General features: G+C 73.3%; 47 protein-coding genes and 1 pseudogene (2 of these 48 only partly in view). 18 read left to right on the top strand and 30 right to left on the bottom strand.

Annotated features, from left to right (window positions below):
- The 4 genes from HHL19_RS01245 to HHL19_RS01230 all read right to left on the bottom strand — a co-directional run.
- Positions 1–569: the beginning of an MFS transporter gene (locus HHL19_RS01245; RefSeq protein WP_169084646.1), read on the bottom strand. Its footprint begins 742 nt before the window's first position; 569 of the gene's 1,311 nt are visible here — the first part of the coding sequence; its start codon is at positions 567–569; its stop codon lies off the left edge, out of view.
- Between the two features lie 424 nt (positions 570–993).
- Positions 994–1,881: a hypothetical protein gene (locus HHL19_RS01240; RefSeq protein ID WP_169084644.1), complete on the bottom strand. Its 888-nt coding sequence runs from the start codon at positions 1,879–1,881 to the stop codon at positions 994–996.
- Positions 1,871–2,482, bottom strand: a complete 612-nt coding sequence (locus tag HHL19_RS01235; RefSeq protein WP_169084642.1) for a hypothetical protein — start codon at positions 2,480–2,482, stop codon at positions 1,871–1,873. The genes HHL19_RS01240 and HHL19_RS01235 overlap by 11 nt, the downstream gene beginning before the upstream one ends.
- Positions 2,483–2,622: 140 nt before the next feature.
- Positions 2,623–5,529: a BTAD domain-containing putative transcriptional regulator gene (locus HHL19_RS01230; RefSeq protein ID WP_169084640.1), complete on the bottom strand. Its 2,907-nt coding sequence runs from the start codon at positions 5,527–5,529 to the stop codon at positions 2,623–2,625.
- Between the two features lie 80 nt (positions 5,530–5,609).
- Here HHL19_RS01230 and HHL19_RS01225 point away from each other — a divergent pair, with 80 nt between their 5' ends.
- The 6 genes and pseudogenes from HHL19_RS01225 (at position 5,610) to HHL19_RS01200 (ending at position 10,837) form a co-directional block, all read left to right on the top strand.
- Complete coding sequence (locus HHL19_RS01225; RefSeq protein WP_169084638.1) at positions 5,610–6,194, top strand: carboxymuconolactone decarboxylase family protein; 585 nt, start codon at positions 5,610–5,612, stop codon at positions 6,192–6,194.
- 102 nt (positions 6,195–6,296) lie between these two features.
- On the top strand, positions 6,297–7,298 hold the full coding sequence (locus HHL19_RS01220) for a GNAT family N-acetyltransferase (protein ID WP_240981371.1): 1,002 nt from the start codon (positions 6,297–6,299) through the stop codon (positions 7,296–7,298).
- Between the two features lie 73 nt (positions 7,299–7,371).
- Positions 7,372–7,944, top strand: a complete 573-nt coding sequence (locus HHL19_RS01215) for a dihydrofolate reductase family protein (RefSeq protein ID WP_169084636.1) — start codon at positions 7,372–7,374, stop codon at positions 7,942–7,944.
- Positions 7,941–8,753 (top strand): VOC family protein, encoded by an 813-nt coding sequence (locus HHL19_RS01210; protein ID WP_169084634.1) that lies wholly within the window; start codon positions 7,941–7,943, stop codon positions 8,751–8,753. Before HHL19_RS01215 ends, HHL19_RS01210 begins: the two co-directional genes overlap by 4 nt.
- A gap of 119 nt (positions 8,754–8,872) precedes the next feature.
- Positions 8,873–10,066: pseudogene (locus HHL19_RS01205) on the top strand (glycosyltransferase); the annotation flags it as partial.
- Positions 10,067–10,099: 33 nt separating this feature from the next.
- Positions 10,100–10,837: a class I SAM-dependent methyltransferase gene (locus HHL19_RS01200; protein ID WP_169086184.1), complete on the top strand. Its 738-nt coding sequence runs from the start codon at positions 10,100–10,102 to the stop codon at positions 10,835–10,837.
- Between the two features lie 142 nt (positions 10,838–10,979).
- Here HHL19_RS01200 and HHL19_RS01195 read toward each other — a convergent pair whose 3' ends face one another.
- Positions 10,980–12,089 carry an ABC transporter substrate-binding protein gene (locus tag HHL19_RS01195; RefSeq protein WP_169084632.1) on the bottom strand — a complete coding sequence of 370 codons (1,110 nt, stop codon included), beginning with the start codon at positions 12,087–12,089 and terminating at the stop codon, positions 10,980–10,982.
- Between the two features lie 187 nt (positions 12,090–12,276).
- Here HHL19_RS01195 and HHL19_RS01190 point away from each other — a divergent pair, with 187 nt between their 5' ends.
- A complete protein-coding gene (locus HHL19_RS01190; RefSeq protein ID WP_169084630.1) occupies positions 12,277–13,449 on the top strand; it encodes a winged helix DNA-binding domain-containing protein in 1,173 nt (390 codons plus the stop codon).
- Here the strand turns inward: HHL19_RS01190 and HHL19_RS01185 are convergent.
- Genes HHL19_RS01185 through HHL19_RS01165 form a run of 5 tightly spaced genes read right to left on the bottom strand, consistent with a single transcriptional unit; the run spans position 13,443 to position 18,154 of the window.
- The gene (locus HHL19_RS01185; RefSeq protein WP_169084628.1) at positions 13,443–14,096 is read right to left on the bottom strand and encodes a potassium-transporting ATPase subunit C; all 654 of its coding nucleotides are present in this window, start codon (positions 14,094–14,096) and stop codon (positions 13,443–13,445) included. The genes HHL19_RS01190 and HHL19_RS01185 overlap by 7 nt on opposite strands.
- Positions 14,097–14,104: 8 nt before the next feature.
- Positions 14,105–16,213: a potassium-transporting ATPase subunit KdpB gene (kdpB, locus tag HHL19_RS01180; RefSeq protein WP_169084627.1), complete on the bottom strand. Its 2,109-nt coding sequence runs from the start codon at positions 16,211–16,213 to the stop codon at positions 14,105–14,107.
- Complete coding sequence (gene kdpA, locus HHL19_RS01175) at positions 16,210–17,874, bottom strand: potassium-transporting ATPase subunit KdpA (RefSeq protein WP_169084625.1); 1,665 nt, start codon at positions 17,872–17,874, stop codon at positions 16,210–16,212. The genes kdpB and kdpA overlap by 4 nt, the downstream gene beginning before the upstream one ends.
- Positions 17,875–17,882: 8 nt before the next feature.
- On the bottom strand, positions 17,883–17,972 hold the full coding sequence (gene kdpF / locus HHL19_RS36955) for a K(+)-transporting ATPase subunit F (protein WP_123452475.1): 90 nt from the start codon (positions 17,970–17,972) through the stop codon (positions 17,883–17,885).
- Positions 17,969–18,154: a hypothetical protein gene (locus HHL19_RS01165; RefSeq protein ID WP_169084231.1), complete on the bottom strand. Its 186-nt coding sequence runs from the start codon at positions 18,152–18,154 to the stop codon at positions 17,969–17,971. The genes kdpF and HHL19_RS01165 overlap by 4 nt, the downstream gene beginning before the upstream one ends.
- A 232-nt stretch (positions 18,155–18,386) precedes the next feature.
- Between HHL19_RS01165 and pucL the strand changes: the two genes are divergently transcribed.
- On the top strand, positions 18,387–19,307 hold the full coding sequence (gene pucL / locus HHL19_RS01160) for a factor-independent urate hydroxylase (RefSeq protein WP_169084624.1): 921 nt from the start codon (positions 18,387–18,389) through the stop codon (positions 19,305–19,307).
- Between the two features lie 10 nt (positions 19,308–19,317).
- Here the strand turns inward: pucL and crcB (HHL19_RS01155) are convergent, their stop codons facing one another.
- The 3 genes from crcB (HHL19_RS01155) to crcB (HHL19_RS01145) are packed head-to-tail and all read right to left on the bottom strand — an operon-like array spanning position 19,318 to position 20,464.
- Positions 19,318–19,671 (bottom strand): fluoride efflux transporter CrcB, encoded by a 354-nt coding sequence (gene crcB, locus HHL19_RS01155; RefSeq protein WP_169084622.1) that lies wholly within the window; start codon positions 19,669–19,671, stop codon positions 19,318–19,320.
- Positions 19,668–20,054, bottom strand: coding sequence for a DUF190 domain-containing protein (locus HHL19_RS01150; RefSeq protein WP_169084620.1), 387 nt, complete (start codon positions 20,052–20,054; stop codon positions 19,668–19,670). The genes crcB (HHL19_RS01155) and HHL19_RS01150 overlap by 4 nt, the downstream gene beginning before the upstream one ends.
- On the bottom strand, positions 20,051–20,464 hold the full coding sequence (gene crcB, locus HHL19_RS01145; RefSeq protein ID WP_169084618.1) for a fluoride efflux transporter CrcB: 414 nt from the start codon (positions 20,462–20,464) through the stop codon (positions 20,051–20,053). The genes HHL19_RS01150 and crcB (HHL19_RS01145) overlap by 4 nt, the downstream gene beginning before the upstream one ends.
- 463 nt (positions 20,465–20,927) lie before the next feature.
- Here crcB (HHL19_RS01145) and HHL19_RS01140 point away from each other — a divergent pair, with 463 nt between their 5' ends.
- The gene (locus HHL19_RS01140; protein WP_169084616.1) at positions 20,928–22,184 is read left to right on the top strand and encodes a transposase; all 1,257 of its coding nucleotides are present in this window, start codon (positions 20,928–20,930) and stop codon (positions 22,182–22,184) included.
- 194 nt (positions 22,185–22,378) lie between these two features.
- Here the strand turns inward: HHL19_RS01140 and HHL19_RS01135 are convergent, their stop codons facing one another.
- The 4 genes from HHL19_RS01135 to HHL19_RS01120 form a co-directional block, all read right to left on the bottom strand.
- On the bottom strand, positions 22,379–24,421 hold the full coding sequence (locus tag HHL19_RS01135; RefSeq protein ID WP_169084614.1) for a helix-turn-helix domain-containing protein: 2,043 nt from the start codon (positions 24,419–24,421) through the stop codon (positions 22,379–22,381).
- A gap of 158 nt (positions 24,422–24,579) precedes the next feature.
- Positions 24,580–25,659, bottom strand: coding sequence for an AfsR/SARP family transcriptional regulator (locus tag HHL19_RS38005; protein WP_346768221.1), 1,080 nt, complete (start codon positions 25,657–25,659; stop codon positions 24,580–24,582).
- 297 nt (positions 25,660–25,956) lie between these two features.
- Positions 25,957–26,424, bottom strand: a complete 468-nt coding sequence (locus HHL19_RS01125) for an anthrone oxygenase family protein (RefSeq protein ID WP_169084612.1) — start codon at positions 26,422–26,424, stop codon at positions 25,957–25,959.
- 155 nt (positions 26,425–26,579) lie between these two features.
- Positions 26,580–28,310 (bottom strand): von Willebrand factor type A domain-containing protein, encoded by a 1,731-nt coding sequence (locus tag HHL19_RS01120; protein WP_169084610.1) that lies wholly within the window; start codon positions 28,308–28,310, stop codon positions 26,580–26,582.
- A gap of 267 nt (positions 28,311–28,577) precedes the next feature.
- Between HHL19_RS01120 and HHL19_RS01115 the strand changes: the two genes are divergently transcribed.
- Positions 28,578–29,294, top strand: a complete 717-nt coding sequence (locus HHL19_RS01115; RefSeq protein WP_169084608.1) for a DNA-binding response regulator — start codon at positions 28,578–28,580, stop codon at positions 29,292–29,294.
- A gap of 31 nt (positions 29,295–29,325) precedes the next feature.
- Here the strand turns inward: HHL19_RS01115 and HHL19_RS01110 are convergent, their stop codons facing one another.
- Complete coding sequence (locus tag HHL19_RS01110; protein WP_169084606.1) at positions 29,326–30,231, bottom strand: ABC transporter permease; 906 nt, start codon at positions 30,229–30,231, stop codon at positions 29,326–29,328.
- Positions 30,228–32,870, bottom strand: coding sequence for an alpha/beta fold hydrolase (locus tag HHL19_RS01105; RefSeq protein ID WP_169084604.1), 2,643 nt, complete (start codon positions 32,868–32,870; stop codon positions 30,228–30,230). Before HHL19_RS01105 ends, HHL19_RS01110 begins: the two co-directional genes overlap by 4 nt.
- 218 nt (positions 32,871–33,088) lie before the next feature.
- Between HHL19_RS01105 and HHL19_RS01100 the strand changes: the two genes are divergently transcribed.
- A complete protein-coding gene (locus HHL19_RS01100; protein WP_169084602.1) occupies positions 33,089–33,265 on the top strand; it encodes a hypothetical protein in 177 nt (58 codons plus the stop codon).
- Between the two features lie 119 nt (positions 33,266–33,384).
- Here HHL19_RS01100 and mmsA read toward each other — a convergent pair whose 3' ends face one another.
- From mmsA to HHL19_RS01080, 4 genes are read right to left on the bottom strand one after another with little or no spacing between them, the layout of a single operon-like run.
- Positions 33,385–34,887, bottom strand: coding sequence for a CoA-acylating methylmalonate-semialdehyde dehydrogenase (gene mmsA / locus HHL19_RS01095; RefSeq protein WP_169084600.1), 1,503 nt, complete (start codon positions 34,885–34,887; stop codon positions 33,385–33,387).
- A gap of 22 nt (positions 34,888–34,909) precedes the next feature.
- On the bottom strand, positions 34,910–36,766 hold the full coding sequence (gene iolD / locus HHL19_RS01090; protein WP_169084598.1) for a 3D-(3,5/4)-trihydroxycyclohexane-1,2-dione acylhydrolase (decyclizing): 1,857 nt from the start codon (positions 36,764–36,766) through the stop codon (positions 34,910–34,912).
- The gene (gene iolB / locus HHL19_RS01085) at positions 36,763–37,617 is read right to left on the bottom strand and encodes a 5-deoxy-glucuronate isomerase (RefSeq protein ID WP_169084596.1); all 855 of its coding nucleotides are present in this window, start codon (positions 37,615–37,617) and stop codon (positions 36,763–36,765) included. The genes iolD and iolB overlap by 4 nt, the downstream gene beginning before the upstream one ends.
- Before the next feature lie 52 nt (positions 37,618–37,669).
- Positions 37,670–38,683: a PfkB family carbohydrate kinase gene (locus HHL19_RS01080; RefSeq protein ID WP_169086182.1), complete on the bottom strand. Its 1,014-nt coding sequence runs from the start codon at positions 38,681–38,683 to the stop codon at positions 37,670–37,672.
- A gap of 178 nt (positions 38,684–38,861) precedes the next feature.
- Between HHL19_RS01080 and HHL19_RS01075 the strand changes: the two genes are divergently transcribed.
- A complete protein-coding gene (locus HHL19_RS01075; protein ID WP_169084594.1) occupies positions 38,862–39,779 on the top strand; it encodes a sugar phosphate isomerase/epimerase in 918 nt (305 codons plus the stop codon).
- A gap of 251 nt (positions 39,780–40,030) precedes the next feature.
- Entirely contained in the window at positions 40,031–40,228 is a 198-nt protein-coding gene (locus HHL19_RS01070) for a MerR family transcriptional regulator (protein WP_169084593.1), read from the top strand.
- 95 nt (positions 40,229–40,323) lie between these two features.
- Here the strand turns inward: HHL19_RS01070 and HHL19_RS01065 are convergent, their stop codons facing one another.
- A complete protein-coding gene (locus tag HHL19_RS01065; RefSeq protein ID WP_169084591.1) occupies positions 40,324–42,600 on the bottom strand; it encodes an MMPL family transporter in 2,277 nt (758 codons plus the stop codon).
- Positions 42,601–42,765: 165 nt separating this feature from the next.
- Between HHL19_RS01065 and HHL19_RS01060 the strand changes: the two genes are divergently transcribed.
- Entirely contained in the window at positions 42,766–43,458 is a 693-nt protein-coding gene (locus HHL19_RS01060; RefSeq protein ID WP_169084589.1) for a TetR/AcrR family transcriptional regulator, read from the top strand.
- Here HHL19_RS01060 and HHL19_RS01055 read toward each other — a convergent pair.
- Entirely contained in the window at positions 43,433–44,671 is a 1,239-nt protein-coding gene (locus tag HHL19_RS01055) for a cation:proton antiporter (RefSeq protein WP_169084587.1), read from the bottom strand. The two genes, HHL19_RS01060 and HHL19_RS01055, sit on opposite strands and share 26 nt — an antisense overlap.
- 64 nt (positions 44,672–44,735) lie before the next feature.
- Between HHL19_RS01055 and HHL19_RS01050 the strand changes: the two genes are divergently transcribed.
- From HHL19_RS01050 to HHL19_RS01040, 3 genes are all read left to right on the top strand, one after another.
- Positions 44,736–45,713, top strand: a complete 978-nt coding sequence (locus HHL19_RS01050) for a PrsW family intramembrane metalloprotease (protein ID WP_169084585.1) — start codon at positions 44,736–44,738, stop codon at positions 45,711–45,713.
- Positions 45,714–45,761: 48 nt separating this feature from the next.
- Complete coding sequence (locus HHL19_RS01045; protein ID WP_169084583.1) at positions 45,762–45,986, top strand: cation transporter; 225 nt, start codon at positions 45,762–45,764, stop codon at positions 45,984–45,986.
- 78 nt (positions 45,987–46,064) lie between these two features.
- Positions 46,065–48,272 (top strand): heavy metal translocating P-type ATPase, encoded by a 2,208-nt coding sequence (locus HHL19_RS01040; RefSeq protein WP_169084581.1) that lies wholly within the window; start codon positions 46,065–46,067, stop codon positions 48,270–48,272.
- Positions 48,273–48,652: 380 nt separating this feature from the next.
- On the opposite strand, the gene HHL19_RS01035 is transcribed toward HHL19_RS01040, so the two are convergent.
- Positions 48,653–49,942 carry a citrate synthase gene (locus HHL19_RS01035; protein WP_169084579.1) on the bottom strand — a complete coding sequence of 430 codons (1,290 nt, stop codon included), beginning with the start codon at positions 49,940–49,942 and terminating at the stop codon, positions 48,653–48,655.
- Positions 49,943–50,120: 178 nt separating this feature from the next.
- Positions 50,121–52,352, bottom strand: a complete 2,232-nt coding sequence (locus HHL19_RS01030) for an ATP-dependent RecD-like DNA helicase (RefSeq protein ID WP_169084569.1) — start codon at positions 52,350–52,352, stop codon at positions 50,121–50,123.
- Between the two features lie 100 nt (positions 52,353–52,452).
- Between HHL19_RS01030 and HHL19_RS01025 the strand changes: the two genes are divergently transcribed.
- Positions 52,453–52,965: a DUF937 domain-containing protein gene (locus tag HHL19_RS01025; protein ID WP_169084567.1), complete on the top strand. Its 513-nt coding sequence runs from the start codon at positions 52,453–52,455 to the stop codon at positions 52,963–52,965.
- Here HHL19_RS01025 and HHL19_RS01020 read toward each other — a convergent pair.
- The 3 genes in view from HHL19_RS01020 to HHL19_RS01010 are tightly spaced (each overlapping or abutting the next) and all read right to left on the bottom strand, a layout consistent with a single transcriptional unit that may run on beyond the window.
- The gene (locus HHL19_RS01020) at positions 52,955–53,758 is read right to left on the bottom strand and encodes a sugar phosphate isomerase/epimerase family protein (protein ID WP_346768220.1); all 804 of its coding nucleotides are present in this window, start codon (positions 53,756–53,758) and stop codon (positions 52,955–52,957) included. The two genes, HHL19_RS01025 and HHL19_RS01020, sit on opposite strands and share 11 nt — an antisense overlap.
- A complete protein-coding gene (locus HHL19_RS01015; RefSeq protein ID WP_169084565.1) occupies positions 53,755–54,921 on the bottom strand; it encodes a dihydrodipicolinate synthase family protein in 1,167 nt (388 codons plus the stop codon). Before HHL19_RS01015 ends, HHL19_RS01020 begins: the two co-directional genes overlap by 4 nt.
- A protein-coding gene (locus HHL19_RS01010) for a Gfo/Idh/MocA family oxidoreductase (protein ID WP_169084563.1) crosses the window boundary here: on the bottom strand, positions 54,918–56,060 show its 3' portion. The gene runs 9 nt beyond the window's last position; the window shows 1,143 of its 1,152 coding nt (coding positions 10–1,152); its start codon lies beyond the right edge, outside the window; it ends in the stop codon at positions 54,918–54,920. Before HHL19_RS01010 ends, HHL19_RS01015 begins: the two co-directional genes overlap by 4 nt.

The raw sequence follows: 56,060 nt of genomic DNA, 5'->3' as shown, positions 1-56,060 counted from the left end.
AGGAAGGTGAGGCTGTCGAGCAGCATCAGCACGTCGGCCGAGGTGACCTGCAGCAGGAACCCGCCGGCGGCGGGGCCGAGGACCGAGGCGGACGTCCAGGCGCTGGCGAAGGCCGCGTTCACCTTGCTGCGGCGGTCTCCGTACACGCGGGGGATGGTGACGAAGGTGGCCGTGCGGGCGAACAGGTCGATGGTGTTCATCGCGTACGCGATGAGGCCGATCAGCCAGACGGCGGCGACGGACGCGCCGGCGGCGAGCGGGATCGTCAGGACGAGGCCGGCCTGGAGGAGGTAGGCCCACAGCATCATCGCGCGGGGCGACCGGCGGTCGGCGAGCACGCCGACGAGGGGGCCGGGGAACGCCTTGGGCAGCTGGGTGGCGAGGGCCACGCCGCCCATCGCGGCGAAGGAATGCGTCCGGTCGAGGACGAGAAGCGGAAGGACGATGTTGAAGACGCCGTTCCCGAAGGCGTTGACCCACATTCCGGCGAAATGGCGGCGGAATCTGGAGTCGCGCCAGATGGATTTCACACCGGACGGTTCCGCGTCCTTCTTTTCCGTATGCACCATGGGCCGTTCCGCCTCCGGACGAACTTCGGGACTGGACTGCGCTGCCGCGGGCCGGGAAACGGGGTCGCTCCCGGCCCGCGAGGCGACGACTGCTAGTTGAAGGCGCGGCCGGAGACGGCGCGGGCGGCGACGACCTTGATGATCTTCAGCATGATGACTCCCTGAGTGATTTCGAGGTTTCCCGGGATTTCCTCCCGGTGTCGCCTCCGTTTGTTGGCGACGAGTTGATGATGTCCTGTGGCGGGAGCCCACGGAAGGTCTTCCGATTGGCATCAATTGCACCCGGCAGGAAGCTGCCCCGAGCCGAAATCGGATACCACTGGAAAAGCCGTTCCGGAAACGCGAAAGCCCCCCGGGCGGAAGGCTCGGGGGGCCGGCGGAGGACGCGTACGGCAGCCTGTCGGCGCGCTGTCGAGGGCTCCGTTCAGCGCTTCCGGAAGGGACGCAGGAGGCGTGCCGTGTGCCGTTCGGCGCCCGGGTCGAGGACGAACAGCGGCAGGGCGTGGACGGCGTGGTGCCAGAAGGAGATGCCCATCGTCGCCTTGATGGAGGCGTGGAAGGCGAGGGAGGACAGCCCCACGGCACGGGGGCGCTTGCGCAGCGCGATCTGCGCGGCGGGGAAGAGCAGTTCGAAGGCGAGCGTGGCGGCGCTGGCGGCGGCCGCCACCGTCATCGGCCGCCGGCTGAGCCACTTGCCGGCGCGGGTGCCCAGCTCGGCCCAGCTGCCGCGCAGGGTACGGCCGTCGGCCCAGGCGGGCCCGCTCAGCAGCAGCTTGGAGAGCCCCGACTGGAAGTAGAGGCAGCCGTAGTACAGCCGCAGGGCGAGCAGCACGGCGGTGGCGACGTCGGACGACGGTCCCCCGCCGTCCGTGCCGTCGTCCGTCCCGCCGCCCGTACCGTCGCCCGTCCCCTCTCCGACGGCTTCGGCGAGGCTGCCGCGCGAGTCGGTCAGGGAGAGCAGGAGCAGGTAGACGTTGAGGTTGGAGTTGTAGTTCCACGCCCGCTGGTCGAACTGCGCCACGTGTCGCTGCACGGCGGCGAACGAGGCGTTGGCCGCGAACGTGAGGGCCTTGCTCTCGGCGCCGAGCGTCCAGGCGGCCGTCGACACGAACGCGAGCCGCCGCAGCGCCTCGTACTGCTCGGCGCTCAGCCGCCCGGAGGCCGGGCCGTCCTCGCCCTCCGCCTTCCGGCTCCACTCGTCGACGAGGGCGTCGCCGGGCGGGAGGTGCCAGAGCGTGTTCAGAATCGCCAGGCCGGTGGTGAGCCGGGCCAGTGCGAGGCGCTGACGCGCCCCGGTGATCTCAGGCAGCATGCCCCGCCTCCTCCTTGCTCTCATGCTCGGTCTCCTCGACGAGGGGCTCGACGAACCGCCACAGCGGTGCCTCCGCCCGATCGGCCACGACGCCTTCGGGGTCGTACCGGTGGACGAGCTCGGCCGACGTCACCTCCGTCCGGTCGTAGGGGGAGCAGGTCCGGAAGTCGACCTCGACGAAGTACAGCTCCATCGCGACGAACCGCCGCCCGGGACCCGCCGAGAACGACGCCTTCACCTCGTCCCAGGCCCGCCACCCGCGCCGGTTCAGCCGCTCCAGCGCCTGCCGGCAGAACCGGTCGCGGACCTCGACGTCGTCCTGCGCGTGGAAGACCCGTTCCAGGACGGACACCACCCGGAAGAACTCCAGCGGCAGCAGCGACCACGGATCGGTGGGCCCGACGGCCTCGCCGTCGTCCGTGAAGAGCCGGACGCGCATCTGCAGCGCCTGGTCACGCTTGTGGTACGCGAACATGTTGAAGGTGCAGAACGGCCACCGGTTGGTGTTGAGGACCGTGTGCACCACCTGGCCGGCGAGATAGACGGACGTCCCCGCGAGGATCGCCCGACTCAGCAGCTTGGCCCGGGGTACTGGGGACACGTGCGCTCTCTTTCGACGGGACGCGTACGCCGCCCATGCCGGCGCACACTGCGGTCACCGCCGAGTCTCGGCACCCGCCCGCCCGGGCGGAACCCGCACCCGCCGGCAGGAACCGCCCCTGGCACCGTCCTGCCCCGAGTTCAGGGTTCGGGGGTGCTCGGTGTCGGGGGGAGGTCGGCGAGGAAGGTGCGGACCTCTTCGGCTTCGGGGACCGCGAGGGCGGTGTAGAGGTCGAGGGCCTGGCGGGCGTGGTCGTGGGCGAGGTCGGTGCGGCCGAGGTCGCGGTGGACGTGGGCGAGGCCGTTGTGGGCGCGGGCCTGTTCGGGGAGGTAGCTGAACTCCCGGGCGAGGGTCAGCGCGGAGTCGAACTCGGTCACGGCCCGGGCGAGGTCGCCCAGGGAGCGGGAGGCTTCCGCGAGGGCGTTGAGGGACTCGGCCTCGTCGCCGGGGAAGTCGAAGCGGCGGCTCAGGTCGAGGGCTTCGCCGTGGTGGCGCCGGGCCTCGTCGTAGCGGGCCTGCTGCTGGCACAGCAGGCCGATGTTGTTCAGCACGACGGTCTCGCCGATGCGGGATCCCGTCTCGCGGTACACGTGCAGCGCCTTCCGGTGGTGCTCGTGGGCGTCCTCGTATCGTCCCTGGCGTTCGTGGACGATGCCGAGGTCGGTCAGGCATCTCGCCTCGCCGCCGCGGTCGCCGAGCTCCTGGAAGAGCGCGAGGGCCTGCGCGCAGTGTTCGTGGGCCCGGTCGTAGGCGCGCCGCCGCGTGGCGACGGTGCCGAGGGCGGCCAGCGCGCTGGCCGCGACGCCCTGGTCGCCGGTCTCGCGCGCGAGGTCCAGGGCGTTCCGGAAGTGCTCGGCCGCCTGCTCGTAGGCGCCGTGCCACCAGAAGTACACCTGGCCCCGGTCGATGAGCGTGCGGGCTTCGGCGGCCGTGTCGCCGCAGAGGCGGGCGGCGCGCAGTGCCAGGCCGTTGAGGGCCAGCGCGTCGGCCTGGTGGCCGTGGCCCAGCAGGTAGCGGTGCAGGGTGGCGGCCAGTCGGCCGGTGTGGGAGTGCCAGTCGTGGTCGGCCGCGTACTGACCGGTCGCCATGAGGTTCGCGCGTTCGCCGTCCAGCCAGGTGATCGCCTCGGCCTCGTCCTGCGGGGGCCGGGCCGGTTCGTCCGGCGCGGGGATGCGCGGCCTGCGGTTCCTGCCCTCGGGGTAGAGGTGGTCGACGGCCGTGCTCGCGGTGTGGAGATAGTGGTGGAACAGCCGGCCGAGGGCCTCGCTCCGGGCGTCGGAGGGCTCCTCGGCGGCGGCGGTGGCGAGGGCGTGCTCGCGGAGCAGGTCGTGGAAGGTGTAGCGGCCGAGCTGGTGCTGGGTCAGGACGTGGGCGTCCAGGAGGTCTTCGAGGAGGGTCTCGGCCTCGTCGAGCGGGAGGCCGGTCAGCGCGGCGGCCGCCTCCGGGCCGATGTCACGGCCCGGCTGAAGTCCCAGAAGCCGGAACATGCGCTGCTGATCGGGCGTGAGCTGCTGGTAGGAGAGCGTGAAGGCCGCGGCCACCCCTCGTTCCGAGGTGGCCAGTTCGGCCAGTCTGCGGCGCTGGTCGCGGAGCCGGCCGGCCAGGTGGGCGACGGTCCACCGGGGGCGGTGGTGCAGCCGGGCGGCGGCGATGCGGACGGCCAGCGGCAGGAATCCGCACAGCTGGAGGACGTCGAGGACGGCCAGGGGTTCGGCGGCGGCCCGTTCGCCGACGATCGCCGCGAACAGCTCGACGGCGTCGGCGGCGGGCAGCACGTCCATGGACAGGGCGTGCGCCCCGTCCAGGTCGGTCAGCCGCCGCCGGCTCGTGACCAGGAGGAGGGCGGGAGAGGAGGAGCCCGGCAGCAACGGGCGTATCTGGTCGATGCCGAGGGCGTTGTCGAGGACGGCCAGCACGCGACGGCCGGAGAGCTCGGACCGCCACAGCGCGGCGCGCTCGGCGACCGACGCCGGAATCTGCTGCGCCGGCACGCCGAGCTGGCCGAGGAGGACCTCCAGCGCGGCGCCGGAGTCCAGCGGCAGCTGACCGGCGGTGTGGGCCTGGAGGTCCACGAAGAGCTGCCCGTCGGGGAAGTGCGCGGCGAGGCGGTGCCCCACGTGGACCGCGAGCGCCGTCTTGCCGACCCCGGCCATCCCGTCGATCGCCGAGATCGTCACGACTCCGCCGTCGTTCCCCGCCCACTTGCGGGTCAGCCCGTCGAGCTCGCCCTCGCGTCCGGTGAAGTCCGGGACGTCGAACGGCAGGAAGTTGCTCCCCTGCGGCTTCGCCGGCGCGGCGTCCGGCGGCCGCAGGTCGGCGGCGTCCCGCAGGATGTCCTGTTCGAGCTTGCCGAACGCGTGGCCCGGGTCGAGTCCCTGCTCCTCGGCCAGGTTCGACCGGAAGGTTCTCGCCACGTCCAGCGCGTCGGCCTGCCGTCCGGCACGGTGCAGGGCGAGCATCAGGTGGCAGCACAGCCGCTCCCGCAGCGGGTGGGCCGCCAGATGGGCGGAGAGCTCGTCGATGACGTCCTCGTGACGGCCCAGGGACAGTTCGACCTCGGCCAGGCGCTCGACGGCGGTGAGCCGCTGCCCGTCGAGGCGTCCTCTGGCGCCCTGCACGTAGTGGGCGGTGATGCCGGCCAGCGGTTCTCCCCGCCACAGCGCCAGCGCGGCGCGCATCCGGTCCGCCGTCTCCCCCGGGTCGCCGGAGCCCGCCGACGCCTTGGCGACCAGGCCGGTGAACTCGTCCAGGTCGAGTTGTCCCGGCCCGGGTGTGATCACGTATCCGGCCGGCCGTGTGACCAGCATCCGGTCGTTCCCCGAAGCGCGCAGCATCCGTCGGATCGCGGCGATCGTGGTCTGGATCTGCGCGCGGGCGGAGTCCGGCGGCAGCGGCCCCCACATCGCGTCGATCAGGCGATCCGTGCTGACCGCCACCCCGGCGTGCAGCAGCAGATAGGCGAGCACCGCGCGATGGCGGGGTGCCAGGCCGGGCGCGTCCGAGCCGGGAGCCACGGCCTCCACCGGACCGAGGATCGTGAACCGCATGCCGTCCTTCGAGGAGTCGTCCGTGCGCGCATCGAAGACGCATCGGGAATGTATCAAGATCGACCGGCAGGGTACTCGGCATGCCCCTCCACACCGTAGAACCGGAGATCGCGACCGGTGAAGCCGCCGCCCTGTTCACCGCCACGCACCGAGCCCTGGGAGTCGTCCCCAACCTGGCCAGGGTGATGGCCAACAGCCTGCCGGTGCTGAAGGGGTACGTGGACGTCGTCACCGCCCTGGACACGGAGGCGACCCTGCCGGCCGCCGTGCGCGAGAGCATCGCGTTGCTGGTGGCGCAGGAGAACGGGTCCGACTACTGCCTGTCGGTGCACTCGTTCCGCGGGACCAGGACGGCCGGGCTGAGTGCGCGGCAGGCCACCCGCGCACGCCGGGGCGAGGCCGACGACCCCTGGGTCGCCGCCGTCCTGGACCTGGCCGCCGTGCTGGTCCGTGAGCGCGGAACCGTCACCGACGAGCAGCTGGCCGCGGCCCGGCGCGCCGGCCTGTGCGACGGGCAGGTCGTCGAGGTCGTCGCCCATGTCGCTCTGAGCGTCTTCACCAACTACCTCGCCATGGCCGGCCGCGTCGCCGTCGACTGGCCGCTCGTGCGCCACACCGACCGGGAGAACGCGCACGCGAGCCACGGTCGGAGCCACGGCGCCTGAACAACGGCGCAGCGTCTGAACAACGGCGCAGCGCCTGAATCGGGGCGCGCAGCCCCCTTCACACCTCCCTGAAGTGCTTCATCGATCACGAAAGTCACCACTTTGCCCACAGCAGTGCACATCCACCCGCTCCAGACCGTTTCGCCCTCCGAAGCCGCCGCGTGGCATCAGGTCGTCGCCGCCTCGATGGCCCACGACCTGCCGGACGTACCGCCGCCCGGCCCGGAGCAGATCCACGCCCAGCTCACCGGACCCGCCCTGGGCAGTCGCCGGCTCACCTGGCTCGCCACCGGTGCGGACGGCATCCCGGTCGGCGTCGCCGGCCTGCGGCTGTTCACCTCCGGAGGGCAGGAGCACCTGGCCGAACTGGAACTCCACCTCGACCCCGCCCACCGCCGCCTGGGCTTCGGCACCCTCCTGCTGTCGGCAGCGGTGGCGGCCTGCCGCGCCGAGAACCGGCGCAGCCTGATCACCACGGCCGCGGCCGGCGGTCCGGGCGAGGCGTTCGGCGAGCGTCACGGCTTCCGCAGGGCGCTCACCCTGGATCACCTCCTCCTGCGCCTCGACGGGACGGGCGGGGCCGACCTCCTGCGGACGGCCGATGCCGAGCACCCCGGCTACCGGCTGACCGGCTGGACCGGAACCGTTCCCGACGACCTCGCCGACGCCTTCGCCGCGGCCAAGAACGCGATGAACGACATGCCCGTGGGAGACCTGGACTACGGCAGCGTGGCGTGGGACGCCGACCGGGTCCGCGCCATGGGCCGGGTGGTCGCCGATCGCGGGGACACCCTGCTGACCGTCGCCGCCGTCCACGACGACGGCACCATGGCCGGCTACACCGAGATCCTGCTCCCCCAGGGCACGGGTCCGCGCGCCCAGCAGTACGACACGGCGGTCGTGCCCGCCCACCGCGGCCACGGCCTCGGGCTATGGGTCAAGGCCGCCATGGTGCGGCGGCTGCGCGCCGAGCACCCCGGCGTCGTCGAGATCGAGACGGACAACGCCGACGACAACGTCCACATGCTGGCCGTCAACCACCGGCTGGGGTTCCGCTCCTACCGGCGCACGCACGAGTTCCAGCTCGACGTGCCCGCCGCCTGATCCCCGTACACCCCGTACACCCCGTACACCCCGTACACGCCCTCCATCGAAGAATCGAAGAAGCGAGAAGCGCTTGCGCAAGCTGACCTACTACATATCCGCCACCCTCGACGGCTTCATCGCGGGGCCCGAGGGCCAGTACGACTTCCTCCCCTTCGAGGGGGAGGAGGCCGCCGCGATCCTGGCGGACTTTCCCGAGACCATGCCCACCCCCGCGCGTGAGCCGTTCGGCGTCGCCGACCGGGCCGCCCGGCGCTTCGACACGGTCATCATGGGCCGCGCGACCTACGACCCGGGGCTCAAGGCCGGACTCACCAGCCCGTACGCCCACCTGGATCAGTACGTCGTCTCCCGCACGCTCGTCAGCCCCGATCCGGCGGTGACCGTCGTGGACGACCCCGTCGCGCTCGTCCGCGAGCTCAAGGAACAGGACGGCCTGGACATCTGGCTGTGCGGCGGCGGCAAGCTGGCGGCCGTCCTCCGGGACGAGATCGACGAGCTGATCATCAAGCGCCACCCCATCTTCCTCGGATCCGGCATCCCCCTGTTCGACGGCCCGTTCTCTCCGACGCGCTTCGCCCCGGTCGGCACGCGGTCCTTCGACTCCGGCTTCACCCTCACCCACTTCGCGAAGGTGCAGGCATGAACGTCTCCTCCTCCACGCTCTCCCTGACCGTCGCCGACGTGGACGCCTCCCGCCGGTTCCTCCACGCCTACCTCGGCTACGAGGTGACGAGGGCCGACGACGGGTTCGCGTCCCTGACGCGCGGGGACGCCGCCGTCGACGTCGTCCTGCTCCGCGCGGGTACGGAGATCCTCCCGCCCGAGCAGCGCGACCGGCGGGCGGCCGGTCTGATCCTGGCGCTCACCGTGACCGACCTCGCGGCGGAGGAGACCCGGCTGCGCGCGGCGGGCGCCCCCATCACCATGCCGCTGCGCGAGGAGCCGTGGGGCGAGCGGCTGTTCCAGATGACCGACCCGAACGGTGTCGTCGTCCAGCTCGTCGAATGGGCGGCCGACGCCCATCCTGTCGACGCCGATCCGGCCGCCACCGATCCCGTCGACGACGACGTGAGCGCCGCCATGCGGGTGATCTCACCCTCCGCGGACCACGTCACCGTCTCCCCGAACGCGACCATGACCGGCCTGGCGGCTCCCAGCCGCGGCAGCGCCGCGCTCAGCACCTGGACCGTCACGATGAACGCCGGCGCCACCGGCCCCGAGCACTCCGTCGACCGTGAACAGGTCTGGACGGTCACCGCGGGAGCCCTGGAGGTGACCTGCGACGGCCGGAGCGAGAAGGTCACGGCCGGCCAGACCCTGATCCTGCCGCCGAACCTCCTCCGCCGGGTCCACGCCCCGGAACAGGCCGCGGCCCACGTCTCCATGCCCGCCGGCGGAGTCGCCTCCGTCCCCGGTACCGACGGCACGCGGGAACTGCCCTGGGCCCGCTGACCCGCACCACCCGCACGACGTCCCGGCCCCGAGGGGGCCCACGGCGGGACTCGGAGGACCCGAATCCCGCCGCACCATCGCCGGCCACGGCCGGCACCCACAGGAATGAGATGCACGGAATGCGCGTGTTGTTGATGGCCTACGGATCGCGCGGCGACATCGCACCGCTGGCGGGTCTGGCGCTTCAGCTGCGGAAGCTCGGCGCGGAGGTACGCGTGTGCGCGCCGCCGGACGAGGAGTTCGCGGACCTGCTGGCCGGTGTCGGCGCGGAGCTGGTGCCCTTCGGGCGGGACGTGCGCGCGCTGCGTACGGGAGCGCCGCCGTCGGACGCGGCCGCGTTCGCCGCCGAGCTGGTCGCCGCGCACTTCGACACGGTCGGCGAGGCGGCCGAGGGCTGCGACGTGCTGGTCGCGAGCGGTCTGATGCCGGCCGGTGCCCGCTCGGTGGCCGAGAAGCTGGGCATCCGCTACGTGTACGCGGGCTTCCATCCGTTCGAGATGCCGTCCGCGCACTACCGTCCGTCGGCGCGGCCGGGCCCGCCCGCCCCGCCCGGAACGACCGACATCCAGGCCCTGTGGGACCTGGACGCCCAGAAGGTCGACGCCCTCTAGCGCGAGCCCCTCAACGCCCACCGCGAGGCGCTCGGCCTCGCACCGGTGGACAACGTCCGCGACCACGTCTTCGGCGAGCGGCCGTGGCTGGCGGTGGACCCCGTCCTGGGCCCGTGGGAGCGGCTGACGAACCTCGACGTCGTGCAGACCGGCGCGTGGATCCTGCCCGACGAACGCCCCCTGCCCGCCGACCTGGAGGCCTTCCTGGACGCCGGTACGCCTCCGGTGTACGTCGGCTTCGGGAGCATGCCCATGGGCACGGCCACCGACATCGCCCGGACGACCGTCGAGGCGGCCCGCGCTCAGGGCCGACGCGTCCTCGTCTCCCGCGGCTGGGCCGGCCTGGGGCCGGTCGACGACGCGGACGACTGCTTCGCCGTCGGCGACGTCAACCACCAGGCCCTGTTCCGCCGTGTCGCCGCCGTCGTCCACCACGGCGGCGCGGGCACGACGACCACCGCCGCCCGAGCCGGTGCGCCCCAGGTGGTGGTACCCCAGTTCGTGGACCAGCCGCACTGGGCCGCCCGCGTGGCCGACCTGGGCATCGGCGCGGCGCACGACGGCCCGACCCCGACCTTCGACTCGCTGTCGGCCGCGCTCGGGACGGCCCTGGCCCCCGAGACGGAGGCACGGGCGAAGGCCGTCGCCTCCACGATCCGCACCGACGGGACAGCGGTGGCGGCGAAGCTGCTCCTCGACACGGCGGACGCCCTCGGCACGGCACCCGCCGCGCCGATGAGCCGCGAACGGATCTCCGCGATCGCCCATGCCGGCCACCCGATCAAGGCTCCGCTCGACGACGACGCGGTCGGCCTGCTCCTCGAACGCGGCCTCCCGCGCGGCGACGAGCGGGTGCTCGACCTCGGGTGCGGCACGGCGGAATGGCTGCTGCGCGCCCTGGCGAAGCGCCCCCGCCTGCACGCCGAGGGCGTCGACGTCTCCGACGTCTCCCTGGCGCGGGCCCGCCGGGCGGCGAACGGGCTCGGGGTCGGCGAGCGGCTGGTCCTCCACCACCGGGAAGCCGCGGGGTTCGTCTCCGCGCAGCGGTTCGACCTGGTCGTCAGCGTCGGCGCGACCCATGCCTTCGGCGGCCTGCTCCCCACCCTCGCGGCGGCCCGCGAGCACCTGGCCCCCGGCGGCCGTGTCCTGATCGGCGAGTCGTTCTGGGACCGCGCCCCCTCGCCGGAGGCCGTCGAGATGTTCGGTGATCTCGACGACCTGGCGACCACGGTGGACCGCGTCGTCGCCGAGGGATGGACCCCCGTCCACGGCCATGTCAGCACCCGCGCCGAGCTGGACGCCTACGAGTGGGCCTGCTGGGGCTCGCTGGCCGCATGGGCTCTGGACCACCCCGCCGATCCGGCCGCCGCACAGGTGCTGGAGACGGCCGACGCTCAGCGCTCGCGGTGGCTGCACGGGTACCGGGACAGCTTCGGCTTCCTCAGCCTGGTCCTGCGGCGAACGGCGGATTGACCGGCCCGCAGGGGTCAGGCGGGGCGGCGGCGGTGAGGAGGGCGGTGGTGCGTTCGTCGCCTTCCCGGCGCTGCGGCGCGGAGAGCTTGCCCGGCAGCGCCGGGGTGGCTCAGCACCGCGATCACCACGGCCTCCGACTCGCCTACCGCACGCGGAGAGTACGGAAGCGGGTGGGATCCGCCGGGTCGCGGTCGGCCACCTGGACCGGGCCCGCCCACTGCCAGACGGGGGCGGACGGGGACGGGCGGGTGAAGCGGATCTCGCCCCGGGTGCCCTCCACGACCACCCGCGGCCAGGCCCCGGCCACCGCCGCGCGGTCCGTGCCGTGGACGCGGAGGGCGTCGGCGAGGACGGTGACCGTGTCGTACCCCTCGAAGGCCACGAAGGACGGCGCGGCGCCGAGGCGGGCGCGGAGGGCCGCCTCCACCCGTGCGCCGAGGGGGGTCGGCCGGGCGGGGAGGTAGCGGAGGAAGGGGACCCCGCCGGCCTCCTCGCCGAGCAGCTCCGCCCACTCGGCGAACTCCGGCTGGCCGGCCGGCGCGCCGATCAGGACGCCCGCGAGGCGCGGGTCGCGGCGGGCTGCCCCGCGGACCGCCCGGACCAGCTCGACCGCCGGGCCCGGGAAGCCGGTGAGGAGGAGCAGCGCCGTCGCGCCCTCAGCGGCCAGCGCGTCGGCGAGCGCCGCCGGCTCCAGGGCGCGCGCGTCGAACTCCGTGACGGTGCCGCCGCGCGGGGCCAGGTGCTCGCGGAGGATCCGGGTGCCCGCCGCCCAGTAGGCGCCCGGCTCGGTCGCGACCGCGAGGCGGGTGTGGCCCTCGGCGAGGAGGAACTCGGCGTAGAGCCGCCAGCCTTGGGACTGTACGGGGGCCAGGCGCGCCACCCGCTCCGCCGGCTCGTCGGTCAGCGCGTCGATCACCGCGGACGAGCACAGGTACGGCACGCCGAGGGCCTCGGCGCGGGCGGCCGCGGCCCGCGCCACCACGCTGTGGTACTCCCCCGCCAGGGCGACCGCCCCGAGGGCCGCCAGCTCGTCCACGGCCGCCTCGGCCCGGCGCGGGTCGGCCGCGGTGTCCCTGACCAGGAGCTCCAGGGGCCGCCCGCCGACACCTCCGGCCGCGGTGATCCCTCCCGTGGCGGTGATCTCGTCCGCGGCCAGTTCGAGGCCGGCCAGCAGGTGCCGGCCCGCCTCCGTCCAGCCGGGGCGGCTCAGCGGGGCGAGGACGCCTATCCGGAGGGGGGCTGGGGTGCTCATGGGCGGGGCTCCTGTGGGTGGTCGGTGGTGCGGTGCGTACGGTGCCGTGCGGTGCGTGCGGTTCCCTCCTCATTGTTCGCACGGGGCCGTTCACGCGGAGCCGCTTTTTTCGCGCGGGGGGGGCGGGACCTCGGACGACGACCGTGACGCACCGGGATTGTCGGTGCCACCCGCCACAATCGGAGCCATGACCGCGACCGTGCCGCCGGCCCTCACCGCCCGCTCCCTCAACCGGGCCACGCTCGCCCGTCAGTTGCTGCTCGCGCGGGAACCGGTGTCCGTGGAGGAGGCGGTCCGGCGGGTGGTGGCGCTCCAGGCGCAGCAGCCGGGCTCGCCGTACGTGGCGCTGTGGAACAGGGTGGCGGGCTTCGACCCGGCCGCCCTGGACGCGGCCGTCGAGGGCTTCCGGCTGGTCCGCTCGACGCTGATGCGGATCACCCTGCACCTCGTGCGTGCCGACGACTACCGCCCCTTCCGGGCGGCGGTGGAGCCGACGCTGCGCGGCAGCCGGCTGCGCGACCGGCGGTTCACCGACACCGGGCTCACCCCGGAGGGCGCCGACGCGCTGCTGCCGGAGCTCCTCGCGTACGCCGCCCGTTCCCGCACCGGGGAGGAACTACGGCGGCGCGCCGAGGAGTTGTGGGGCGGCGGGAGCCTCACCCCGGCGGCGGGGCGGATGCTGCGGCAGTACGCGCCGCTCTGGCACGTGCCGAGCGGCCCGCCGTGGCAGTACGCCACCTCCCCCGGTTTCGTGGCGGCGACGCCCGGGTCGCTCACGGCCGGCCCGGAGGCCGCCGCCGAGGGGCTGAAGGCACTGGCCCGCCGCTATCTCGCGGGCTTCGGCCCGGCGTCGGCGGCGGATCTGGGCCAGTTCGGCCTGGTGCAGCGCGGCCGGGCCCGCGCGGCGCTCGACGCGCTCGTCGCGGAGGGCGCGGCGGAGGTCCTGGCGGGCCCGGACGGGGCGGTCCTGTACGACCTGCCGGGGGCGGCCCGCCCGGACGGCGCCGTGCCCGCCCCGCCGCGCCTGATGGCGATGTGGGACAGCACGCTGCTCGCGTACGCGGACCGGAGCCGGATCGTCCCCGCCGCGTACCGGAAGCACGTCATACGGATCAACGGCGACGTGCTGCCGACGCTCCTGGTCGACGGGTACGTGGCGGGCGCCTGGCGGCCGGTCGAGGGCGGGATCGAGGCGGCGGCCCTCCACCCGCTCGCGCCCGCCGACTGGGACGGGCTCGCGGCCGAGGCGGCGTCCCTGGGGGCGCTGCTCGCCGACCGCGATCCGCGGGTGTACGGGCGGTACGACCACTGGTGGGCGAAGGGCCTGCCGGCGGTCGAGACCCGCGTCCTGCCCTACTGACCGCCGGCCGTCAGCGCCTTGAGGGCGATGTTGAGTTCGAGGACGTTGACGCGGGGTTCGCCGATGAAGCCGAGGATCCGGTCGTCGGTGTGGTCGGCGACCAGTTTCCCGACCGTCGCGACGTCGAGCTTGTTGCGTTCGGCGACGCGGTGGACCTGGAGCTTCGCGTACTCCGGGGAGATGTGCGGGTCCAGGCCGGAGCCGGAGGAGGTGACCGCGTCGGCGGGCACGTCCGAGGGCTTCACCGTGTAGCCGTTCACCGAGTTGTCCTTGATCACGGCCGCCTTCGCGTCCGTGACCCACTGGATCAGGTCCGCGTTGTCACCCGATCGGTTGGTGGCCCCGGACAGGATGATCGAGTACTGGGTGTTGACGGAGTTGACGCCCAGGCCGTTCGAGGGACGGGGCTGGAACCAGCGCAGGTCGGGGGCTTCCCCGTCGAGGTAGGTCTGCCCGATGAGCGCGGAGCCGACGACCCTCCCGCTCGCGTCCTCGGTCTCGGAGCCGTTCGCCTTGCCGGGGAAGGCGAGTTGGGCGATGCCGGTGACGGCGAGCGGGTAGAGGACGCCGCAGACGAGGGTGAGGGCGAGGAGGGCGCGCAGGCCCGCCCAGAGCACACGCCCGGTGTTGCTGACGGAGTTGTTCATGACGGCGATCAACCGATTCCGGGGATGAGGAGGGCGAGGAGGAGGTCGATGAGCTTGATGCCGACGAAGGGGGCGATCAGGCCGCCGAGCCCGTAGACCGCGAGGTTGCGGCGGAGCATCGAGTCGGCGCTGCTCGGCCGGTAGCGCACGCCCTTCAGGGCGAGCGGCACCAGGGCGACGATGATCAGCGCGTTGAAGACGACGGCGGAGAGGATCGCGGACTCGGGCGAGGCCAGGCCCATGATGTTGAGCTTGTCGAGCGAGGGGTGGGCCACGGCGAACATGGCCGGGATGATCGCGAAGTACTTCGCGACGTCGTTGGCGATGGAGAAGGTCGTCAACGCGCCCCGGGTGATGAGGAGCTGCTTGCCGATCTCGACGATCTCGATGAGCTTGGTCGGGTTCGAGTCGAGGTCGACCATGTTGCCGGCCTCCTTCGCCGCCGACGTGCCCGTGTTCATCGCCACGCCCACGTCCGCCTGCGCCAGCGCGGGCGCGTCGTTCGTGCCGTCGCCGGTCATCGCGACCAGCTTGCCGCCGGCCTGCTCCCGCTTGATGAGGGCCATCTTGTCCTCGGGGGTGGCCTCGGCGAGGAAGTCGTCGACACCCGCCTCCTCGGCGATCGCCTGCGCGGTCAGCGGGTTGTCACCCGTGATCATGATCGTCTTGATGCCCATGCGACGCAGCTCGTCGAACCGCTCCCGCATGCCCTCCTTGACGATGTCCTTCAGGTGGATCACGCCCAGGACGCGCGCGCCCTCGTCGTCCTGAACAGCCACCAGCAGCGGCGTGCCACCAGCCTGGGAAATCCGGTCCGTGAGCGCCTGCGCGTCCTCGGCGACGGTGCCACCCTGCTCCTCCACCCACGCGACGACCGAACCGGTCGCGCCCTTGCGCACCTTCCGGCCGTCGACGTCCACGCCGGACATGCGCGTCTGGGCGGTGAACTGGATCCACTCGGCGTGGGCCAGCTCGCCCTGGTGACGCTCGCGCAGCCCGTACTTCTCCTTGGCGAGGACCACGATGGAACGGCCCTCGGGCGTCTCGTCGGCCAGCGAGGAGAGCTGGGCGGCGTCAGCGACCTCGGCCTCCGTCGTGCCGCGTACGGGGACGAACTCGGCGGCCTGCCGGTTGCCCAGGGTGATCGTTCCCGTCTTGTCGAGCAACAGGGTGCTCACGTCGCCGGCGGCCTCGACCGCCCGCCCCGACATGGCGAGGACGTTGCGCTGCACCAGCCGGTCCATGCCGGCGATGCCGATCGCGGAGAGCAGCGCGCCGATCGTCGTCGGGATCAGGCAGACCAGAAGAGCCGTCAGGACGATGAGCGAGGTCTGCTCGTCGGCGCCCGCGTAGATCGCGAACGGCTTCAGGGTGACGACGGCGAGCAGGAAGACGATGGTGAGGGACGCCAGCAGGATGTTGAGGGCGATCTCGTTCGGGGTCTTCTGCCGCGCCGCGCCCTCGACCAGGTTGATCATGCGGTCGATGAAGGTCTCGCCGGGCTTCGTCGTGATCTTGACGACGATCCGGTCCGACAGCACCTTCGTGCCGCCGGTGACGGCCGAGCGGTCGCCGCCGGACTCGCGGATGACCGGGGCGGACTCGCCGGTGATGGCGGACTCGTCCACGGACGCGACGCCCTCGACGACGTCACCGTCGCCGGGGATGACGTCGCCGGCCTCGCAGACGACGAGGTCGCCGATCTTCAGCTCGGTACCGGGGACGCGCTCCTCGTTCTCGCCGATGATCCGGCGGGCGACGGTGTCGGTCTTGGCCTTGCGCAGGGTGTCGGCCTGCGCCTTGCCCCGGCCCTCGGCGACCGCCTCCGCGAGGTTGGCGAAGACCGTGGTCAGCCACAGCCAGGCGGTGATCGCCCAGCCGAACCAGTCCCCGGGGTGCATCACGGCGAGGACGGTGGTGACGACCGAGCCGACGAGCACCACGAACATGACCGGCGACTTCACCATCACGCGCGGGTCGAGCTTCCTGACCGCGTCCGGGAAGGAGGCGAGGAGCTGGCGGGGTTCGAAGAGCCCGCCGCCGACGCGTCCGGTCTCGGCGGTCGCTCCGGAGGGTGCCCCGGTCCTCGGGGGCCGGGTGGGGGTGAGGGTGCTCATGCTGCGAGTCCTTCGGCGAGCGGTCCCAGGGCGAGGGCCGGGAAGTAGGTGAGGCCGGTGATGATCGCGATCGTGCCGACCAGCAGGCCCGTGAACAGCGGTTTCTCGGTCCGCAGCGTGCCCGCTGTCTCCGGTACGGGCTGCTGCCCGGCCAGCGAGCCGGCCAGCGCGAGGACGAACACCATCGGCAGGAAGCGGCCCAGCAGGATCGCGATGCCGATGGTCGAGTTGAACCACTGGGTGTCGGCGTTCAGGCCCGCGAACGCCGAACCGTTGTTGTTGGCGCCGGAGGTGAACGCGTACAGGATCTCGGAGAAGCCGTGCGCGCCGGAGTTCGTCATCGAGTGCGACGGCGTGTCCAGGACGAACGACGCCGCGGTGAAGCACAGGACCAGCGCGGGGGTGACCAGGATGTAGCAGGCCGCGAACTTGATCTCGCGGGTGCCGATCTTCTTGCCCAGGTACTCCGGGGTCCGCCCGACCATCAGACCGGCGAGGAACACCGCGATGACCGCCATGATCAGCATGCCGTAGAGGCCGGAGCCGACGCCGCCGGGCGCGATCTCGCCCAGTTGCATGCCGAGCATGGTGATGCCGCCGCCGAAGCCCGTGTACGAGGAGTGGAAGGAGTTCACCGCGCCCGTCGACGTCAGCGTCGTGGCGACCGCGAAGAGCGAGGAGCCGGCGACCCCGAAACGGGTCTCCTTGCCCTCCATCGCCCCGCCCGCGATCTCGAACGCCGGGCCCCGGCCCGCGAACTCGGTCCACATCATCAGCGCCGTGAACCCGATCCAGATCGCGGCCATCGTGCCGAGGATCGCGTACCCCTGCTTCACCGAACCGACCATGCGGCCGAAGGTCCGGGTCAGGGCGAAGGGGATGACGAGGATCAGGTAGATCTCGAAGAGGTTCGACAGCCCGTCGGGGTTCTCGAAGGGGTGGGAGGAGTTGGCGTTGAAGTAGCCGCCGCCGTTCGTGCCCAGCTCCTTGATGACCTCCTGCGAGGCCACCGCGCCGCCGTTCCACTGCTGCGTGCCGCCGGTGAACCGGCCGACCTCGTGGATCCCGGAGAAGTTCTGGATCACCCCGCACGCGACGAGCACCAGCGCCCCCACGACCGCCATCGGCAGCAGGATCCGGACGACACCGCGCACCAGGTCGGCCCAGAAGTTCCCCAGCTCACCGGTGCGGGACCGGGCGAAGCCGCGCACCAGCGCGACCGCGACGGCCATGCCGACGGCCGCCGACACGAAGTTCTGCACCGCCAGGCCGCCGGTCTGCACGACGTGGCCCATGGCCTGCTCGCCGGAGTACGACTGCCAGTTGGTGTTCGCCACGAACGACGCGGCCGTGTTGAACGCCTGGTCCGGGTCGATCGACACGAAGCCCAGCGAGCCGGGCAGCGCGCCCTGCACCCGCTGGAGCGCGTACAGGAACAGCAGGCTCACCAGGGAGAAGGCGAGGACCCCGCGCAGATACGCCGGCCAGCGCATCTCCACCGACGGGTCGGCGCCGATCGCCCGGTAGACCCACCGCTCGAACCGCAGATGCTTCTCCGAGGAGTACACGCGCGCCATGTGGTCGCCGAGCGGTCTGTACGACAGACCGAGGGCGGCCACCAGCGCCAGGAGCTGGAGGACTCCAGCGAGGACAGGACTCATCTCGGGACTCAGAACCTCTCCGGCTTGACGAGGGCGAGGACGAGATAGCCCAGGAGGGCGGCGGCCACGAGGAGACCGACGACGTTCTCGGCACTCACAGCTTCGCCACCCCCTTGGCGATGAGCGCCACCAGCGCGAAGACCGCGAGCGCGGTGACGACGAAGGCCAGATCGGCCATCGTGACTCCCTGGAGAAGGAAGAGGGGATTCTCGGACAGGACGAGAAAACCTCCTTCCCGGGCCCCCACCGCCTTCGTTGACGTGCCTCTGACGCCGCGCACGCCCGTCTTGACGCTTCCCCTACGACCCGGCCCGTCCGGGGCTCCCCCATTGCCAGTGACCTTCGGGCCGCCTATCTTCGAGCCACACCTACGGACCGGGATGCTCGTCAGTCCCGGGGCGGTCCGCCGTTCACGGGCCGGACGGCGGGGAGCGCACGACCGCGGGACGCGGCGCGCTGGACGCCGGGCGTACGGGATACCCGTATCCGCGTACCCGCAGGAGCTGAACCGCATGAGCAAGCACGTCCTGGCCCAGAACCAGTACGGCAAGGCCGAGAACCGCGTCGTCCGCATCTCCCGCAAGGGCGGCGAGGACGGCGCCTGGCACGAGATCCGCGACCTGAACGTGTCGGTGGCGCTGCGCGGCGAGTACCGCGACGTCCACCTGACCGGCGACAACGGCAACTGCCTGCCGACCGACACCACCAAGAACACGGTCTACGCCTTCGCCAAGGAGCACGGCATCGCCTCCCCCGAGGCGTTCGCGATCCTCCTCGCCAAGCACTTCGTGACCTCCCAGGAGGTGATCCGCGAGGCGCAGATCCGCGTCGAGGAGTACGCCTGGGAGCGGATCCCGGTCCCCACCCGCAAGGAGCAGCACTCCTTCGTCCGCAAGGGCCAGGAGGTGCGCACCGCGCAGGTCACGTACAGCGAGGCCACCGGCCTCCAGGTGCTGTCCGGTCTGAAGGACCTGACCGTGATGAACTCGACCAACTCGGAGTTCCACGGCTTCATCAAGGACGAGTACACGACGCTCCAGGAGGCGTACGACCGGATCCTGGCCACCAAGGTCACCGCCCGCTGGGCGAACTCGGCCACAGCCGCGGCGGACCCGGAGCACGACTGGGACCGCTCGTACGCCAAGGCCCGCCGGCACATGCTGGAGGCGTTCGCGGAGACGTACAGCCACTCGCTCCAGCAGACCCTGCACGCGATGGCCTGCCGGGTCCTGGACCACGTGCCCACCGTCAACGAGGTGCGGCTGAACCTGCCGAACAAGCACCACTTCCTGGTGGACCTGGAGCCCTTCGGCCTGAAGAACGACAACGAGGTGTACTTCGCGGCGGACCGCATGTACGGCCTCATCGAGGGCACCGTCCACCGCGACGGCGTGCAGCCGGTGATCGCCACCTCCGACTGGATCACCGCCTGACCGGCAGCCGCTAGAGCAGCCCGGCCGCCCCGGTTCCCAGCCATACGGCTCCGAGCCCGGCGATCGGGCTGCCCGCCGCGTTCAGGACCGCGTACCCCTTCGCCCCGCCCTCGTACAGCTTCAGCGTCTCGTACGAGAAGGTCGAGTACGTGGTGAGGGCGCCGCACAGGCCGGTGCCGAGCAGCAGCTGCGCCTGCGCCGAGGCGACGCCGGTGAGCAGGCCGAGGACGAACGAGCCCACGACGTTGACGGTGAAGGTCCCCCAGGGGAAGACCGAGTCGTGGCGGGCCTGCACGGCCCGGTCCGTGAGGTAGCGCAGCGGCGCGCCCACGCCGGCGCCGAGGGCGACGAGCAGCCAGTTCACTCCGCCGGCGTCCCTTCCGGGCCGTCGGCGGGGTCCGTCCGGCGCACCGTCTCGCAGGCGTCGAGGACCACCAGACCGCCGCCCGTCACCAGCTCGTCGAGCTGCGGCAGGAAGGCGCGGATCCGCTCCTCCTCGTCCACGATCACCACCGCCACCGGCAGGTCCTCGCTGAGCGAGAGGATGCGGGCGGTGTGGACGCGGCCGGCGCCGCCGAAGCCCTCGACGCCCCGGAAGACGGAGGCGCCGGCCAGTCCGGCGGCGTGGGCGCGGTGCACGATCTCGCTGGAGAGCGGACGGTGGTGCCAGGTGTCGTTCTCGCCGACGACGACCGTCAGCCGCAGCGCCGGCCTCGTTCCGTGCGGTGTCGTCCCGGGCGGTGTCATGCCGGCTCCCTCCGCACCCACAGGGCCCGGCCCGCGGCGACGCCGGCGACGACGGCGGCGAGCGCGGTGACCAGCGTCCCGCCCAGATAGAGGACACCCTCGGCGGGGCCGCCCGCGGCGAACAGGCCCCGGGTGTCGAGCGCGTACGTCGAGAAGGTGGTGAAGCCGCCGCAGAACCCGGTGCCGAGGAAGGGCCTCAGGAGCGGGTGCGGCGCCGACGGGGCCTCGGTGGCGAAGACCATCAGGAGGCCGATCACGGCGCAGCCGAGCGCGTTGACCAGGAAGATCGTCCAGGGGAACGTGCCGGGCGCGGTCGGCCAGGCGAGCGTCGCGGCATAACGGGCGGACGCGCCGAGCACACCGCCGGCGGCGACCACCGCGACGACCGGCGCCTGCTCCCGGATACCCATACCCCCAGGTTAAGGGTGGTGCGAGGCGCACGGGCCGCGGTACCGGCCTGGGGCATTAACCGGGTCCTGCCCGTGCCGCCTCGCTCTGCGATGGTCCGGCGACGGAGCGCGACGGGTCAAAGCGGGTCCGGCGAGTCTGTCAGCTCCTCGGGGAGGGCCCGCGGACCGGTGACGGCGGGGCGGGCGCGGCCCCGCGCCGGGGGGTGTGGTCCGGCCACCACCCCCGGTGCCCGAGGTGGGTGCGGGGGCCCTCGGAGCGCGTTCCGGGCTCGGTTCGAGGGTGGTTCGAGGCCCCCGCGGAAGCGGTCGAAGCGCAGGTCAGGGGTGGGGCGGTGGTCCGGCCACCATCAAGAGGCCGATTCGGGTGCCGGGTCCACCTCGTCGGGACGGGGGTGGAGGCGAGACCGTGAAGGGGCAGCGGGAGGCAGCTGCGCAACCCTCGGGCAGGACGGGCAGGAGTGTCGTGAGTACATCCGTCGCAATCAAGCGCGGGACGGCCGCCGTGGCCGTCCCGTCGACCGTTCCGCGTCCCCGGGTCCGCGCCGTTCCCCGGGCCGCCGCGCCGCGTCCCGGCTCGGACGTCTACACCGAGCTGACCACCGCGCTCTTCTCCGGCTTCGCCCGCCGCGACCAGCGGCTGAAGGCCGAGCAGTACCTGCACGGACTGCTCACCGCGCAGGGCCGCAAGTCGATCCGGAACATCGCCGCGCAGATCGGCGGCCCCGCCGCCGAGCAGAGCCTGCACCACTTCATCTCCAGCTCCACCTGGGACTGGCAGCCGATGCGCGCCTCGCTCGGGCGGTTCCTGGAGCGCGGCGGGCATCCGCAGGCGTGGGTGGTGCGGCCGATGCCGATCCCGAAGGCCGGCGAGCACTCGGTGGGCGTGGACCGGCGGTTCGACCCGGAGCGCGGGCAGGTCTTCCAGGGCCAGCAGGCCTTCGGCGTGTGGTTCGCCGGGGAGGAGCTGAGCGCTCCGGTCAACTGGCGGCTGTTCCTGCCGGATCCGTGGGTGAAGGACCGGACGCGGCGCGACCGCGCGGAGGTCCCCGAGGAGGCCGGCGAGGAGACGCTTGAGGAGTGCGCGGTCTCCGCCGCCCTGGAGACGGCGCACTGGACCGACATCACCCGCAAGCCGGTGCTCCTCGACATCCGGGGCGGCGCGGGGCGGGCGGCGCTGACGCGGCTCGCCGCGGCCGGGGTGCCGGTGGTGGCGCGGATCGGGGCCGGTTCGCGGCTCGCGATCGCGGACCGCTCGCTGCCGGGCTTCGGCGCGGGCCCGCTGCCGGCGGCGCAGATACTGGAGTCCCTGAAGGGACTGCGGCGACCGGTGAGCTGGGTGGACACGGTGGGCGGCGCGCGGACCTCGCGGACCTCCCTCGCGACGGCCGTCCGGGTCGCGCTGCCCTCCCCCGGCGGGGAGCGGATGCGGCCGCTGATGCTGCTCGGCGAGTGGGACGACCCGCGCCGGGGCCCGGCCCGGGTGTGGATCAGCGACCTGACGCAGGCGACGGTCGGTTCGCTGCTGCGGCTGACGAAGCTGGCGCACCGGGTGGAGCGGGACTTCGCCGCGGTCGGCGAGGCGGCGGGGCTGCGGGACTTCGTGGGCCGTTCGTACCGCGGCTGGCACCGGCACATCACGCTGGCCTCGGCCGCGCACACGGCGACGGTGCTCGGCTCGACGTGGGACACGGCGTGCGACGCCCCGCGCCGCGCCGGCTGACCCGCTCCGGGACCTCTTGCGGCCGGACGGTCCCGTCCGGCCGTCCGCCCGAGCCCGCCCCAACGGGCCACCGGGGCCGAAGGGTGCCCGTCCGCACGGCGCGGGCGGGCGCCCACGCGCGCGTGGCGGGTGCGGTGCGGGGTCCGTGGTCGGTGGAGCCGTGGCCGGTCGGGACGCGGTCGGTCGGGACGCGGTCAGTCGAGCGGGCCCGCCGGGAGGCGTGCCGGGGACGTGGCGGCTCTGCGGCGGCCCAGCACCTCGCGGGTGCGCTGCAGGCGCAGGGCGAGCTGGACCTCCAGGACCTGGCCGGGCTTCTGCCAGGCGGGGCCGAGGAGTTCGCCGATGCGCTCCAGACGCCGGGAGACGGTGTTGGGGTGGACGTGCAGGGCCTCGGCCGCGTTGGTGGGACTGCCGCCGGAGGCGAAGTACGCCTCCAGGGTGCGGGTGAGGTCGGTGAGCCGCTCGGCGTCGTAGTCGAGGACGGGCCCGATCGCGTTCTCCACGAAGCCGTCGACGTCGTGGTCGTCGGAGAGCAGCATCCCGAGGAAGCCGAGGTCGGAGACGGCCGCGGCGGAGCCCGTACCGCCGAGGGCGCTCATCGCGTCCAGGCAGCGCAGCGCCTCCGCGTACAGCGGGCCGACCGCGTCGGGGCTGCCGCCGGGTCCGGCGGCGGCGACGGAGACGGGGTGGCCGAGGAGCGGGGTGAGCTCCTCGGAGACGGCGGAGGCGGCGGCGGAGGCGTCCACTCCGGGGAGCAGCAGGACGACACAGCCGCCCTGCACGGTCTTGAGCCCGGAGAGCCGGTACGCGTACGAGGACGCCCAGACCACGGCCCGGCCCTGCTCGCCGCCCTCGGGGCGGGCGACCACGAGGACGTGAGGTTTGCGCAGGTCCACGCCGAGTCGCCGGGCGCGCCTGGCGCTCTGCTGCGGGGCGTGCGGCGGGTCGGCGATGAGGTCGTCGAGGAGTTCGTCGCGGACGGGGCCCTCGGCGACGGCGGTGGAGCGCTGCATCAGGAGGAGCAGGGCGACGGACTGGGCGACGAGTTCGAGGAGTCGTTCGTCCTCGTCGGTGAGGCCGCCCTCGACGCGGACGACCAGGCCGCCGAGGTCCTCGGAGCCGGCGATGACGGGGGCGACCCAGACGGAGTCGGCGGCGAGGACGGGACGGCGCAGCGCGTGGGCGTCGAGGGAGGCCTTGGCGACGGCCTCCTCGTCGAGTCCGGGGAAGTCGCCGCAGGCGGCGAGGCGCCGGCCGCCGGGGTCGCGGACCATCACGGTGGCGTCGAGGGCGTCGCCCGCTGCCTTGGCGACGTGCGGGAGGTCGCCGCCGGCGAGGACCAGGTTCATGATCCGGCCGTGGGCCTCGGAGACGTGCCGCATCCGGGCGAGGCTGGTGCGCACGCGCGCGCTGTCCCGTTCCAGTTCGAGGAGTTCGGCGCGGGTGCGGTCGAGGAGTCCGGCCTTCTCGACGGCGAGGGCGGCGAGGGCGCCGAGGAGGGCGATCTCCTGCGGGGTGTGCTCGCGGACGCGGCGGTCGGCGCCGAAGAGGGCGCCGATGACGGAGTCCCCGCTGCGCAGCGGCACGGCGAGGATGGCGCGGAGGCCTTCGGCGCGGACGGCCTCGTCGCCGGGGTCGACGACCTCGGCGTCGTCGAGGGCGGCGGCCGGGTCGGGGGCCTCGCCGCTGGTGAACCGCTCGTCGGCGGGGTAGTCGGGGGTCCAGATGGGTTCGCCGGTGCGCTGGACGACGCCGCCGAGGCAGTTCCCCGCGCCGATGCGCAGGCCGACGCTGAGGCCGGGTCCGGTGGTCTCGCCGGTGTCCCCGCCGGTGCGGGAGCCTTCGGTGACGCGGATGTAGCAGGCGCCCTGGGGGCCGCGGAGGGTCACGTACGCCATGTCGAGGCCGAGGAGCCGGCGGGCGCGGCGGGTGACGATGCGGAGCAGGCCGTCCAGGTCGTAGCTGAGTGTCAGATCGCGGGCGGTGTCGGTGAGGACGGCGAGGGAGGCGCCGCTGCGGGCGGCGCGGGCCCGGTCGGTGGCGCGTTCGTCGTGGAGGGAGCGGGCGAGGGCGACGGCCCGCTCCAGGCGGCCGAGTCCGGCGCCGTCGAGTCCGGCGAGGCGGGCCTCGTCGACGAGGGCCTCGAACCGGTCGGGCGCGCCCTGTCCGGCGAGCAGTTCCAGGACGGCGAGCAGCGCGTCGGCGCCCGCGCTCTGGTCCGCGCCCCGCTTGTCCATCTCCCCCACCCCCGTCGTCGAACCTAAATCGGGCACCTCGGAGAAAACCCGTCCTCGCGGCCGAAACTAATTCGGTCCCGGAAGCGGGTCAACGGTGACGTGCGGCACTTCATTCCCGGGGCTCCGCCGTCCCCTCCGGAGGCGGAACCGACGGCGCGTCAGACAGCCATGGCGACGCCCGTGGTGACGGTGCCGGCGCGGACGGGCTTGGGCTGGCCGGGGACGCGCGGCACGGCGGGGCCGTACCAGGTGACGGCGGGCGTCTCCTCGGCGGCGGCGGAGGACGTGACGGCGGAGGACGTGACGGCGGAGGACGTGGCGGCGGAGGACGTGGCGGCGGCAGTGGCGGCGGTACGCGCGGGCGCGGGCACGACGGCGTACCCGAAGAGCCCCTCGGAGGTGCCGTTGAGCGCGGTGCGGGTGCCGGTCGCGGCGGGCGCGCGCGTGTGGCGGACGGCGAGGGCGGAGTGCTGCAGCCGGCGGAGGCGGGCGGAGGGCTCCATGCCGGTCTCCCGGTGGAGGACCGTGCGCAGCCGCTCGTAGACGGCGAGGGCCTCCTCGTGGCGGCCGCAGCGGAGCAGGGCGACCATGAGGTGGGCGTGGAGCGGTTCGTTGGTGGCGTAGCGGGCGGCGAGACCGGGGAGTTCGGAGAGGATCGCCTCGTGCCGGCCGAGGCCGAGCTGGGCCTCCACCCACTGGTCGAGGACGCTGAGGCGGGCGGACTCCAGGCGCTCTATCTCGCGGCGGAGGCAGGGGCCCGCGGCCACGCCCGCGTAGGGCTCGCCGTGCCAGAGGGCGAGGGCCTCGCCGAGCCGCAGCGAGGCGCGGGCCAGGTCGCCGGCGTCCATGGCGCGGTAGCCGGCGCCGGCCGCGCGCTCGAACTGGCCGATGTCGTGGACGCCGACGCCGGTGTCGAGGCGGTAGCCGCCGGGGAGCGAGACGAGGACGGCGTCGGCGGTGCGCCGCTCGGTCCAGCCGGCCGCGCCGGTGTCCTCCGCGGACTCGTGGAGGGCGCGGGCGATGAGCGCGCGGAGCTCCGCGATGTGGGTGGCGATCTCGGTGCGGGCGCCGCGCGGGGCGCCGGACGGCCACAGCTCCTCGGTGAGGACGGTGACGGGCACGACCTGGCCGGCGAAGGCGGTGAGCAGGGCGAGGATCTGGCGTGGAGCGGCCGCTGTCGGAGTGATCGGTACCCCGCCCTCGCGGACCGACAGTCCCCCCAGGATGTGGATGTCCACTATGCCCCCTCGGTGTCTGCGCAAGCGGATCCTGAGGTTGATTAAAAAAAGACCCCCCTGGTCATGTCAATAAGAAACCGGAAGGTATGAAATCCAGGTCCCTGAATTGGGAGACCTTCGCCCGGTTTGGTGGGGAATAAGGACGTCGTGTTCACGCCAGGGGCCGAAAGTCGATGCGTGCCAGCAGCATGTTTCGGACTCGGGGGTTTGGTTTAGCAGGGACCCTGCGGATGCCGGGAGGGTGATCTTCGATGAGATCGCGCCATCCGGGACGGCATCCCGACCCGACGGTCTGTTTCAGCCGACCGCCGCGGCGGTGAGCAGACCGAAGGAGACGAGGATCAGGGCCGTACGGATCCGGTGGTAGCCGTTCCAGCGCCCCTCGAAGGCGGCGCGGCTCGCCGACGGGTCCTCGCCGGGCCCCTCGGCCGCGGCGAGCGCGTTGTTGAGCGGGACGTTCCCGACGACGGTGACCAGGTGGTTGAGGACCGCGCAGACGAAGCCCGTGAGGACCAGCCAGCGCTGCGCCTCGGTCCGCCCCTCCACCGGCACCAGGTAGGCGGCGACCGGGAGGACCGCGACGGCGGCGAAGACGGTCAGGAAGACGGCCCTGGGCACCGCCTCGTTCACACGGCGCATGGCGGTGACGAACGCGGCGTCCGTGAGGCGGCCCAGGGCGGGCATGATCCCGGTGAGGAAGACGAGGAGGAACCCGGCGTAGAGGCCGGTGCTTCCGACGGCGAGGGCGAGCAGCAGGGTGGCCATGGGCTCATGATGCCGCGCCCGCGGCGGAGCCGCCCGTTCCCCTCGGGCGGCTTCCGCGGGTACGGCTCCGGCCTCGCCGCGCATACGACTCCGGCCCCTGCCACGCGCGCGTGGCAGGGGCCGGACCCATGGGGCGTACGGCTCGGGCGTACGGCTCAGGCGTACGGGTCTCCGGAGCGGAACTCGCCCTCCTGGGAGGGGCGTTCACCCATCAGCCGGTCGGCCTGGCGCACCGCCTCGGCCAGCTCGCCGACCACCGCGGAACCGGAGCGCCCCCGGATGGCGTCGGCGTACCCGGCGAGCTCGCCGAGGCGCGGGGCGCCCGGCAGCCGGCCGCCGCCGCGCAGCTCCTCCGCGAAATAGGCGGAGATCGCCGAGAGTTGCAGACTGTCGTGACCCCCCTGCCAGAGCCCGGCGCGCAGCGCGCCCGCCTCGACCGTGCCCGAACGCTCCTGCGGGGAGCGGGAGTCGGGGTCGAGCCAGCGGACGGTGGCGGTGGCGATCCGGCCGCTCGCGCCGGGCCTGGTCTTCACCACGTACAGGGCGGTGACCGTGTGCCCGGCGCCGACCTCGCCGCCGTCGACCCGGTCGTTCCGGAAGTCCTCGTCGGCGACCTCGCGGTTCTCGTAGCCGATCAGCCGGAAGCGCTCCACGGTCCCCCGGTCGAAGGCGACCTGCGCCTTGGCGTCCCGGGCGCGCAGCTCGACCTGGGCGGGCAGCTGGTCGACGAAGACCTTCCGCGCCTGCTCCTGGGTGGAGACGTACGTGGTCTGGCCGTCGCCCTTGTCGGCGAGCCGTTCCATCAGCTCGTCGCCGTAGTCGCTGCCGACCCCCACCCCGAAGAGGGTGATGCCCTTCTCCCGGCGCTGCTCGTCGATGCGGCCGAGGAGGGCGTCGGCCGCGGTCTCCCCGGTGTTGGCGAGGGCGTCGGAGAGCAGCACCACCCGGTTGGTGGCGCCCTTGCGGTGCCCCTCGGCGGCCACGTCGTAGCCGGTGCGCAGGCCGGCCTCCAGGTTGGTGGAGGAGCGGACGGCGAGGGAGTCGACGGCCTCGCGGACCCGGCCGCGGGCGTCGCCGAGGCGGGTCATCGGCAGCAGGGTCTCCGCCTCGTCGCTGAAGGCGACCAGGGCGAGGGAGTCGTCGTCGCGGAGCTCGTCGGCGGCCAGCCGCAGGGCGTGCTGGGCGAGGTCGAGCCGGCCCGGCTCGTTCATCGAGCCGGAGACGTCGACGACGAAGGTGAGGGCGGCGGGCGGGCGTTCGCCGGCCCGGTCGGCGCCCCGGGTGGCGAGGCCGACCCGGACGAGCGACCAGCCCTCCTCGCCGGTGGCGGCGCCGTCGACGGTGACGCTGAAGCCGTCGTCGGCGGGGCGCGGGTAGTCGGGGCGGAAGCTGTTGACGAACTCCTCGGGCCGGACGGTGGCGGGGTCGGGCAGCCGGCCCTCGGCGAGCGAACGGCGCGCATAGCCGTACGAGGCGGTGTCGACGTCGAGGGCGAAGGTGGAGAGGTAGTCGGGGTCGGGGCTCGGGGCCCGCTGCTCACCCTCGGGCGCGCCCGAGGGGCGCTGGTCGCCGCCCCTGTCCGCCTGGCCGTCGGCCGGGGCCGGCGGGGCGGCGGTGCCGCCGCCGTTGGGGAGCGCGGGTGCGGCCTTCCGGTGGTCGCTGGACTCGCGCGCCGAGTCGCCCGCCTCGCCGGCGCAGCCGCCGGCGAGGAGCGCGGCGGCGAGCGCCCCGGCGAGGGCGGCGGTCCTGACGGTGCGCCTGGCGGAGCTTCCGGCGGAGCTCCTGACGGTGCTTCCGTCGACACTTCCGGCGGTGCTTCCGACGGTGCTTCCGACGGTGCTTCCGGCGGTGCTTCCGGCGGTGCTTCTCCGGTGCGGACGTTTCATGGTCGACTCCCCGTTTCTGTACGGAAGTTGCGCCGGGCGACCGGCACCGCCGGGCGGGGCGGGTCGGGCTTCGGGCCTCTGTGACTGTGACGAACGGGAGGCGCGGGCGGACCCCGCGAAGGAGTTGCGGATGGATCTCGATGTGGCAACGGAACGCGGAACGGGGGCCAGTGGCATGGAGACGCCAGGTTTGTCCACAGGGGTTGTCACCGTGCGCAGTCGCATGAGTACATGGAGTGGACATCGATCGGGCGGGGGTGGTCAGCGGTGGCAGAGAGCGCGGGCTCCGTGATGCTCGCCCGTTCGGCGATGAACCGGGCCGCGACCGAGGGGCAGCGGCCGGCGGGGCGCCCGGTCCGGGGTGCGCGGCGCATCAGCGCGGCGCTCGCCGGGCTGGCGGCCTCGACCCGGCACGAGCTGCTGACCTTCGACGACCCGGTGGCCTCGGCGTCGCGTGCGATCCCCGAGCCGTTCCTGGAGCTCGCGGGAGCGTGCATGCGCGCGGCGGCGGAGCGGGCCGGGGAGGTGCGGCGGATCGTGCCCCGGCACGCGCTGCCCCGGCTGGAGGACGGGCCGCGGATACCGGGGCGGGCGCGGTTCGCCGACGCGATCCCGTTCAAACTGATCGTGGTGGACCGGACGGTGGCGGCGGTCCCGCTCGATCTGGAGCTGCTGTACAACGGCCTGTTGCTGATCCGGGACCCGGTGGTGGTGCAGGCCCTGGTGCGGGCCCATCACGCCTGCTGGACGGCGGCGGAGGAGCTGGTCCGGCTGCCGCCGCCCCGGCAGGCGGGCGGGCCGCCGGAGCTGCTGCGGCCGGTCCTGGAGGCGCTGGTCTCGGGGCTGACGGACGAGGCGGCCGCGGCGCGGCTCGGCATGTCGGCGCGGACGTACAGCCGGCGGGTGGGCGAGCTGATGGCCGCCCTGGGGACGACGAGCCGCTTCCGCGCGGGCGCGGAAGCGGCTCGGAGGGGGTGGTTGTGAGACCTGGTACGACGGTGCGGCCCGTCGGGCCCTAGGACACGATGTCCTTGCGGGCGAAGCCTCGGAAGGCGAGCGCGAAGAGGACCAGGGCGTAGGTGACGGAGATCGCCGCACCCTGGGCCATGCCGCCCCACTCCAGGTGGGGCTGGAGTGCGTCGATCCAGGCGAACTGCCAGTGCGCCGGCAGGAAGTCGCGCCAGTCGCCGAGCGCCGTGACCGCGTCCAGGACGTTGCCGACGATGGTCAGGCCGACGGCTCCGCCGACCGCGCCGAGCGGGGCGTCGGTGCGGGTGGAGAGCCAGAAGGCAAGGCCCGCGGTGACCAGTTGGGAGACGAGGACGAAGGAGGTGGCGATCAGCAGCCGCAGGACGGACTCCCCCGCCGGGAGCGAGCCGCCGGTGGGGAGCTGGAGCGGACCCCAGCCGTAGGCGACCGTGCCGACGGCGAGGGCGAGCAGCGGCAGCAGGAAGAGCGCGGCGGTGCTGTAGCCGAGTGCCACCGCCAGCTTGGCGGCGAGCAGCCGGGACCGCGGCACGGGCGCGGCGAGCAGATAGCGGAGGGAGGACCAGCCGGCCTCGGAGGCGACGGTGTCGCCGCAGAAGAGCGCCACGGGGATGACGAGGAGGAAACCGGCCGAGACGAAGAGGCAGGTCGCCGCGAAGTTGGCGCCCGAGGCGGTGGCCGTGTCGATGAGGGTGATCCGGCCGCCCCGGTCGTCGGCGTCGGGACCGCCGATGGCGAAGGCCGCGATCAGGACGAGCGGCAGGGCGGCGAGCACCCCCGCCATCACCAGGGTGCGGCGGCGCTTCCACTGGCGCAGGGCCTCGACCCGGAGCGGCAGGGTGCGCCCGGGACGGTAACCGGGGGCGAGGGCCTCAGGAGCCTCGGGGGCTTCGGGGGCTTCGGGGGCCTCTGGGCCGGGGGCCGTCGCGGTCATGCGGATCCTCCGATCAGGGTCAGGAAGGCGTCCTCCAGGCGTCGGTGCGGGCCGACCCCGGTCAGCGGGACGTCCAGACGGACGAGTTCGCCGATGAGCGCGGTCGCGTCGGCGGGGCCGTCGGCCGTGGACAGGCCGACGAGGAGGCCGCCTTCGGTGCGGATCGCCGTGCCGACGCCGGGCAGGGCGGCGACCTTCTCGACGAGGGCGTCGGCGACCGGCTCGCCGAGGGTGACGAGGAGGGTGTCGCCCGCCCCGGTGATCTCGGCGACCGGGCCGGCCTGCACCAGCTGTCCGCGGTCCATGACGACGAGATGGGTGCAGGACTGCTCGACCTCCGCGAGGAGGTGGCTGGAGACGATGACGGTGCGGCCGCCCGCCGCGTACCGGATCATCACCTCCCGCATCTCGCGGATCTGCGGCGGGTCGAGGCCGTTGGTGGGTTCGTCGAGGATGAGGAGGTCGGGCAGGCCGAGCATGGCCTGGGCGATGGCGAGGCGCTGCCGCATGCCCTGCGAGTAGGTGCGGACGGCCCGTTCGAGGGCGCCGCCGAGGTCGGCGATGCGGAGGGCCTCGTCGAGGTGGGCGTCCCCGGCGGGGCGGCCGGTGGCCTTCCAGTACAGCTCCAGGTTCTCCCGGCCGGTGAGGTGCGGCAGGAAGCCGGCGCCCTCGACGAAGGAGCCGACCCGGGAGAGGACCGGGGCGCCGGGCCTGATGGCCTGGCCGAAGACGCGGATCTCGCCCTCGTCGGGGGTGATCAGGCCCATGAGCATGCGCAGGGTGGTGGTCTTGCCCGCGCCGTTGGGGCCGAGCAGGCCGAGGACCTGGCCCTGTTCGACCTGGAAGGAGAGGTCGCGGACGGAGTACCGGTCGCCGCCCTTGTACTTCTTCGACAGGCCGGTGATCCGGAGGGGTACGGCGGCCAGGCCGGGGTCCGGCGCCGGGCCGGCGGTGCGGCGGCGGGCGGTCAGGAGGAGGACGGCGGCGACGGCCAGGCCGGCGAGCGGCAGGCCCCACACCCACCAGGGCAGCCCGGCGGCCTGGGTGGTGACCGCCGGCGCGGTGGGCACGGTGAGCGGGCCCTCGGCGGCGACGGTGTAGCCGGCGGTGGCGACCGGGGAGGCGTAGCCGAGGTCGGTGGCCGAGACGACCAGGCGGAGCCGGTGGCCGGCCTCCACCTCGTGGTCGATCGCGGGCAGGGTGAGGGTGACGGAGCGGCCCTTTCCGGCGTCCTCGACGCGGAGCGGGGCGACGAGCTGGGCGGGCAGCACCTGCCGGCGCCCGTCGGGCCCGACGTCGTACACCTTGGCGAAGAGGACGGCGGAGCCGTCGGGGGCCGTGGAGGTGACCCGGACCCGGGCGGTCGGGGTGCCGGTGATCCGCAGCGGCCCGGTCACCGGGGCCGTGTCGAAGCGGGCGTGCTGGCCGGGGAAGTCGAGGGCGAGGCCGACGCCGAGGGAGGAGGAGAGTCCGCCGAGGCCGCCGCCGAGGCCGGGCACGGCGGAGACTGCGGGCGGGGCGCCGCCGGCCGGGTTGGCGAAGCGCTGGGCCGGGCCGGTGAGGGCGAGTTCACGGGTGCCTTCGCGCAGGCCCGGGTAGTGGTCGGCGGTGGCGGCGCGGAGGGTGGCGCGGCCGTCGGTGGAGTCGACGCCGCCGGTGCGGCTGACGCGGAAGGCGGGGCCGGTGTCGACGGAGGCGTCCTTCTTCAGCCAGCGGTCGAACCAGGCGCCGATCCGGTCCTCGACGCGCCCGGTCTCGCGGTCGCCGCCGTCGTGGCCGCCGGCGGCCCAGTCGACGGCGACGGGGGCGCCGTTGGCGGCGAGGGCGCGGGCCATGGCGTCGGACTGGTCGAGGGTGAAGAGGGAGTCGGTCTGGCCCTGGACGATGAGGGTGGGGACCTTGATCCGGTCGCCGACGGCGGAGGGGCTGCGGGCCTCCAGGAGGGCGCGGGCCTCGGCGTCGGGCCGGCCGGAGACGGCGACGCGTTCCTTCAGGGCGCAGATCTCGGGGGCGAAGCGGCCGCAGGCGTCGCCCCGGGTGTCGGCGCCCATCGAGAAGAGGATCCCGGACCACAGCTTCTTGTAGACGCCGCCGGGGAAGAGGGCGTCGGCGAGGTTCCAGTAGGTGATCTGGGGGGCGAGGGCGTCGACGCGGGGGTCGTGCCCGGCGGCGAGGAGGGAGATCGCGCCGCCGTAGGAGGCTCCGGTGACGCCGACGCGCGGGTCGCCCGCCTTGTCGAGCAGGACCTCGGGGCGGGCGGCGAGCCAGTCGACGAGTCCCCGCACGTCCGCGACCTCGTGCGCGGGGTCGTTGAGGCCGATCTTCCCGCCGGAGGCGCCGAAGCCGCGCGCGGACCAGGTGAGGACGGCGTACCCGTCGCGGGCGAGCCGTTCGGCCTGGGCCCGGACGTCGTCCTTGGAGCCGCCGAAGCCGTGCGCGAGCAGCACGGCGGGGCGGCGGCCGGAGCCGGAGCCGGTGAAGTACGAGGTGTCGATCCGCACCCCGTCGAGGGTGAGGGCCCGGTCCTCGCGCTGGACGGGCGGGGGTTCGTCCAGGGCGGCGGCGGTCCAGGTGCCGGCGCCCGCGAGGACGGCGAGGACGGCGGTGACCGCGGCCCACCGGGGAAGTCGGAGTCGCATGGCCCCGAGCGTATGCGGGCCGGCTGTGCGCGGACGGCGCCCCGGGGCGGAGATCGGCGGCCTCCTGGAGGCGTACGCGGTGCGACCTTGTACAGCGGGCGCGGTACGTCCGGGGAGGCGTCCGGCAGCGGAGACCCACCCGATCGCGTCTCCCGGCGTGCGGTGGGCCGGGAGGTGCCGAAGAGTCGTGGCGAACGCCCCCACTCGAAGGAGAGAACATGCTTCGGCGCATCTCGATCGCTCTGGCCGGTCTGCTCGCTGTCGGCTTCATCGCCGCCTCCCCCGCGGCGGCCCACGCCGGTGACGTGCACGGCTGCTGGTTCAGCGCCGTCGACGCCACGGCGGGCAGTGTCCACGTGTCGGACTTCGACGCCACCTGCTGGCACGTGGGCTGACCCGCGGTCCGGTCGACCGCTCCGGGCGGGCTCCCCTTCGGGGGTGCCCGCCCGGCCGCATGGGCGACGGCCCCCGGGCGCGGTGTGCGCGCCCGGGGGCCGTCGTACGACCCGTCGGGTCAGTGGTTGCGCGGGAAGCCGAGGTCGACGCCGGCGGGGGCGTCGGCCGGGTCGGGCCAGCGGGTGGTGACGACCTTGCCGCGGGTGTAGAAGTGCACGCCGTCGTTGCCGTAGATGTGGTGGTCGCCGAAGAGCGAGTCCTTCCAGCCGCCGAAGGAGTGGTAGCCGACCGGCACCGGGATCGGCACGTTGACGCCGACCATGCCGGCCTCGACCTCCAGCTGGAAGCGGCGGGCGGCGCCGCCGTCGCGGGTGAAGATCGCGGTGCCGTTGCCGAACGGCGAGGCGTTGATGAGGGCGAGGCCCTCCTCGTACGTCTCGGCGCGCAGCACGCAGAGGACCGGGCCGAAGATCTCGTCCTGGTAGGCCTTGGCGGTGGTCGGCACGTGGTCGAGGAGGGAGAGGCCGATCCAGTGGCCGTCCTCGTAGCCCTCGACCGTGTAGCCGGTGCCGTCGAGGACGACCTGGCAGCCCTCGGCCTCGGCACCGTGCACGTAGGAGGCGACCTTGTCGCGGTGGACGGCCGTGATGAGCGGGCCCATCTCGGAGGTCGGGTCGGTGCCGGGGCCGATCTTGATCTTCTCGGCGCGCTCGCGGATCTTCTCGACGAGCTCGTCGCCGACGGCGCCGACGGCGACGACCGCGGAGATCGCCATGCAGCGCTCGCCGGCGGAGCCGTACGCGGCGGAGACGGCGGCGTCGGCGGCGGCGTCGAGGTCGGCGTCCGGGAGGACCAGCATGTGGTTCTTGGCGCCGCCGAGCGCCTGGACGCGCTTGCCGTTGGCGGAGGCCGTGGTGTGGATGTGGCGGGCGATCGGGGTGGAGCCGACGAAGGAGACCGCGGCGACGTCCGGGTGCTCCAGGAGGCGGTCGACGGCCACCTTGTCGCCGTGCAGGACGTTGAAGACGCCGTCCGGGAGGCCGGCCTCGGCGAGCAGCTCGGCGATCTTGAGGGAGGCGGAGGGGTCCTTCTCGCTCGGCTTGAGGACGAAGGTGTTGCCGGTCGCGATGGCGATCGGGAACATCCACATCGGCACCATGGCCGGGAAGTTGAAGGGCGTGATGCCGGCGACGACGCCGACCGGCTGGCGGATCGAGGCGACGTCGACCCGGTTGGAGACCTGGGTGGACAGCTCGCCCTTGAGCTGGGTGGTGATGCCGCAGGCCAGGTCGACGATCTCCAGGCCGCGGGCGACCTCGCCGAGGGCGTCGGAGTGGACCTTGCCGTGCTCGGCGACGATCAGCTCGGCGATGGCGTCGCGGTTGGCGTCGAGCAGGGCGCGGAACTTGAAGAGGATCGTGGTGCGCTGGGCCAGCGAGGAGGTGCCCCAGGTGGCGAAGGCGTCCTTCGCGGCGGCGACCGCCGCGTCGACCTCCTCCACCGAGGCGAGGGCGACCCGGGTGGTGACGGCGCCGGTGGCCGGGTCGGTCACCGGGCCCCAGTTGCCCGACGTGCCCTCGACGGTCTTGCCACCGATCCAGTGGTGGACGCTCTTCGTCATGACGTGTTACTCCTTCAGAGCTTCAGAGATGGCGGCGTCGGGCGGTGACGTGCCGGTCGTACTCCTCACGGGCCTTGACCGCCGACGGGCGGGTCGAGATCTCGGCCACGGGCACATCCCACCACGCCTGGGCCGGGGGCGGGCCCGACACACTGTCTGCCGTTTCGGTCTCGATGTAGACACATGTGGGATCCGTGGTGGCCCGGGCGTCCGCGAGGGCTTCCCGCAGGTCACGGATGGTGCGGGGGCGTAGGACCCGCAGTCCGAGGGAGGCCGCGTTGGCCCCGAGGTCGACGGGGAGCGGGGGGCCGGTGAAGCCTCCGTCCTCGGCGCGGTGGCGGTAGTCGGTGCCGTACCGCTCCGCGCCGACCGCCTCGGAGAGGCCGCCGATGGAGGCGTACCCGTGGTTCTGGAGGATCACCAGCTTCAGCGGGAGCCGTTCCTGCACGGCGGTGACGATCTCGGTGGGATTCATCAGATACGTACCGTCCCCGACGAGCGCCCAGACGGGCCGGCCGGGGGCGGCGAGCAGGACGCCGATCGCGGCGGGGATCTCGTAGCCCATGCAGGAGTAGCCGTACTCGACGTGGTACTGGTCGCGGGAGCGGGTCCGCCACAGCTGGTGGAGGTCGCCGGGGAGCGAGCCGGCGGCGTTGATCAGGATGTCGGTGGCGTCGACCAGGGTGTCGAGGACGCCGAGGACCTGGGTCTGGGTGGGGCGGGCGGTGTCGTCGGGGGCGGCGTGGGCGGCGGTGACGCGGGCTTCCCAGGCCGCCTTGGCGGCGGCCCAGGTCACCGGCCGGGCCGGGTGGTCGCCGAGGGTCTCGGTGAGGGCGGTGAGGCCTTCGCGGGCGTCGGCGACGAGCGGCAGGAGGGCGGCCTGCTTGTGGGCGTCGAAGCCGGTGACGTTGAGGTTGAGGAAGCGGGCGTCCGGGGCGAAGAGGGTGCCGGAGGCGGTGGTGAAGTCGGTGTAGCGGGTGCCGACGCCGATGACCAGGTCGGCGGCGCGGGCCAGGCCGTTGGCGGTGGCGGTGCCGGTGTGGCCGAGACCGCCGACCTCGCACGGGTGGTCGTGCGGGAGCACGCCCTTGCCGGCCTGGGTGGTGGCGACGGGGAGCCCCGCCCGCTCGGCGAAGGCCCGCAGGGCGTCCTCGGCGGCGCTGTGGCGGACCCCGCCGCCGGCGACGAGCAGCGGGCGGGCGGCCTCCCGCACCGCCCGCGCGGCGGCGTCGAGTTCGGCCCGGTCGGGGCGGGCCCTGCGGATCCGCCAGGTCCGCTCGGCGAAGAACTCCTCGGGCCAGTCGTACGCCTCCGCCTGCACGTCCTGCGGGAGGGCGAGGGTGACGGCGCCGGTGGCGGCCGGGTCGGCGAGGACCCGCATCGCCTCCAGGGCGGCCGGGATCAGGGCCTCGGGGCGGACGATCCGGTCGAAGGAGCGGGAGACGGGCCGCAGGCAGTCGTTGACGGAGACGTCGCCGGCGCCCGGCACCTGGAGCTGCTGGAGGACGGGGTCGGCGGGGCGGGTGGCGAAGGTGTCGCCGGGCAGGAGCAGGACCGGGAGGTGGTTGATCGTGGCGAGGGCGGCGCCGGTGACGAGGTTGGTGGCGCCGGGGCCGATGGAGGTGGTGACGGCGTGCGCGGAGAGCCGGTTCCGCTGGCGGGCGTAGCCGACGGCGGCGTGCACCATGGCCTGTTCGCTGCGGCCCTGGTGGAAGGGCATGCCGTCTTCCTCGATCAGGGCCTGGCCGATCCCGGCGACGTTGCCGTGGCCGAAGATGCCCCAGGTGGCGGCGATCAGCCGGTGCCGTTCGCCGTCGCGTTCGGTGTACTGGGCGGCGAGGAAGCGGACGAGGGCCTGGGCGACGGTGGAGCGCGTCACTTGTATCCCTCCGTGTGGTCGGGGTGGAAGCTGATCCGCCACTCCCGTTCGGTTCCGGGTCCGGCCATGACGTTGAGGTAGTAGAGGTCGTGGCCGGGCTGGGCGATCGAGGGGCCGTGCCAGCCGTCGGGGACGAGGACGGCGTCGCCGTGCCGGACCTCGGCGAGGAGGTCGGCGCCGCCGGGCCGGGAGGGCGAGATCCGCTGGTAGGCGTAGCCGCGCGGGTCCTCGATCTCGTAGTAGTAGATCTCCTCCAGGACGGATTCGGCCCCGGGGCGGTGCTCGTCGTGCTTGTGCGGCGGGTAGGAGGACCAGTGGCCGCCGGGGGTGATCACCTCGACGGCGATCAGCCGGTCGCAGGGGAAGGCGTCGGCCGCGGCGAAGTTCCGCACCCGGCGGGCGCGGTCGCCGGTTCCGCGGTCCTCGACGGGGACCTCCGGCGCGGGGCCGTAGCGGGCGGGGAGTCGTCGCTCGCAGTTCGCTCCTGCCAAAGCGAAGCGGCCTCCCGCGCCGGAGGAGATCTGGGCGTGGGCGTCGCGCGGTACATAGACGAAGTCGGACACGGAGGCGAACACGCTTTCCCGGCCCCCGAGTTCGAAAATCTCCCCGTCGACGCGCACGGTACAGGCCCCGGCGAGGGGAAGCACCACCCATTCGGCATCGGCGCTGTCGAAGGTGTGTTCCGTCCCGGGCGGCAGGTCGAGGATCCGGAGCGCGGAACGGCTCCATCCGGCGGTCCCCGGCTCGATGTCGAGGGCGTACGGCCCCCGGGCGGCGACCCCCGCGGGGAGGTGGAGGCGGTGCGGGCGGGGCGGCCGGGGCGGGTGGCTCGGGCTGTCGGAGCTTGTCATGTGCGGGTGTCCTCGGTGCGGAGGAGACGGGTGCGGGGGTCGTGCGGAGCGGTCACCGGTGGGGGCCTCCCGGCGGGAGGGTGCCCGAGCCCGCGGCGAGGGCGCGGTCGATCTCGGCGGCGTCCGGCATCGCGGGGGCGCAGCCGAGGCGGCCGGCGACGACGGAGCCCGCGGCGGCGGCCCGGCGCAGGGTCTCCGCCAGCGGCAGGCCGGCGAGGAGGCCGTCGACGAGGGCGCCGCCGAAGGCGTCCCCGGCGCCGAGGCCGTTGACGACCTCGACCGGCAGCGGCGGGACGGCGGCGCGCCGCCCGTCGGCGGCGACGGCGAGGACGCCCTCGGGCCCCCGCTTGACGACGGCGAGCCGGACGGCACCGAGGCCGGCGGGGGCCGCGGGGGCTTCCGGGGCTCCGGGGGCTTCTGGGGCGAGGAGGCGGAGGAGGGCGTGGGCGGCGGCCTCCGGGTCGCTCTCCCCGGTGGCGACCTCGCACTCCTCGGCGTTGCCGACGGCGACGGTGGCGTGGCGCAGGGCCTCGGTGTAGTGGGGGCGGGCGGTGGCCGGGTCGGGCCAGAAGGCGGGGCGCCAGTCGAGGTCGAGGACGGTGGGGGCGCGGCCGCCGGAGCGGGCCCGCAGGGCGGTGAGGGTGGCGGAGCGGCTGGGTTCCTCGCTGAGGCCGGTGCCGGTGGTCCACAGGACGCGCGCGGCGCGGATCGCGTCGAGGTCCAGCTCGTGGGGGTGGATCTCCAGGTCGGGGGCCTTGGGGCGGCGGTAGAAGGTGAGCGGGAAGTCGTCGGGCGGGAAGAGGGCGCAGAAGGTGACGGGGGTGGGGAGCTCGGGGACCTCGGTGACCCAGTGGCCGTCCACCCCGTACTCCTTCAGCTCGCGCCGGAGGTAGCTGCCGAAGGCGTCGGCGCCGGTGCGGCTGACGAGGGCGGTGCGGCGGCCGAGGCGGGCGGCGGCGACCGCCACGTTGGCCGGGGAGCCGCCGAGGAAGCGCCGGAAGGTCTCGACCCGGTCGAGTCCGACGCCGCTCTGGAGCGGATACAGGTCGACGCCGAGCCGCCCCATGGTGATCAGGTCGTACGGCTCCGACTCCACCCGTGCCACCTCTCGACTCCGGCGTCCGTTTCCAGGTCTAACCGTCCGCCCGGAGGCGTGTCAACGACATGTCCGGACATTCGGTCCTCCTTCGGCAGGTCGGGCGGCTGTCTTGACGCTGGTCCGGGGCGCGGTCAAGGTGGCTGGCATGACGAAGCCGTCGCCGTCGCCGTCGCCCTCCCGCATCCGGATCGGATCCGCCCCGGACTCCTGGGGGGTGTGGTTCCCCGACGATCCCCGTCAGGTCCCGTGGCAGCGGTTCCTCGACGAGGTGGCGGGGGCCGGCTACGAGTGGATCGAGCTGGGGCCGTACGGCTATCTGCCCACCGATCCGGCGCTGCTCGCCGAGGAGACCTCCCGGCGCGGGCTGCGGGTGTCGGCGGGCACGGTCTTCACCGGGCTGCACCACGGACCCGCGGTGTGGGAGCGGACCTGGGCGCACGTCGCGGAGAACGCGGCCCTGGCGCAGGCCATGGGCGCCGGGCATCTGGTGGTGATCCCCTCCTTCTGGCGGGACGACAGAACCGGCGAGGTCCTGGAGGACCGGGTGCTGACGCCGGAGCAGTGGCGGCAGCTGACCTCGCTGACCGAGCGGCTCGGCCGGGAGGTGCGGGAGCGGTACGGGCTGCGGATCGTGGTCCATCCGCATGCCGACACCCATCTCGACGACGAGGAGAGCGTGACCCGCTTCCTCGACGCCACAGATCCGGAGGCGGTGGCGCTCTGCCTGGACACCGGGCACTACGCGTACGCGGGCGGGGACAGCGTCAAGCTGATCGAGACCTATGGGGAGCGCATCGGCTACCTCCATCTGAAGCAGGTGGATCCGGCGGTGCTCGCGGAGGTGCGGTCCGAGGAGCTGCCGTTCGGCCCGGCGGTGGCGCGGGGCGTGATGTGCGAGCCGCCGGCCGGGGTGCCGGCCCTGGAGCCGGTCCTGGCGGCCGCGGCGGCGCTGGGCAGGGAGCTCTTCGCCATCGTGGAGCAGGACATGTACCCGTGCGAGCCGGACGCCCCCTACCCGATCGCCCTGCGCACCCGCGGCTACCTCCGCTCCTGCGGGGTGTGACCGGGGGCGCCCGCACGCGGACGCGCCGCTGTGACCATGCGTCACTTCTGTCACGACTTTCGCTCCTCTGTCACAGGTGTCTCCGTTACGCGGGCTCCGTGTCACAGACGCTCCACAGCCGCGGCGGTCCCGTCCGCAAGGGGCGTACACCGGGCACAGGATCGGTGATCGCCGACGCCACCGCCCGCAGCGCCCCCGAACGGCACCCCCCGCCACCGCTGCGCGGCACGGGGCGTGAGGGAGGTACAGGCATGACGGACAGAAGCCTCTGGTCGTACAAGGACATCGCCGCGCACATCCGGGTCCAGCCCGACACCGTCCGCTCCTACCGGAAGCACGGGCTGCTGCCGCCGCCGGACCACGTCGAGGCCGGCAAGCCCTTCTGGTACGCGGACACCGTCCGGAAGTGGGTCGCGAGCCGTCCCGGCAACCGGGCGCGCCGCGACTGATCCCGTCCGTCCGGCCCGTGCGCGGCGCCGTCCTCCGGAGGAGTCCGGGGGTCGGCGCCGCGCCGTGTTCCGGCCGGTCTCAGCCCCGGGCGGTCTCAGCCCCGGGCGCCGACGGTCTCGGGTATCGCCTCCCGGTCGCCGTCCGCGCTCCCGGGTCCGGGTGCCGTCTCGGACTCGCTGATGCCGAAGCGGTCGTGGAAGCGGCGCAGCGGTCCGGGCGCCCACCAGGTGAGGCGGCCGGTCAGCTTCATGACCGAGGGGACGAGGAGGCTGCGGACCACCATGGCGTCCATGACGACGGCGAGGGCGACGCCGAGGCCGAGCATCTTGGTATTGGTGACCCGTGAGGTGCCGATGGCGACCATGACGACGGCGAGGATGACGGCGGCGGCGGTGATGAGCCCGCCGGTGCGGGCGAGGCCGAAGCGGACGGCGCCCTCGTGGTCGCCGGTGGTGTCGTACTCCTCCTTGATGCGGGAGAGCAGGAAGACGCCGTAGTCCATGGAGAGGCCGAAGGCGACGCAGAACATGAGGACCGGGAGGGTGGTCTCGATGTCGCCGGTGGCGGTGAAGCCGAGGAGGCCGGAGAGGTGCCCGTCCTGGAAGACCCAGACGACGGCGCCGAACATCGCGGTGAGGCTGAGGGCGTTGAGGACCACGGCCTGGACCGGGATCAGGACGCTGCCGGTGAGCAGGAAGACCAGCAGCAGGGTGACGAGGACGATGATGCCGGCGGCCCAGGGCAGCCGCTCGCCGATGGCGTCCTTGGAGTCGACGAGGACGGCGGCCTGTCCGGTGACGGAGGTGGCGAAGGGGGCTTCCTCGGCGCGCAGGGCGCCGACCGCCCGCTGGGCCTGCTCGCCGACGGCGGTCCCTTCGGGGACGACGCTGTAGTAGGCGCGGGCGCCGGTGCCGGAGCCGGAGACGACGGGGCCGTCGACGCGGACGATGCCGTCGAGTCCGGCGATCCGCTCCCGGTAGGCGGCGTGCTCGGCGGGGGTGGCGGGGCCTTCGACGAGGACGGTGAGGGCGCCGCCGGGCTCGCCGGGGAAGCCGGCGCGCAGCTCTTCCTGGACGATCCGGGAGGTGGCGGTGGCGGGCAGCTGGCGGTCGTCGGCGGTGCCGAACCTCACGCCGAGGAAGGGCAGTCCGAGGAGGACGAGACCGGCGGTGGTGAGGACGGCGAAGGCGGGGGCCCGGCGCATCACCAGGCCGGCCGCCCGGGACCAGCCGGTGCGCTCCGCGGCCTCCTCGGCGGGGGCGCGGCGGCGCCGGAACAGCCGGCGCAGGTCGAGGGCGTCGACCCGGTGGCCGAGGAGCACCAGGGCGGCCGGGAGCAGGGTGAGGGCGGCGGTCGCGGCGAGCAGGACGACGGCGATGCCCGCGTAGGCGAAGGAGCGCAGGAAGTACTGCGGGAAGACGAGCATGGCGGCGAGCGAGACGGCGACGGTGAGGGCGGAGAAGAGTACGGTCCTGCCGGCGGTGCGCAGGGTGGTGCGGACGGCGGCGGACGGCTCGGCTCCGGCGGCGAGCTCCTCGCGGTAGCGCCGGACGACGAAGAGCGCGTAGTCGATGGCGAGGCCGAGGCCGAGCGCGGTCGTGAGGTTCTGCGCGAAGACGGAGACGTCGGTGAACTCGGTGATGCCGCGCAGCACCGCGTTCGTCCCGAGGATGGCGACGATGCCGACGCCGAGGGGCAGCAGGGCGGCGACGGCGCTGCCGAAGACCATGACGAGCAGGATCAGGGTGAGCGGCAGGGCGATCAGCTCGGCCCGCAGCAGGTCCTCCTGGATGATCGTCTGCATCTCGTGGCGGACGGCGAGGCCGCCGCCGAGGGTGACCTCGACAGGTCCGTGGGTGCCGCGGTACTCCGGGGCGATCCGGTCGAGGACCTTCCCCGCGGCCGTCTCCTCGCCGGCGATCCGGGCGGCGACGACGGCCTGCGTGCCGTCCTCGGAACGGAGGGCGGGCGAGCCGGTGGTCCAGTAGGAGCCGACGCCCTCGATGCCCGGCTCGGCGGCGAGCCGCTCGGTGAGCCGGCGGGCCTCGGCGGCCACCGCGGGATCGTCGACCCCGGCCTTCCCGGCGTCGACGAGGAGCAGCAGATTGGGCTGGGAGCCGGGGAACGCGCGCTCCAGCTCCTCGGTGGCGTACGTGGACTCGGCGGCCGGGTCCTCCCAGCCGCCGCTGCCCATCCGGTCGGCGACGCCGCCGCCGGCGAGGACCGCGAGGGCGGTGAGGACCAGGGCGACGAGCAGGGTGAGCCGGGGCCGCGCGGTCACGAACCGCGTCCATCCCCCGCCCCGGACGGGGCTTCCGCCTCCGGCCGGGCCGGCACCCCCCGCGGAAGGCGCTTTCTTGACTTCGGGCATGACGCGGTGTCCCCTTCACCGTGGCCCTCGTGCTCGCTTCCCGGCAGGTCACGAGGGCCCTCCATTGCCATAGACTGGCAAACACGAGTGATCGCTCGCGTATTTCAAGAATGCGAGCGACCTCTCGTGTTTGTCAATGCGTATCGAGGAGGACTGGGGACAGCCATGCCCGAGGACCCGAAGCCGCGCCGCCGACAGGCCCGCGGCGAACGCCGCATCTCCCAGCTGCTCCAGGCCGCCGCCGACGTGTTCTGCGCCAGCGGCTACACGGCCGCCAGCACCAACGCGATCGCCCGCGAGGCCAAGGTCTCACCCGGCACGCTCTACCAGTACTTCCCGAACAAGGAAGCGATCGCCGTCGAGCTGGGCGGCCGGCTCATCCAGCAGATGCGCGCCGCCCACGGCCAGGTCTTCACCCCGGCCAACATGGCGCTGCCGCTGCCGGAGCTGGTCGACGCGGTACTCGACCCGATGATCGAGTTCAACTGCCTCAACCCGGCCTTCCTCGCCCTGATGCACGGCTCCGACATCCCGGGCCGGATCGCCGAGGAGCACGACGAGCTGCACGCCTCGCTGCTCTCCCAGGTCCGCGAGACGATCGGCGCGCGGGCCGTCCCGCCGCTCGCCGCCGCCGACCTCGACCGGGTCGCCGACATGGCCTTCGCCGTCTTCAAGGGCGGACTCGCGCTGATCGTCGCCGCCCCCGAGGGCCCGGTGCGGGACGCGGCGATCGGTGAGCTGAAGAAGGTGCTGGTCCGCTACCTCGCCCCGGTCTTCGACGAGACGCCGACCGACGCGGCGGTCACCACCGCGCCGACCACCACGCCGCCTCTCACCACGCCTCCGACGCCCCGCTGACCGACTCCCCCTCCCCCTCCTCCCCGTCCCCCTCCTGCGGCTCCCGGTCCCGGCCCGCCCGCACCTTCAGCGCGAGCAGCGGGAAGGCCAGGACGGAGACCATCCCGGCGCCCACCAGCGCCGCCGCCTCGCCCGCCGACAGCGCCTTGTCGTCCAGGCCGATGGTGGTGATGGCGACGACGAGCGGCAGCGCGGTGGAGCCGTACAGGACCAGCGCGCCCCGGTCCTTCCGGTCGAGGTCGCGCGGGGCGAGGAACCACATCGGGCCGCCGCGCACCACCAGGAAGAGCAGCAGGAAGACCGGCAGGAGGAGCAGCGCCCGGCCGCCGGAGAGCAGCGAGTCCAGGTCGAACTCGATACCGGTGACGACGAAGAAGACGGGCACCAGGAAGCCGAAGCCGACCCCCTCGACCTTCCCCAGGATCTCCGGTCCGGCCTCGGGCGCGGCCCCGGTGAGCACGAGCCGGGTGATGAGCCCGGCGGCGAAGGCGCCGAGCAGGACGTCGAGGCCGAGCGCCGTCGACGCCCCGAGCATCAGCGCGAGCAGCAGGAAGACGAAGCGGACCGCGAACTGCCCGCTGGTGTGCAGGGTCTTGGCGATGACGTTGGCGAACCACGGCGGGCGGGGCCGCAGCGCCCAGTAGACGGCGGCCGCGGTGAGCGCGGCGAAGACCGCGAGCAGCGCGGTCGACTGGGCCGCCGTCCGCCCGCTGAGCAGCAGCGCCATGGCGATGATCGGCCCGAACTCGCCGACCGCGCCGAAGGCCATGACGACCGAGCCGAAGCGGCCGCGCAGCCCGCCGGAGTCCCGCAGCACGGGCAGGACGGTGCCGAGCGCGGTGCTGGTGAGGGCGACGCCGATGAAGACACCGGTGGAGTAGCCGCCGCCGAGCAGGACGCCGGCGGCGAGGCCGAGGGCGAGCGCGGCGAGCCACGCCCACGCCGAGCGCCTGAGGGTGTCCCCGCGGACCTTGCCGAACTCGATCTCGTACCCGGCCAGGAAGATCAGCATGGCGAGGCCGAGCTCCGAGAGGCCGTCGATCAGCGCGTCCGAGTGGGCCCAGTCGAGGACGTCGGGGCCGATGACGATGCCGAGGAGGATCTCGAAGACGGCGAGCGGCACGGGGACGCGGCGCCCCACCCAGTACGCCAGGAGCGGCGCCAGGACGGCGATCACCATGATCAGGACGAGTGTGGTCCCCGAATGCGACATATCGGGTATCTACCATAAGCTCCGGTCAGATGCCCCGTCGGCGGAGGGACTTGGAGGCCCGCGGATGTACGAGCACCGGCCCACACCCCAGCCCCACCACCAGCCCCATCAGCCCCACCAGCCCCCTCCCCCGCCGCCACCCGCCCCGCCCGAGCCCGCCGGGCCGCGCCCCGGCCTGTGGAAGCGGTGCCTGTGGGGCGGCCTGACCCTGTGGGCGCTGACGGCCGTGGTCACGTACGCCACCGCCAACACCACCCTGCTGCCCACCCTGATCCTCCTCGGCAGCTTCCTGGTCCCGGGCGTCTTCGTGCTGTGGGCGTACGAGCGGCACGGCCGCGACCTCGGGCTCCCGGTGATCCTCGGCTGCTTCGTCACCGGCGGCATCCTCGGCGTGCTCGGCGCCTCGGTCATGGAGTACTACCTGCTCCACCCGTCCCTGTGGATGTTCCTCGGGGTGGGCCTGATCGAGGAGGCGGTGAAGCTCGCCGCCCTGATGTTCGTGGTCCGCCACCGGCCGTGGCTGCGCGGCCGGCGTGCCGGCCTGGTCCTCGGCGGGACGGTCGGCTTCGGCTTCGCCGCCTTCGAGAGCGCGGGGTACGCCTTCAACGCCGCCGTCACCATGGACGGCATCGACCTGCGCTCCCTCCTGGAGACGGAGGTCCTCCGCGGGCTGCTCGCCCCCTTCGGGCACGGCCTGTGGACGGCCATCGCCGGCGCGGTGCTCCTCTCCTTCCGCCGCCCCGACGGCCGCTTCCGCCTCGCCGGGCCGGTGATCGGCACCTACCTGGGCGTGGCGGCGCTGCACGCGCTCTGGGACTCGATGCACGGGATCGCGCTCTGGCTGGTGCTCCAGCTGACCACCACGGACCTGGACCGCTCGCTCTTCGCCCAGGGGTACCTCCCGGAGCCCACCTCCGAACAGGAACACCTCTTCACCCTCTTCTCGGTGGGCGGTCTGGTGCTGGTGACACTGGTGGGGCTGGCGTGGCTGCGCTCGCTCGCGCGACCCACACCCGAGAGGACTGGATTTTATACCCCCTAGGGGTATAGCATCGTCACCGTAAGGCCCCGAACCGAAGAGGAGAACGTCATGGCCGCCGAGACGCAGACCGAACTGACCACCGTCTACCAGGTCAAGGGCATGACCTGCGGCCACTGCGAGGGCGCCGTCTCCGGCGAGATCTCCGCGATCCCCGGCGTCTCCTCCGTCACCGCCGTCGCCAAGACCGGCGAGGTCACCGTGGTCTCCGCCGCCCCGCTCGACCGCGAGGCCGTCGCCGCCGCCGTCGACGAGGCCGGCTACGAGCTGGTCTGACCCGGGCGCCGCACCGGTGTCGGAGCGGGGTCGTACCGTTGGCGGTACGGCCCCGCTCCTCCCTTTTTGGAACCGCACATGCCCGGCACCACCGTCACCGAGCTGACCATCGGCGGAATGACCTGCGCCTCCTGCGCGGCCCGCGTCGAGAAGAAGCTCAACCGCATGGACGGCGTCACCGCGACCGTCAACTACGCCACCGAGAAGGCCCGCGTCGAGCACGCGCCCGAGGTGGGCGTCGACGCGCTCATCGCCACCGTGGTGAAGACCGGCTACACCGCCGAGGAACCCGCGCCTCCGGAGCCCGAGACCCCCGAGGAGGAGGGCGCCGCCGACCCCGAGCTCGCCGCGCTCCGCCGGCGCCTCGTCGTCTCCGCCGTCCTCGCCTTCCCCGTCGTCCTGCTCGCCATGGTCCCCGCCCTCCAGTTCGACAACTGGCAGTGGCTCTCCCTCGCCCTCGCCTCCCCCGTCGTCCTCTGGGGCGGCCTCCCCTTCCACCGGGCCGCCTGGACCAACCTCCGGCACGGCGCCGCCACCATGGACACCCTCGTCTCGGTCGGCACCCTCGCCGCCTACGGCTGGTCCCTGTGGGCGCTCTTCCTCGGCGACGCCGGCATGCCCGGCATGCGCCACGGCTTCGACCTCACCGCCGACCGCTCCGACGGCTCCTCCGCGATCTACCTGGAGGTGGCCGCGGGGGTCGTCACCTTCATCCTGCTCGGCCGCTACCTGGAGGCCCGCGCCAAGCGGAAGGCCGGCGCCGCCCTGCGGGCCCTCATGGAACTCGGCGCCAAGGACGTCGCCGTCCTCAGAGAGGGCGGGGAGGTACGGGTGCCGGTGGCCGACCTGCGGACCGGAGAGCTCTTCGTCGTACGCCCCGGGGAGAGGATCGCCACCGACGGCACCGTCACCGAGGGCTCCTCCGCCGTCGACACCTCCCTGCTCACCGGCGAGTCCCTGCCCGCCGACGTCACCGCGGGCTCCGACGTCACCGGCGGCTGCGTCAACGTCTCCGGGCGGCTCGTCGTCCGGGCCGGCCGGGTCGGCGCCGAGACGCGGCTCGCCCGGATGGCGAAGCTCGTCGAGGAGGCGCAGAGCGGCAAGGCCGAGGCGCAGCGGCTCGCCGACCGGATCTCCGCCGTCTTCGTCCCCGCCGTCCTGCTGATCGCCCTCGCCACCCTCGGCTTCTGGCTCGGCTCCGGGGCCGGCGCGACCGCCGCGTTCACCGCCGCCGTCGCCGTCCTGATCATCGCCTGCCCCTGCGCCCTCGGCCTCGCCACCCCGACCGCGCTGCTCGTCGGCACCGGCCGGGGCGCCCAGCTCGGCATCCTCATCAAGGGGCCCGAGGTCCTGGAGTCCACCCGCCGGGTCGACACCGTGGTCCTCGACAAGACCGGCACGGTCACCACCGGCCGGATGACCCTCACCGGCGTCCACCCGGCCGCCGGGACCGACGAGCGGGAGCTGCTGCGGCTCGCCGGGGCCCTGGAGCACTCCTCCGAGCACCCCGTGGCCCGGGCCGTCGCCGCCGGCGCCGCCGAGCGCCTCGGGATCCCCGTCGGCGAGCTGCCGGTCCCCAAGGGCTTCGAGAACGTGCCGGGGCTCGGCGTCCGCGGCTCCGTCGACGGGGCCCTCGTCCTCGCCGGGCGGGCCGCGCTGCTCGCCGCCGAGGACGTGGCCGTGCCGGACGGCGTGGCCACCGGGGCCGTACTCGTCGCCCGGGACGGGGTCTTCTGCGGCTCCCTCGCCGTCGCCGACGCGGTCAAGGACACCAGCGCCGAGGCCGTCGCCCGGCTCCGCGGCCTCGGGCTGCGGCCGGTGCTGCTCACCGGCGACCACCGGGCCGTCGCGGAGGCCGTGGCCGCCGAGGTGGGCATCGACGAGGTGATCGCCGACGTGCTGCCGGAGGAGAAGGCCGGCGTGGTCCGCAGACTCCAGGAAGAGGGCCGTACGGTCGCGATGGTCGGCGACGGCGTGAACGACGCGGCGGCGCTCGCCACGGCCGATCTGGGGCTCGCGATGGGCACCGGGACGGACGCGGCCATCGAGGCGAGCGACCTCACCCTCGTCCGGGGCGACCTGCGGGTCGCCGCCGACGCGATCCGGCTCTCCCGGCGGACCCTGGCGACGATCAAGGGAAATCTGGCGTGGGCCTTCGGCTACAACGTGGCCGCGCTACCGCTCGCCGCGGCCGGACTGCTCAACCCGATGATCGCGGGCCTGACCATGGCCTTTTCGTCCGTCTTCGTCGTGTCCAACAGCCTTCGTCTGCGGCGGTTCCGTTGATTTCACCTACACGTGACGCACAAGTCCTTCACAAAGAGACCTAGATCACAGATATTGGGGGGTAACCATCTGGGCTGTTCGCGAGTCTAAGTGGGCGATGCCAGAACGTCTTGGGGGACGTTCGCCGGGAGGTCTTGGGGGACGTCCCGGCAGGCAAGCGCGGCCGGGGCACGTGCACGGGGAGCTTTGAGCGGCCCTCCCGTACGTACCCCGGCAGACCGCGCGCATGACGCCCGGCCCGGATCCCGTGGGGGGAATCCGCTCCGGGAATATGAGAAGCGCCCCGCTCGCCGACCCGTGGGGGGATCGGAGAGCGGGGCGCTTCTGTACGTCCTGCCGTCGGCCGTGGAGGCTTCTCAGGCGACCTGTGCGGGGTCGGCTCAGCGCTCGTCGACCGGGACGAAGTCGCGCAGGACCTCGCCGGTGTAGATCTGGCGCGGGCGGCCGATGCGGGAGCCCGGCTCCTTGATCATCTCGTGCCACTGGGCGATCCAGCCGGGAAGGCGGCCGAGCGCGAAGAGCACGGTGAACATCTCGGTCGGGAAGCCCATCGCGCGGTAGATGAGGCCCGTGTAGAAGTCCACGTTCGGGTAGAGGTTGCGCGAGACGAAGTAGTCGTCGGAGAGCGCGTGCTCCTCCAGCTTCAGCGCGATGTCCAGGAGCTCGTCGGACTTGCCGAGGGCCGAGAGGACGTCGTGCGCCGCCGCCTTGATGATCTTGGCGCGCGGGTCGAAGGACTTGTACACCCGGTGGCCGAAGCCCATCAGGCGGACGCCGTCCTCCTTGTTCTTCACCTTGCGGATGAAGGAGTCGACATCGCCGCCGTTGGCCTGGATGCCCTCCAGCATCTCCAGGACCGACTGGTTGGCGCCGCCGTGCAGCGGGCCCCAGAGGGCGGAGATGCCGGCCGAGATCGAGGCGAACATGTTCGCCTGCGAGGAGCCGACCAGACGCACGGTGGACGTCGAACAGTTCTGCTCGTGGTCCGCGTGCAGGATGAGCAGCTTGTCGAGCGCGGAGACGACGACCGGGTCGAGGTCGTACTCCTGCGCCGGCACCGAGAACGTCATGCGCAGGAAGTTCTCGACGTAGCCGAGGTCGTTGCGCGGGTAGACGAACGGGTGGCCGATCGACTTCTTGTACGCGTACGCCGCGATCGTCGGCAGCTTGGCGAGCAGCCGGATCGTCGACAGGTGGCGCTGCGTCTCGTCGAACGGGTTGTGGCTGTCCTGGTAGAAGGTGGACAGCGCGGAGACCACGGACGACAGCATCGCCATCGGGTGGGCGTCCCGCGGGAAGCCGCGGAAGAAGTTCTTGACGTCCTCGTGGACCAGCGTGTGCTGGGTGATCTCGTTCTGGAAGGTGGCGAGCTCCTCGCCCTTCGGCAGCTCGCCGTTGATCAGCAGGTAGGCCACCTCCAGGAAGGTGGACTGCTCGGCCAGCTGCTCGATGGGGTAGCCGCGGTACCGCAGGATGCCCTGCTCACCATCGAGGTAGGTGATGGCGGATTTGTAGGCGGCGGTGTTGCCGTATCCGCTGTCCAGGGTGACCAGACCGGTCTGGGCTCGCAGCTTCCCGATGTCGAAGCCCTTGTCGCCGACGGTGCTCTCGACCACCGGGTAGGTGTATTCACCGTCCGCGTACCGCAGTACTACAGAGTTGTCGCTCACGTCATCCCTCACCGACGTAGTGCCTCTTCTTCGAGGTGCCCTGACTGTCTCTACCATCCCCCACTTGGCTCAGGAGAGTGCACTCGGGGTCGCCATTGGGCCAATCGGCGGCACTCAGTGCCGCCAACCTGCTCATCCTGCCCCCTTCGCCCCGGTTCCGGAAGCCCTCCGTGATCTTTCACACGGGGGCGCCCCCTGTGAGGCGATGGGCCAGTGCGGTAGAGCGCCGGCCGGCCGAGACCGTACGCACCGCCTGGGCGATCGCGCGGCGCGAACCGACCAGGACGACGAGCTTCCGGGCGCGGGTGACGGCCGTGTACAGCAGGTTCCGCTGGAGCATCATCCATGCACTCATGGTGACCGGGATCACCACAGCCGGATACTCACTGCCCTGCGAACGGTGGATGGTGACCGCGTACGCGTGGGACAGCTCGTCCAGCTCGTCGAAGCCGTACGGCACCTCCTCGTCCTCGTCCGTCCGGACGGTGAGCCGCTGTTCCACGGGGTCCAGCGCCGTCACCACTCCGACCGTACCGTTGAAGACGCCGTTCGCCCCCTTCTCGTAGTTGTTCCTGATCTGGGTCACCTTGTCCCCGACCCGGAAGACCCGGCCGCCGAACCGCTTCTCCGGGACGTCCGGACGGGCCGGAGTGATCATCTGCTGGAGCAGCCCGTTCAGCGCGCCCGCCCCGGCCGGTCCCCGGTGCATCGGCGCCAAAACCTGTACATCCCGGCGCGGGTCCAGTCCGAATCTGGCCGGAATACGCCGCGCGGCGACCTCGACGGCGACCCGGGCCGCGTCCTCCGTCTCCTCCTCCGCGAAGAGGAAGAAGTCAGGCAGTCCCGTTGTTGCCGGCGGGAGCCCCTCGTTGATCCGGTGCGCGTTGGTGACCACGCCGGACTGCTGGGCCTGACGGAAGATCCTGGTCAGCCGGACGGCCGGGACCGGGCTGCCCGGGGCCAGCAGGTCGGCGAGCACCTCACCGGCGCCGACCGACGGCAGCTGGTCCACATCCCCCACGAGCAGCAGATGGGCGCCCGGCGCCACCGCCTTGACCAGCTTGTTCGCCAGCAGCAGATCGAGCATGGACGCCTCGTCGACCACCACGAGGTCCGCGTCGAGCGGCCGGTCCCGGTCGTACGCGGCATCCCCGCCCGGCTTCAGTTCGAGCAGCCGGTGGACGGTGGAGGCCTCGGCACCGGTCAGCTCGGCGAGCCGCTTGGCGGCCCGGCCGGTCGGCGCCGCGAGGACCACCTTCGCCTTCTTGGCCCGGGCCAGCTCCACCACGGACCGGACCGTGAAGGACTTGCCGCAGCCGGGGCCGCCGGTGAGGACCGCGACCTTCTCGGTCAGCGCGAGCCGCACGGCCTGCTCCTGCTCGGGCGCCAGCGTGGCCCCCGTCCGGTCCGCGAGCCAGGCCAGCGCCTTGTCCCAGGCCACGTCCCGGAAGGCCGGCATCCGGTCCTCCGGGGTGCGCAGCAGCCGTCGGAGCTGCCCGGCGAGGGAGAGCTCCGCCCGGTGGAACGGGATCAGGTAGACGGCCGTGACCGGCTCCCCCTCCGGGCCGGGGACCGGCTCCCGGACGACCCCTTCGGGGTCGTCGGCGAGCTCGGCGAGGCACTCGATGACCAGCCCGGTGTCCACCTGGAGCAGCTTCACCGAGTCGGCGATCAGCCGCTCCTCGGGGAGGAAGCAGTGCCCCTGGTCGGCGGACTGGGACAGGGCGTACTGGAGGCCGGCCTTCACCCGCTCGGGGCTGTCGTGCGGGATGCCGACGGACTGGGCGATCCGGTCGGCGGTGAGGAAGCCGATGCCCCAGACGTCGGCGGCGAGCCGGTAGGGCCGCTCGCGGACGACGGAGATCGAATCGTCGCCGTACTGCTTGTAGATGCGCACGGCGATGGAGGTGGAGACGCCGACGGTCTGCAGGAAGACCATCACCTCCTTGATGGCCTTCTGCTCCTCCCAGGCGGCCGTGATGTTCCTCGTCCGCTTCGGCCCGAGCCCCGGCACCTCGATCAGCCGGCCCGGCTCCTCCTCCAGGACGTCGAGGGTCGCCAGGCCGAAGTGGGTGGTGATGCGGTCGGCGAAGACCGGCCCGATGCCCTTCACCAGACCGGAGCCGAGATAGCGCCGGATGCCCTGGATGGTGGCGGGCAGCACGGTCGTGTAGTTGTCCACCTGGAACTGCCGGCCGTACTGCGGATGCGACCCCCAGCGCCCCTCCATCCGCAGCGACTCCCCCGGCTGCGCACCGAGCAGCGCGCCCACGACGGTGAGCAGCTCGCCCGCGCCCCGCCCGGTGTCGACCCGGGCGACCGTGTAGCCGCTCTCCTCGTTGGCGTACGTGATCCTCTCCAGCACGCCCTCCAGGACGGCGGGGCGGAACGGCTGACCCTCGTTGGACATGGACCGACCGTAGCGAAGGCCGCCGACAACGGTTGGCGGGGCTGTGGACAACTCCCGCGCCGGGGTGCCGAACCGGCGGCGGAACCGTAGCGTTCCGGACATGAGCGAAAGCAGCGTTTCCTTCCGGGACGACGTCCTGGCCGAACTCGGCGAGGACCGTCTGGCGGAGATCGCCGTGCTCGCCGGCACCGACCTGGCGGGCGCGCGGGACCTGGTGGGCGGCTCCGTCGCGGAGCTCTCCGGCGAACTGCGACAGGCCGCGGCCGAGCCCGCCAGCGCGGACGAGGTCAAGGCCGCCGTCGACGAGGTCGCTTCCCAGGAACCCCCGCTCCAGGGCGTCGCCACCTTCGGCGGCCTCGCGGCCGGCGGCCTGATGGCAGGCGTCCTTGCCAAGCTGGCCAGACCCGCCGCCGACGCCGTCGCCAGACGCACCGGCCTCCCCCCGACCACCGTCGCCCGCGCCGTCGACCTCCTGGTCCCGGTGGTCCTCGCGGTCCTCACCAAACGCGCCGCCACGAAGAGGACCGGCGGCCTGGGCGACCTGCTGGGCGGCGGGAAGCAGGAGCGGCCCGGCCCCGCCGCACACGGGGCCGGACCGGGCTTCAGACCTTGAGGAAGGCCTCCAGCGTCTCCTCCAGGACCTCCACGCCGTCCCTCGCCCACAGCGTGTCGTTGAAGAGTTCGACCTCCACCGGGCCGGTGTAGCCGACGCGTTCCAGAAGCCCCGACCACCAGGTGAGGTCGATCGCGCCGGTGCCGAGCTGGCCCCGCCCGTCGAGGACGCCTTCCGGGAGGGGGGTCGTCCAGTCGGCGAGCTGGAAGGAGTGGACGCGGCCTCCGGCGGCGGCGCGCTCGACCGCCGCCGGGGCGTTCTCGTCCCACCACAGGTGGTACGTGTCGACGGTGACGCCGACCTGGTCGGCCGGATGGCGTTCGGCGATGTCCAGGGCCTGGTCGAGGGTGGAGATCGCGCAGCGGTCGGAGGCGTACATGGGGTGGAGGGGTTCGATGGCGAGCCGGACTCCGCGTTCGCCCGCGTAGGGGGCGAGGGTGCCGATGGCGTCGGCGATACGCGCGCGTGCGCCGGGCAGGTCGCGGCTGCCGGCGGGCAGGCCGCCGGAGACGAGGACCAGGGTGTCGGTGCCGAGCGCCGCCGCCTCGTCGATCGCCGCGCGGTTGTCGGCCTCCCAGCCGTCGGTGGTGAAGAAGCCGCCGCGGCAGAGGGTGGTGACCTTCAGGCCGGCCTCCTGCATCAGGGCCGCGGTCTCGTCGACGCCGTACTCCTTCACCGGGTCGCGCCAGAGGCCGATGCCGGGGACGCCGAGGCGGACGCACTCCTCCACCAGCTTCGGCAGCGGGAGTTGCTTCACCGTCATCTGGTTGATGCTGAAGCGGTCGAGGTTCACTGGGGGACTCCGTGGACGGTGAGGAGGGCCCGCATGCGGGACTCGGCGCGGGACGGGTCCGGGAAGAGGCCGAGGCCGTCGGCGAGTTCGTAGGCGCGGGCCAGGTGGGGCAGGGAGCGGGCCGAGTGGAGGCCGCCGACCATGGTGAAGTGGTCCTGGTGGCCGGCGAGCCAGGCGAGGAGGACGACGCCCGTCTTGTAGTAGCGGGTCGGGGGCTCGAAGAGGTGGCGGGAGAGCGCGACCGTCGGGTCGAGGAGCTTGCGGAAGCCCGCCGTGTCGCCGGTGTCGAGGGTCCTGACGGCCTCCGCCGCCAGGGGGCCGAGCGGGTCGAAGATGCCGAGGAGGGCGTGGCTGAAGCGCCCGCCGTCCGAAGGGGCCTCTCCCGCGATCAGCTCGGGGTAGTGGAAGTCGTCGCCGGTGTAGCAGCGGACGCCTTCGGGGAGCCGGCGGCGGAGCGCGATCTCGCGGCCGGCGTCGAGGAGGGAGATCTTGACGCCGTCGACCTTGTCGGGGTGGGCGGCGATCACGTCGAGGAAGGTCTCGGTGGCCGTGTCGAGGTCGGCGGAGCCCCAGTAGCCGTCGAGCGCCGGGTCGAACATGGGCCCCAGCCAGTGCAGGACGACCGGCTCGGACGCCTGCCGGAGCAGGTGGCCGTAGAGGTCGAGGTAGTCCTCGGGGCCGGCGGCCGCGGCGGCCAGCGCGCGGGAGGCCATGAGGATGGCCTGGGCGCCGGACTCCTCGACGACGGCGAGCTGTTCCTCGTACGCGGCCCTGATCTCCGCGAGGCCGGCCGGTCCGGTGAGCTGGTCGGTGCCGACGCCGCAGGCGATCCGGCCGCCCTCCGCCTTCGCCTCGGCGGCGGAGCGGCGGATGAGTTCGGCGGCGCCCGCCCAGTCGAGGCCCATGCCGCGCTGGGCGGTGTCCATGGCCTCCGCGACGCCGAGGCCGTGGGACCAGAGGTGGCGGCGGAAGGCGAGGGTGGCGTCCCAGTCGACGGCGGCGGGGCCGTCGGGGGTGGTGTCGGCGTACGGGTCGGCGACGACGTGCGCGGCGGAGAAGACCGTACGGGAGGTGAGCGGTCCGGGCGCGGTGGGCGCGAGCGGTTCGGTACGGGGGTCGTACGCGCGCGTGCCGCCGCCGGGGTTCGGGAGGTGGAGGGTCACAGGGAGACCTCCGGGACATCGAGGCGGCGGCCCTCGGCGGCGGACTTCAGGCCGAGTTCGGCGAGCTGGACGCCGCGGGCACCGGCGAGGAGGTCCCAGTGGTACGGCTCGTCGAGGACGACGTGGCGGAGGAAGAGCTCCCACTGGGCCTTGAAGCCGTTGTCGAAGTCGGCGTTGTCGGGGACCTCCTGCCACTGGTCGCGGAAGGAGTAGGTGGCGGGGATGTCGGGGTTCCAGACCGGCTTGGGGGTGAGGCCGCGGTGCTGGACGCGGCAGTTGCGCAGGCCGGCGACGGCGGAGCCCTCGCTGCCGTCGACCTGGAACTCGACGAGCTCGTCGCGGTTGACGCGTACCGCCCAGGAGGAGTTGATCTGGGCGATGGCGCCGCCCTCCAGGCGGAAGGTGCCGTAGGCGGCGTCGTCGGCGGTCGCCTCGTACGGCTTGCCCTGCTCGTCCCAGCGGCGCGGCACGTGGGTGGCGATCTCGGCGGAGACGGAGGTGACCCGGCCGAAGAGCTCGTGGAGGACGTACTCCCAGTGCGGGAACATGTCGACGACGATGCCGCCGCCGTCCTCGGAGCGGTAGTTCCAGCTGGGGCGCTGGGCCTCCTGCCAGTCTCCTTCGAAGACCCAGTAGCCGAACTCGCCGCGCACGGACAGGATCTCGCCGAAGAAGCCGCCGTCGACGAGCCGCTTGAGCTTGAGCAGGCCGGGGAGGAAGAGCTTGTCCTGGACGACGCCGTGCTTGATCCCCTTCTCGGCGGCGAGGCGGGCGAGGTCGAGGGCGCCGGCGAAGTCGGCGGCGGTGGGCTTCTCGGTGTAGAGGTGCTTGCCGGCCTCGATGGCCTTGGCGAGGGCGCCGGCGCGGGCCGAGGTGACCTGGGCGTCGAAGTAGATGTCGATCGAGTCGTCGGCGAGGACGGCGTCGAGGTCGGTGGACCACTCGGTCAGGCCGTGCTTCTCGGCGAGGGCGCGCAGGGCGTGCTCGCGGCGGCCGACGAGGACCGGTTCGGGCCAGAGGACCTCGCCGTTGCCGAGGTCGAGGCCGCCCTGCTCGCGCAGGGCGAGGATCGAGCGGACGAGGTGCTGGCGGTAGCCCATGCGCCCGGTGACGCCGTTCATGGCGATGCGGATGGTCCT

It is taken from the genome of Streptomyces sp. R302 (assembly GCF_012927245.1).
Taxonomy (GTDB): Bacteria; Actinomycetota; Actinomycetes; order Streptomycetales; family Streptomycetaceae; genus Streptomyces.
Note: the sequence above shows the minus strand (reverse complement) of the source record. Positions and strands in the feature narration are given on the sequence as shown.

What these genes read in the sequence shown, in the direction of transcription:
- HHL19_RS01050 (WP_169084585.1), top strand. Translation starts at nt 44,736, where the DNA reads ATGTACGAGCACCGGCCCACACCCCAGCCCCACCACCAGCCCCATCAG.
- iolB (WP_169084596.1), bottom strand. Translation starts at nt 37,617, where the DNA reads ATGACAAGCTCCGACAGCCCGAGCCACCCGCCCCGGCCGCCCCGCCCG.
- HHL19_RS01075 (WP_169084594.1), top strand. Translation starts at nt 38,862, where the DNA reads ATGACGAAGCCGTCGCCGTCGCCGTCGCCCTCCCGCATCCGGATCGGA.
- HHL19_RS01060 (WP_169084589.1), top strand. Translation starts at nt 42,766, where the DNA reads ATGCCCGAGGACCCGAAGCCGCGCCGCCGACAGGCCCGCGGCGAACGC.
- HHL19_RS01190 (WP_169084630.1), top strand. Translation starts at nt 12,277, where the DNA reads ATGACCGCGACCGTGCCGCCGGCCCTCACCGCCCGCTCCCTCAACCGG.
- HHL19_RS01040 (WP_169084581.1), top strand. Translation starts at nt 46,065, where the DNA reads ATGCCCGGCACCACCGTCACCGAGCTGACCATCGGCGGAATGACCTGC.
- HHL19_RS01225 (WP_169084638.1), top strand. Translation starts at nt 5,610, where the DNA reads ATGCCCCTCCACACCGTAGAACCGGAGATCGCGACCGGTGAAGCCGCC.
- HHL19_RS01025 (WP_169084567.1), top strand. Translation starts at nt 52,453, where the DNA reads ATGAGCGAAAGCAGCGTTTCCTTCCGGGACGACGTCCTGGCCGAACTC.
- kdpB (WP_169084627.1), bottom strand. Translation starts at nt 16,213, where the DNA reads ATGAGCACCCTCACCCCCACCCGGCCCCCGAGGACCGGGGCACCCTCC.
- HHL19_RS01045 (WP_169084583.1), top strand. Translation starts at nt 45,762, where the DNA reads ATGGCCGCCGAGACGCAGACCGAACTGACCACCGTCTACCAGGTCAAG.
- HHL19_RS01110 (WP_169084606.1), bottom strand. Translation starts at nt 30,231, where the DNA reads ATGACCGCGACGGCCCCCGGCCCAGAGGCCCCCGAAGCCCCCGAAGCC.
- HHL19_RS01240 (WP_169084644.1), bottom strand. Translation starts at nt 1,881, where the DNA reads ATGCTGCCTGAGATCACCGGGGCGCGTCAGCGCCTCGCACTGGCCCGG.
- mmsA (WP_169084600.1), bottom strand. Translation starts at nt 34,887, where the DNA reads ATGACGAAGAGCGTCCACCACTGGATCGGTGGCAAGACCGTCGAGGGC.
- HHL19_RS01120 (WP_169084610.1), bottom strand. Translation starts at nt 28,310, where the DNA reads ATGAAACGTCCGCACCGGAGAAGCACCGCCGGAAGCACCGCCGGAAGC.
- kdpA (WP_169084625.1), bottom strand. Translation starts at nt 17,874, where the DNA reads ATGAGTCCTGTCCTCGCTGGAGTCCTCCAGCTCCTGGCGCTGGTGGCC.
- HHL19_RS01230 (WP_169084640.1), bottom strand. Translation starts at nt 5,529, where the DNA reads ATGCGGTTCACGATCCTCGGTCCGGTGGAGGCCGTGGCTCCCGGCTCG.
- HHL19_RS01055 (WP_169084587.1), bottom strand. Translation starts at nt 44,671, where the DNA reads ATGTCGCATTCGGGGACCACACTCGTCCTGATCATGGTGATCGCCGTC.
- HHL19_RS01105 (WP_169084604.1), bottom strand. Translation starts at nt 32,870, where the DNA reads ATGCGACTCCGACTTCCCCGGTGGGCCGCGGTCACCGCCGTCCTCGCC.
- pucL (WP_169084624.1), top strand. Translation starts at nt 18,387, where the DNA reads ATGAGCAAGCACGTCCTGGCCCAGAACCAGTACGGCAAGGCCGAGAAC.
- HHL19_RS01100 (WP_169084602.1), top strand. Translation starts at nt 33,089, where the DNA reads ATGCTTCGGCGCATCTCGATCGCTCTGGCCGGTCTGCTCGCTGTCGGC.
- HHL19_RS01065 (WP_169084591.1), bottom strand. Translation starts at nt 42,600, where the DNA reads ATGCCCGAAGTCAAGAAAGCGCCTTCCGCGGGGGGTGCCGGCCCGGCC.
- HHL19_RS01070 (WP_169084593.1), top strand. Translation starts at nt 40,031, where the DNA reads ATGACGGACAGAAGCCTCTGGTCGTACAAGGACATCGCCGCGCACATC.
- HHL19_RS01150 (WP_169084620.1), bottom strand. Translation starts at nt 20,054, where the DNA reads ATGACACCGCCCGGGACGACACCGCACGGAACGAGGCCGGCGCTGCGG.
- HHL19_RS01210 (WP_169084634.1), top strand. Translation starts at nt 7,941, where the DNA reads ATGAACGTCTCCTCCTCCACGCTCTCCCTGACCGTCGCCGACGTGGAC.
- HHL19_RS01135 (WP_169084614.1), bottom strand. Translation starts at nt 24,421, where the DNA reads ATGGACAAGCGGGGCGCGGACCAGAGCGCGGGCGCCGACGCGCTGCTC.
- HHL19_RS01080 (WP_169086182.1), bottom strand. Translation starts at nt 38,683, where the DNA reads ATGGGGCGGCTCGGCGTCGACCTGTATCCGCTCCAGAGCGGCGTCGGA.
- HHL19_RS01125 (WP_169084612.1), bottom strand. Translation starts at nt 26,424, where the DNA reads ATGGCCACCCTGCTGCTCGCCCTCGCCGTCGGAAGCACCGGCCTCTAC.
- HHL19_RS01030 (WP_169084569.1), bottom strand. Translation starts at nt 52,352, where the DNA reads ATGTCCAACGAGGGTCAGCCGTTCCGCCCCGCCGTCCTGGAGGGCGTG.
- HHL19_RS01200 (WP_169086184.1), top strand. Translation starts at nt 10,100, where the DNA reads ATGAGCCGCGAACGGATCTCCGCGATCGCCCATGCCGGCCACCCGATC.
- HHL19_RS01195 (WP_169084632.1), bottom strand. Translation starts at nt 12,089, where the DNA reads ATGAGCACCCCAGCCCCCCTCCGGATAGGCGTCCTCGCCCCGCTGAGC.
- crcB (WP_169084618.1), bottom strand. Translation starts at nt 20,464, where the DNA reads ATGGGTATCCGGGAGCAGGCGCCGGTCGTCGCGGTGGTCGCCGCCGGC.
- HHL19_RS01185 (WP_169084628.1), bottom strand. Translation starts at nt 14,096, where the DNA reads ATGAACAACTCCGTCAGCAACACCGGGCGTGTGCTCTGGGCGGGCCTG.